The organism is Empedobacter falsenii, from assembly GCF_013488205.1.
GTDB classification, from domain to species: domain Bacteria; phylum Bacteroidota; class Bacteroidia; order Flavobacteriales; family Weeksellaceae; genus Empedobacter; species Empedobacter falsenii_C.
The window spans coordinates 2939044-2996714 of sequence record NZ_CP040908.1 but is presented as its reverse complement, the minus strand read 5'-3'; the positions used below and the strand labels follow the sequence as shown (position 1 = coordinate 2996714).

The following is a 57671-nucleotide window of genomic DNA, read 5'->3' as shown; positions in this document are numbered from 1 at the left end:
AACAGATTTCAAACCGTATGTTGCAATTTTGCTGAACATTACACCAGATCATTTAGACCAATACAATTATCAGTTTGATTTGTATGCAAAGGCTAAATTCAGAATTACTGAAAACCAAGATGAAAACGATTATTTTATCTACAATTTGGATGATCCAAAAACAATGGAGATGATTGATCAGATTGATATTCGAGCTCATCGTAAACCGTTCACAATGATGGATGCAACAAATGAAGCATACGCAAACAATGAATTGTTCCGTGTGAACGATTCGAATGGTGATTTTACAATGTTAGTGAATGATTTAGGATTAATTGGAAAACACAATGTTTCTAACTCATTGGCTGCGGCTGTAGCCGCAAAAATTATTGATATTAATAATGAGGAGCTTAAAAAGAGTTTATCAGATTTCAAATCTGTTGAACATCGTTTAGAGCCTGTTTTGACAATTGGAGGAATTGATTTTATCAACGATTCTAAAGCAACAAATGTGAATGCAACATATTTTGCTTTGGAAAGTATGACGAAACCAGTTGTTTGGATTGTTGGAGGAACTGATAAAGGAAACGATTACAACGAAGTTTTACCTTTCGTGAAAAAGAAAGTGAAAGCAATTGTTTGTTTGGGTGTTGATAACGCAAAAATTGTTGATTTTTTCAGTCCATATATCGATACAATTGTTGAGACAAATACAATGAAAGATTGTGTAGAACAATCATATAAATTAGCAACAAAAGGAGAAACGGTTCTTCTATCACCAGCTTGTGCAAGTTTCGATTTGTTCAGCGGTTATGAAGATCGTGGAGATCAATTTAAAGAAAACGTACGCAAACTATAATAACAAATCTAACCAATGTCTAACATCGTACAAAAATATTTTAAAGGCGATAAACCGCTTTGGGCTTTCATTTTATTGTTAGCACTATTTTCGTTCTTACCAGTTTATTCAGCAAGTTCTAACTTGGTGTATACGGTAGGATCGGGTACTATTTTTGGGCATTTAGGTAAACACGCTGTGATTTTATTAATTGGTTTATTTATCATTTATGGATTACAACGTATTGATTATCGTTGGTTTGGTTTGTTTGCTTTAACAGCTGTTGTTATACTTTCTGGAGTTTTGGCAATAACACTTGTACAAGGACAGACCATTGGAGGTGCAAATGCTGCACGTTGGTTAACGATTCCGGGAACTGGAATTGGTATTCAGCCTTCGATGATTGCTTCGCAAGCGTTGTTGATTTATATAGCTCGTTATTTAACAAAAAATAGAGACAAAGAATATACGTGGAAAAATACAGCAGTTCCATTATTCTTACCAATTATTGTAATTGTAGGATTAATCTTTCCTTCTAATGGTTCAACAGCGTTGATGTTAGCTGGAATGTGCGGAATATTGTTGATTATTGGTGGATTTCCATTCAAATATTTATTTACAATTGCCGGGGTAGGTTTAATACTTGGTGGCGGATTTGTGTGGATGGCTTTATCTCGACCAGATTTAGTAACAAATTCTCGTGTGCACACATGGATGTCACGTATCGAGAAATTTAATGATGATTCTGGATTAGAAAGTTATCAAGTTTTACACGCAAAAGCTGCAATTGCAAGAGGATTGAATGAAATGGCTGGACCAGGAAAAAGTGTTTTCAAACAAACTTTACCTCAATCATCATCCGATTTTATCTTCGCGATTATTGTAGAAGAGTATGGTGCAATTGGTGCAATTCTATTAATTGGAATTTTCCTTCTGATTTTAATACGGATTTGTATCATCGCATCGAAAATTCATACTGTTTTTGGTACGCTACTTGTATTTGCAGTGGGCTTACCAATTATTATACAAGCAATGGTAAACATGGCTGTAGCGGTTAATTTAATTCCAGTAACAGGGCAACCATTGCCAATGATTAGTTACGGAGGAACATCCATTTGGATGACATGTATTTCGTTCGGAATAATTTTGAGTGTAAGTACTCAGATTAAATCGCAAGAAGAATTAGAACAAGATAGAAAAGTATTAAGTGAAGAATACATCGAAGACATCGCCTAAAGTTTTAATAAGTGGCGGAGGAACAGGTGGACATATTTATCCAGCTATTGCAATTGCAGACGAAATAAAAAGACGTTTGCCAGATGCGCAAATTTTGTTCGTTGGAGCAGAAGGAAGAATGGAAATGGAAAAAGTGCCAAAAGTTGGGTATGACATAAAAGGTTTACCAATTTCTGGATTTGATAGAAGTAACATGAAAGCGAATTTAAAGTTTCCTTTCAAATTGATAAAAAGCTTAAGTCTTGCAAAAAAAATCTACAAAGATTTTCAGCCAGATTTAGCTGTTGGTACAGGAGGTTATGCCAGTGGACCAATGTTGTGGGTAGCAGGAAGCAAAAATGTTCCGATTTTATTACAAGAACAAAATTCGTTTCCAGGAGTTACCAACAAAATTTTGAAAAATAAAGCCAGTGCAATTTGTACAGCTTACGAAGGAATTTCACAGTTTCCACAAGAAAAAGTGCATTACACAGGAAACCCTATTCGTGCTGAGATTTTTCAAAATTTACCATCAAAAGCAGAAGCAATTTTAGCTTTTGGATTAGATCCAGAAAAACCAACAATTTTATCGGTTGGTGGTTCACAAGGATCAAGAGCAATGAACAATGCTTGGTTAGAAAACCTTGACGAATTTGTTGCAAGTGGCGTTCAATTGATTTGGCAAACAGGAAAGTTAGATTATCAAAAAATCAAAAACTTGGTTGGTAATAAATATCCAACGATTCATGTAACTGAATTTATTTATAACATGAAAGATGCGTATGCAGCTTCGGATATGATTGTTTCTCGTGCAGGAGCAATGGCGATTTCTGAATTGTGTATTGTTGGAAAAGCAACTATTTTGCTTCCATTACCAACAGCGGCAGAAGATCATCAAACCAAAAATGCGCAAGCTTTGGTTGAGAAAGATGCAGCGATCATGGTGAAAGATGCAGATGCAAAACAAAATTTAGTCAAAGAAGTAATTGCTTTGGCGAGCAATGAAGAATTAAAAAATAAATTATCTCAAAACATTAAGCAATTAGGGAAACCGAACGCGACAAAAGAGATTGTAGATATATTATTGAATTTATTATAATGAATATTTTAGATAAAACATATTATTATTTCATCGGTGCAGGAGGAATCGGAATGAGTGCTTTGGAACGTTTCTTCAAGTCAATCGGAAAAGAAGTTGCTGGTTATGACAAAACGCAAACCGAGTTGACAACTGAATTGATTGCTGAAGGAATTGATATTCATTTCGAAGATAATATCGAATTAATTCCAGGAGGAATTAATGCAGAAAATACGTTGGTAATTTATACGCCAGCGATACCAAAAGATCATTCAGAACTAAATTATTTTTTAGTGAATGATTTTAAAGTCATGAAGCGTTCAGAAGTGTTAGGTGAAATTACCAAACATACATACAATATTGGTGTTGCGGGAACTCACGGAAAAACAACGACTTCGTCTATTTTAGGGCACATCCTAAAAGTTGCGAATGTAGAATGTACAGCTTTTTTAGGTGGTATTGCAGAAAATTACGATTCGAATATCATCTTAAATGGATCTAAATATACAGTTGCAGAAGCCGATGAGTTTGACCGTTCTTTCTTACGTCTTTCTCCAAAATTAGCGATTATCACAAGTGATGATGCTGATCATTTGGATATTTATGGAGAGCGTGATGAAGTGAAAAAATCGTTTCAAGAATTTGCAGCAATTGTCGAAGAAAAATTATTTGTTCACAAAGGTTTGCCTTTCGAAGGAGCTTTTACATATGGAGTGGATTTGGACGCAGATTACGATGCGCACAATGTAAGAATTATTGACGGACATTATGTGTTTGATGTAAAAACGCCAAACGGTTCATTGACAGATATCGGAATTTTATTACCAGGGCATCACAACATGGAAAATGCGGTTGCGGCTTTGGCTGTTGCTGATTATATGGGAGTTCCTCATGATAAAATAAAAGAAGCTTTATCAACTTTTGTTGGAGTTAAAAGACGTTTTAATCGTTTCGAAGCAAATGGAAAAATTTACATCGACGATTATGCACATCACCCAACAGAATTGAATGCAGCAATTCGTTCAGTTCGTGAACTTTATCCAGGTAAAAAAGTGTTGGGAGTATTTCAGCCTCACTTATTTACACGTACAAGAGATTTCGCAGAAGAATTTGGAGAAAGTTTATCGCAGTTAGATAGTTTGATTTTATTAGACATTTATCCTGCCAGAGAGTTACCAATCGAAGGAATTACTTCAAATTGGTTGCTAGAAAAGGTGAATTTAAATGAAAAAATAGTATCTTCATTAGAAGATAGTTTAGCAAACATCAAAAAACAAGATTTTGATGTATTATTGACTGTGGGAGCAGGAAATATTGATACAATTGTTAAACCAATAAAAGAGTGGTTAAGTGAAGCGTAAATTGAAAATCATAAAAGTGATTTTTGGAGTTGCCTTGCTAATCGGTTTGATTAGTTTTACGGTAATTAAAAATGCTTCGCGTACAGTGAATAAAATTGACGTGGCGTTTGTTCAGCCAGTTGATAATTATTTTATTAATGATGAATCGATAAGAGAAATTATCAACAAAGATGGAAAAGACATTCTGAAACAATCTCTACGAGAAGTGAATGTAAAAGAAATCGAACAAAAAGTAAGTGAGAGTCCTTTTGTGGATTCTGTACAAGTAAGTAAAGATATCAACGGACATTTACGACTTGACATAAAAGCAAACTCAGCAGTAGCAAGAATAAAGACGCTGAAAAATGAATTTTATTTGACAACAAAAGGCGGAAAAATGCCTTTATCTAAATTAAATTCAGCAGATGTAATCTTAGTTTCTGGTGATGTAAAACCGAATGAATATGAGGATTTGAGTAAATTTGTTCAAGCTTTGAAAGCAGACGATTTATTAAAAAATCATATCATAGCAATTCAAAAAGTGGGACAACGTTCTTTTAATTTAATTGTAAACACAGGAAACTATTATATAGAATTAGGAACTTTAAACAACTTTGAACAGAAGTTACATAATCTAAAATTATTCTATAATCAATACATTGATTTTATAGGAACTGAAGATTATGAAAAATTGAGCTTGAAATTTGTAAACCAAGTTGTAGCAACCAAACGAATAAAAAATGGAGAACAATAGTAAGATTGCAGTTGGCTTAGACATAGGGACTACAAAGATTGTAGCGCTTGTCGGACGAAAAAATGAGAACGGAAAAATCGAAATTCTTGGACACGGACAAGCAAAAAGCTTAGGTGTACACAGAGGTGTTGTAAACAATATTACACAAACCATTAACTCGATAAAAGAGGCAATTGATAAGGCTGAAAGATCATCTGGTGTCAAAATTACTGATGTTACTGTTGGTATTGCTGGACAACATATTCGTAGTTTACAACATAGCGATTACATTACTCGTACTAATTCAGAAGACGTGATTGATGATAATGATTTAAAGTTATTAACAAATCAAGTTTATAAGTTGGTGATGTTACCTGGAGAAGAAATTATCCATGTTCTTCCTCAAGAATTTAAGGTTGATAACGAAGGTGAAATTCGCGAACCAATTGGTATGTACGGAAGTCGTTTAGAGGCTAATTTCCATGTGGTTGTAGGACAAGTTTCATCTATCCGAAATATTGCACGTTGTGTAAAAGCTGCTGGTTTACGTTTGGCAAGTATTACTTTAGAACCAATTGCATCGTCTAGTGCTGCGCTTAGCGAAGAAGAAAAAGAAGCAGGTGTTGCATTGATTGATATAGGTGGTGGTACAACGGATATTGCAATTTTCAAGGATAATATTATTCGACACACATCTGTTATTCCGTTTGGAGGAAATGTGATTACAGAAGACATTAAAGTTGGATGTTCTATTATTGGAAAGCAAGCCGAAGCTTTAAAAGAAAAATTTGGTTCTGCTTGGCCAGGAGAAAATAAAGAAACTGAAATTGTATCGATTCCTGGTTTAAAAGGACGCGAAGCAAAAGAAATATCATTAAAAAGATTGTCACAAATTATTCATGCACGTGTGCAGGAAATTTTGGAACAAGTATATTTGGAATTGAAAAATTACGGTTGCGAAGATCAAAACAAAAAGTTGATTGCAGGAATCGTTTTAACAGGTGGTGGATCTAAATTGAAACACATTCGTCAACTTACAGAATATGTAACAGGAATGGATGTAAGAATTGGATATTCTAACGAACATATTGTTGGTGCAAAAGCTGAGGAAATTAGTGGACCAGAATATGCAACATCTGTAGGTTTATTAATGAAAGGTTTAGAGGAATTAGCGGCGAATTATCAGCACGAAATTTATGAAAAACCAGTTATTAATAATTTAAATAACCAAGAAGAATTAGAAATTGGAATTCAACCAACGCAACAAAAAAAGACTGTAAAAGCTGAAATTGTTGTTGAGGAAGAAATTATCCAAAAACCAAAAAGAGAAGAAGTAGTGGACGAATTCTTGGATCAAGAAATTGGAGAAAAGAAAGAAGCTAAATCTAAACCAGAAAAGAAAAATTTCTTTTCGAAATGGACGGATAAATTTATCCAAATGATCAACGAAACTGAATAATAAGAATAAACTAGAATAAATTACGAACCAATTTAATAAGAAGAATATGAGTGATATGTTAACAGGAGATATTGTGTTCAACTTACCAAAGAGCCGATCTCAAGCTATCAAAGTAATCGGAGTAGGTGGTGGAGGTAGTAATGCCGTAAACTACATGTTTGAACAAGGAATTGCAGGTGTAGAATTTGTAATTTGTAATACGGACTCTCAAGCATTAGCAAATAGTCCAGTACCAACAAGAATTCAATTAGGACAAGCAATAACAGAAGGTTTAGGAGCTGGAGCAAATCCTGAGGTAGGAGAGCAATCTGCTATCGAAAGTATGGATGATGTAAAAGCTGTTTTAGACGAAGGAACCAAAATGGTCTTTATTACTGCCGGAATGGGTGGTGGTACAGGAACCGGTGCAGCACCAGTAATTGCTGGTATTGCAAAAGAAATGGATATCTTAACAGTTGGGATTGTTACAGCGCCATTCTTTTTCGAAGGAAGAATGAGGTTGGAACAAGCCGAAAAAGGTATCGAAAAATTAAGACAAAACGTCGATTCATTAATTGTTATCAACAATGATAAATTACGTGAATTATACGGAAACTTAGGTTTCAAAAATGGTTTCTCGAAAGCTGATGAGGTTTTAACAACAGCAGCTAAAGGAATTGCAGAAGTTATTACTCAACACTATGCAATGAACATCGATTTACGTGATGCGCGTACAGTACTTAAAAATTCTGGTACAGCAATCATGGGATCTGCGCAAGGTTCTGGTGAAAACAAAGCGAAAGACGCAATTTCTTCTGCTTTAGATTCTCCATTGTTAAACAACAACAAAATTACAGGTGCACGTAACGTATTGTTATTGATTTTATCTGGTAATAACGAAATTACAATGGATGAAATCGGTATCATCAATGATTACATTCAACAAGAAGCTGGTAATAGTGCAAATATTATCATGGGTATTGGTGAAGACTTAGATTTAGGAGATTCTATCTCTGTAACTGTTGTAGCAACTGGTTTTCCTACAGAAGATCAGGCGTATACAGGAAAAGAGGAACAAAAAATTGTACATACATTAGAGGAAGAACAACCAATTAATAAAACGTTATCAGTTGAGCAACCTTTTGTGAATCGTGTAAAACCAATGACGTTAGATTTTGGTCGTTCTAATGCTTCTCAGCAAGCACCACAAACGCCTCAACAAAATCAAACGCCAGAGGCTCCTCAAAATAATTATCGTCAAGCAGATATTAACCAAAGTTTTCAACAACAAACTTATCACAATACGCCAGAAGAATCTTTCGAAGAAAATAATTCTCCAAAGCGTTATGTTTTAGATGATATTGATGATGAGCCAGTGCAAGAGAGACGTTCTTATGATGATTTCGAACCACGTTTGAAATCAGATTTTAATCGTCCGCAAGAACCAACGAATAATGTAAATAATAATCAAACATATAATTCATATTCTAATCCTGTAGCTTCAGAGCAGTCAAACTATCCTCAAAATAATTATGCTGGATATCAAGCTCCAAAGAACGAAGGATATGGAAATGTAGAGCCAGTTCAATCTAATGTAGCTCATTCTGTTGCTCCACAAGCTGAAGAATTACAAGTTGCTATAGATCCATTTAGTCAACCAATTGAGCAATCAAATGATCCTGAATTGAATAGTATGATTGAAGAAAGAAGAAATCGTTTGAAACAATTTAATTTTAAATTCAACAATACGATGACGAATTCTCAAGTAGACGAATACGAAGCAATTCCTGCTTACAAACGTCAAGGATTGAATTTATCTGATCGTAATGATAATCAATCTTCTGATTTTTCTGTCGGAACGAATCGTAACAACGAAACACAAATTCGTCCAAACAATTTTCTACACGATAACGTAGATTAATAAACGATCACTCGTAAAAAATATTCTTATTATAGAAAAGGTTCATTGCTTTTGCGATGAGCCTTTTTTTGTCTTAAATTTGTAGTCTAAAAAGCAAAACAAATGAATTTAGAAACTCAAATAATGGCACAGTTAAAAGAAGCGATGAAAGCTAAAAATACTGTTGCTTTAGAAGCTTTAAGAGCTGTAAAATCTGAATTATTATTAGCAAAAACATCTGGTGCTAACGGAGAATTATCAGAAGATCAAGAAATTGCTTTATTACAAAAATTAGTAAAACAACGTAAAGAAGCTGCTGAACAATTCGAAGCAAATGAACGTAAAGAATTAGCTGAAAAAGAATTGGCGCAAGCAGAAGTTATTCAACAATTTTTACCTGTTCAATTATCAGATGAAGAATTAACAGCTGCAATTACAGAAATTGTTGCAGAGGTTGGCGCTACTTCTCCAAAAGATATGGGAAAAGTAATGGGAGCTGCTTCATCTAAATTGGCTGGTAAAGCGGAAGGAAAATTAATTTCGGCTAAAGTAAAAGACATTTTAGCTAGTTTATAATTGATTTTTAAATCTTTAAAAATTAAGAAAAGGTAAAGTTTTATAAACTTTACCTTTTTTATTTCTTTATTTGATAAATTTCTTCAAATTATACAAAATCATTATTTATTGATAATCAATAACATATCCGATTTAAATAAATTATTGCCAAAAAAATTAGGATTACAAGTTTATTTTAACATTAAATTAACAAATCGCTGTAGGCATCTAAATTCGCAAAGTACAAGGGATTTTAGAATTAAAAATCAATCGATTAGAATAATTCTAAATAAGAAGGTGTTTATACCCTTAAATTTGCAAAGTAAATCAGAAATATCTAAAGGATGACGAAAAGCATTACAGCGTTTATAGCAATGTTAATGATTTTTCCAATAGCAAATGCTGATGGTAAAATTTTTAAGGATTCTGGTAATAATGATACAATTATTATGCCAGCTTCTGAGAAAAGATTTAGTAAAGATATTGATAATGATACCATCAAAAAAGATACATTATCAGTTGAAGATGAAAAGTTGGTTGGAGAACTTATCGAGAATAGCGCTCGAAAAATCTCGACAGGAGTTGTTTCTTGGTATGGAGACAAATTCCACGGACGCAAGACAGCTAGTGGTGAAACGTATGACAAACACGAACTAACAGCTGCCCATAAGTCTTTACCATTTGGTACGAAAGTAAAAGTTACGAATATCAGAAATGGTAAATCTGTGGTTGTAGAAATTAACGACAGAGGTCCATACGCTAAATCTAGAGTTTTAGACTTAAGTCAAGCTGCATTCAGCGAAATTGGTCACACCAACACAGGAGTGATGCAAGTTGAATACGAAATTATCAAAAGCGAAGACTAGAAAGGCTAAGATGTTCAGAAAAAATTAAAAGGTTTGAGAATTTATTCTCAAACCTTTTTTTATGTTCTTAAGTTTTGTGTAAAAATAAAATCCTGATAAATGAATATCAGGATTTATAATTATATGAAGTAAGAAAAATCTTAATCTAAAATTTTAAGCACTTTAGTTGTACGCGCTCTTGATGCTTCAACTAATTCAGCTTGTGCTAAATCTTCACCGTAAGAAGGAATCATTTCTTTGATCGCTTCGTTCCAGTTGTTTTTCATCAAGTCTGGGAAACATTGTTTCATCAAGTTCAACATTGCGCTAACAGATGTAGATGCTCCTGGAGATGCTCCTAATAAGGCAGACATTGTTCCATCTTGAGATGTAACGATTTCTGTACCAAATTTCAAAACTCCTTTTCCGTCTTGTTTTTCGATTACTTGAACACGTTGTCCAGCAGTTTGTTCGAACCAATCTTCTAATTTCGCTTCAGGGAAATATTCTTGTAAAGATTCTACCTTTTTCGCTTTAGACAACATTACTTGTTCTACCAAGTATTTTGTTAAATCGATATTGTTTAAACCACAATTCATCAAAAATCCTACGTTTCCTAAGTTTACAGATTTGAATAAATCACAATTAGATCCGTATTTTAAGAATTTTGTTGAGAATGTTGCAAATGGTCCAAATAATAAAGATTGTTTTCCATCAATAACACGTGTATCTAAGTGAGGAACAGACATTGGTGGTGCACCAATTTTTGCTTTTCCATATACTTTTGCATGATGTTTTTTGATGACTTCTTCGTTTTGACAAATTAACCATTGTCCACCAACTGGGAAACCTCCAAATTTTTTCGATTCAGGAATTCCAGATTTTTGCAATAATAAAATTGCTCCTCCACCTGCACCAATAAATACGAAATCAGCATTAAGCGCTTTGTTATTTCCAGATTTTAAATCTTTTACTTTAACTGCCCATTTTCCGTTGCTAAGACGAGTTAAGTCTTTTACTTCGTGTTCAGTTTCTAACGTAATTTCTTTTTTGTCTTGTAAACCTTTGAAAATTTGACGCGTTAATTCACCAAAATTTACATCAGTTCCTAAGTTCATATGCGTTGCCGCAACTTTTTCATTACCTTTTCTACCATCAACAATTAATGGAGCCCATTCTTTGATTTTAGAAACATCATCCGAATATTCCATATCCTTGAATAAAGGATGTTGAGATAATTTTTCGTAACGTTTTTTCAAGAAATTTACATCGTCATCGCCCCAAACAAAAGACATATGTGGAGTAGGACGTAAGAATTTTTCTGGAGAAGAAACGTAATTATTTTCGACTAAGTAAGACCAAAACTCTTTCGAAGTTTCAAATTGTTTTGCAATATTAATTGCTTTATCAATATTAACCACTCCATTTTTGTCCATTGGCGTATAATTCAATTCACAAAAAGCAGAGTGACCAGTACCTGCATTATTGAAAGCATCAGAACTTTCAAATCCAATCTTATCTAATTTTTCGAAAACAGAAATCTTAATAGCCGGATTTATTTTTTTAAGAAGTATGCTTAAAGTAGCACTCATGATACCAGCACCAACTAACACTACCTCTTGAGGTTGTTTTTCCATTTCTCAAAAATATATTTACGTTGCAAAGGTATTAATAAATAGCCTTTTTTGCGAAATAATACGCAGAAAAAACAATGATTTTTTACATAAATTATTGTTTTGAGATAAATTGAATAGATTTTATTTTATAGAAAATTATTGAACTCTAGATTTATTAATTGTCTTTACTTGATAAATAGAGAGAAATTATTAATTTGAATTCATGAAATTTAAATTTTATCTTCCATCCAACGTCTAAGATTGATGTAATTGGTATTTCTTCGCAACAAATTTTGATTGTCCGAATCTTTCAAGAAATCATCTAATTCTCGAAAAGCTTTCACTTTTTCATGCGGATACAAATCATTCAACTCAATAAAAAATAAACTAATTTTTCGTGTAATAATGTTACTATTTTTCATCTTTTTACAGAATTGATGCGTTTTGTACGAATACATATCCAATTCTTGATCGTTGCCAGAATCATATAAATTCATCATAATCAAAACCAAGGTGTAAAAATGTAAATCTTCTTGAATTGTAGATTCACTATTGATAATTTTTTGACAATAATCAAAGGAATTATCCCAATCTTTATTCAGAAAATAATACGCAGCAATCTTTAGATAAAGCACCAAAATATGATGATTATCGATTTTATGTTGATGCAATTTTATTTCGCGCAAAATATCTTTAATCAAAAATGGACTAATATTTTCTTTCGGATTAATGAAAAAATAATTCAGTTTACTATTAAATTTATTGATAAACCAAAGGGCTTCCACATTATCATTTTGAGGCAAAATCTCGTAAACAGATTCCAATTTATCAAACCAAAATTTGAATTCTTCTGAATTTTTTTTCAGATATAAAATTTTCAATAAATATGAATTTCCTTTGATAAACCAAACAGGATGACTAAGAATTCGATCTTTTTTCTCGTAAAATAACTCAACCCATTTTTTAGAAAATTCATAGGCAGAATGAAGGTTTTGCGTTAACATCGACAACCAAACATTTGCTTTATAAAACCATAATTTCTCTTTGAATTTTAATTTCTTAAAATCGATATTTTTTGTTTCCGAATCAAAGAAATTCTGAATTTTTTGAATTTCTTCATCATCTTTTGCATACCCATTTTCGAGCAAAATACTATATAATTTCAGCGATAAATTAGATAATTTACTCGCTTGTAAATTCTGTAAACTTAATTCTTCTGATTGTTCAATCAACTGATCTGCACGACCAGAAATACTTCGTGTAATAAATTGCGATTCGATAATTTTTTCGAGCTCTAAAATATCATAAGCAATAGCTTTTTCGTCAAAATCTAAGGCTTGAGTTTTGGCTTTGTCCAACATTTTTAGACTTTGCTTGTGCAAGCCTTTTTGGTATAAAATTGTAGCAAAATCAAATTGTTCACGTATTTGCATACGCGAATTCTGTTGCGAAGGATTCATCCTCAAGCTAAACAAAATTTGTTTGTACAAATGCGCTTTTAGATTTGATAATTGTTGTTTCGTGGTAATTTTTTTCTTTAAAATTAACGTTTCATCATATTCTTCCAACTTATCCAACGCTTCAAATAATAACAAAAATTTTGCATCTGCATTAATTTGCAAACGATTTACATAAAGCTTGAATTGACGTTTTTCGGAACGATTAAGCGACTTTATTAAACTAAATAGTGCGTCTTTGTTATGATTTGACATTGTAATTAAATTATGTATAATTGATTGAAAATAAAATGATTGATTAAAATATTTCGGCTTTAAGAATTGTAAAACCTATTTCAATTTGAAAAATTAAAGTTAGTACAATTTTAATTTTACATCACAATAACAAACAAAACTAATTGCAATGAGTGCTGAGAAGATTCAAATTTTTGATACGACACTGAGAGATGGAGAGCAAGTGCCGGGGTGTAAGTTAAACAAAAAACAGAAGTTAGAAATTGCGGCTCGATTGGACGAATTAGGCGTTGATATTATCGAGGCTGGTTTTCCAATTTCAAGTCCTGGAGATTTCGAAGCCGTAAATGCAATTTCAAAATTAGTGAAAAATGCCACAGTTTGTGGTTTAACTCGCGCAAACAAAAAAGATATAGAATCTGCTGCTAAAGCTTTGCAATATGCGGTAAAACCAAGAATTCATACCGGAATTGGAACTTCAGATTCTCATATTATTCACAAATTTAATTCGAATCGTGAAGCGATTATCGAACGTGCAGTTGAAGCGGTTGCTTATGCAAAAACATTTGTAGATGATGTTGAGTTTTATGCTGAAGATGCAGGAAGAACGGATAATGCTTTTCTTGCTCAAGTTTGTGCAGAAGTGATAAAAGCTGGTGCGACGGTTCTTAATATTCCAGATACAACGGGTTATTGTTTACCTTTTGAGTACGGAAATAAAATTAAATATTTGAAAGATCATGTTCAAGGGATTGATAATGTTATTATTTCTTGCCACAATCATAACGATTTAGGTTTAGCGACAGCGAATGCAGTTGCAGGAGCAATAAATGGAGCACGCCAAATTGAATGTACAATTAATGGAATTGGTGAGCGCGCTGGTAATACCGCTTTAGAAGAAATCGTGATGATTTTTAGACAACACAAAGAATTGAATTTTTATACAGATATCAATGCTCAAATGTTAACAGAATTAAGCCAATTAACTTCTGAAACAATGGGAATGATGGTACAACCAAACAAAGCAATTGTCGGATCGAATGCTTTTGCGCACAGTTCTGGAATTCATCAAGATGGTGTGATTAAAAACCGTGAAACATACGAAATTATCAATCCAGCTGATGTTGGTGTTAATGAATCCTCTATTATTTTGACAGCTCGTAGTGGACGTTCAGCGTTAGCTTATCGTCTGAAAGATATCGGTTTTGATACATCTAAAAATGAATTAGATATTTTATATGAACAATTTTTAGAAATCGCAGATTCGAAGAAAGAAGTTGTTCGCGAAGATTTACTTGGACTAATGCATCAGTTTAACCAATCAACACAAAGAAAATTCGCATGAGAACATTATTCGATAAAGTGTGGGATGCCCATGTTGTCAGCCAAGTAGAAAATGGACCACAAGTGATTTATATTGATAAACATTTAATTCACGAAGTGACAAGTCCGCAAGCTTTTGCAGAATTAGAAGCGAGAAATATTCCAATTTTTCGTCCAGATCAAATTGTAGCAACTGCGGATCATAATGTACCAACGATTAATCAAGATCAGCCAGTTCGAGATCCATTATCAAAACAACAATTAGAACAATTAGCAATTAATTGCGAAAAAAATAATATTACTTTTTATGGCTTAGGTCATCCGTATCAAGGAATTGTTCACATTATTGCGCCAGAATTGGGTGTTACGCAACCGGGAATGAGTATGGTTTGTGGTGATAGTCACACGTCTACGCATGGTGCTTTTGGAGCGATTGCTTTCGGAATTGGAACAAGTCAAGTTGCGCAGGTTTTTGCAAGTCAATGTTTGTTGATGAATAAACCGAAATCGATGCGAATCAAAGTCAACGGAAAACTGAATCCAAATGTTCAACCAAAAGATGTGATTTTGTATATCATTTCTAAAGTTGGAACAAATGCAGGAACAGGTTTTTTCTGTGAATATGCTGGAGATGTTTTCGAGAATATGTCGATGGAAGGTCGAATGACAGTTTGTAATATGTCGATTGAAATGGGCGCTCGTGGCGGAATGATTGCACCTGATGAAACGACTTTTGCTTATTTAAAAGATAAACCATTTACCCCGAAAGGAGAAGAATGGGAGCAAAAAGTAGCATATTGGAAAACGTTACCAAGTGATGCTGATGCGATTTTTGATGAAGAAATAGAATTTGATGCAGCGGATATTTATCCAATGATTACGTTTGGTACGAATCCGGGAATGGGAATTTCGGTGAAAGATATCATTCCGTCAAAAGATTCGTTAAGCGATAATGAAAAAGAATCGTTTGAAAAAGCATTGAAATATATGGGCTTCCAAGATAATCAATCAATCATCAATCATCCAATTGATTATGTGTTTATCGGAAGTTGTACCAATGCGAGAATCGAAGATTTGCGTGAAGTGGCGAATTATGTGAAAGGAAAACAGCGCAATGAAAATGTAACTGCGTGGATTGTTCCGGGATCGAAACAAGTAGAAAAGCAAGCGATAGAAGAAGGTTTGGATAAAATTTTTGAAGCTTCTGGATTCAAATTGCGCGAACCAGGTTGTTCGGCTTGTTTGGCGATGAATGACGATAAAGTTCCAGAAGGAAAATATTGTGTTTCGACTTCGAATAGAAATTTTGAAGGTCGTCAAGGTCCAAATTCAAGAACATTATTAGCTAGTCCTTTGATTGCTGCTGCTGCTGCAATTCACGGAAAAATTGTTGATATCAATTAAAATTTACTCAAAATGGATTCAATCAATCAACTAAAATCATCGGCTGTTCCGATTAAAATAGAAAATATAGATACCGATCAAATTATTCCAGCTCGTTTTTTGAAAGCGATTAGTAGAGAAGGTTTTGGAGATAATTTATTCAGAGATTGGCGATTTAATCAAGATAATCAATCAATTGAAAATTTTCCGCTGAATGATTCAAAATATGCTGGAAAAATATTAGTTGCTGGTAAAAATTTTGGTTGCGGAAGTAGCCGAGAACATGCTGCTTGGGCAATCAAAGATTACGGATTTGATGTAGTGATTAGTAGTTATTTTGCAGATATTTTCAAAGGAAATGCATTGAATAACGGAATTTTACCAATCGTTGTTTCAGATGAAATCTTAAATCAAATCTTTGAAATTATCGATCAAAATCCTTCAACAGAATTTGAAGTTAATTTAGAAAATCAAACCTTAAAAATTCAAGATCAAACCATTAATTTTGATGTTGATTCTTATAAAAAAATCTGTTTATTAAATGGATATGATGACATTGATTTTTTAATCAGTCAAAAAGATAAAATAGAAACTTACGAACAAAACCATAAATCTTTACAACATGAAAACGCATAAAATTGCAGTACTTTCTGGCGATGGAATAGGACCAGAAGTCGTTTCGGAAACAATAAAAGTTCTGAAAGTCGTTGAACAAATTTTTAAATATAATTTCGAATTTGAGGAAGCTTTGATTGGTGCAATTGCGATTGACGAAACGGGAAATCCTTTGCCTGATGCGACGTTGCAATTATGTAAAGATGCAGATGCGGTTTTGTTTGGTTCTATTGGAGATCCAAAATATGACAATAATCCGAACGCTAAAGTTCGTCCCGAACAAGGTTTGTTAAAGCTGAGAAAGGAACTTGGTTTATTTGCAAATATCCGTCCAATCAAGGCTTACGAATCTTTGTTAGGGAAAAGTCCATTGAAACGTTCGCACATCGAAGGAACAGATATGGTTATTTTTCGTGAGTTGATTAATGGAATTTATTTTGGAGAAAAATTTACAGCGCAAGATGGTTCGCATGCGTATGATACGTGTTCGTACAATAGAAAAGACATTGAGCAAATTACACATTTAGCTTTTCAGGAAGCAATGAAACGTCGCAAAAAAGTAACGTTGGTAGACAAGGCAAATGTGTTGGACACGTCTCGTTTGTGGCGAAAAGTAGCGATGGATATTAGCCAAGAATATCCAGAAGTTGAATTAGATTTCTTGTTTGTTGATAATGCAGCGATGCAATTAATTATCAATCCAAAACAATTTGATGTGATTTTGACAGAGAATATGTTTGGTGATATTATTTCGGACGAAGGAAGTGTAATTGGAGGAAGTATAGGTTTGTTGCCTTCGGCTTCTATTGGTACAGAAAATGCATTGTTCGAGCCTATTCATGGTTCGTATCCACAAGCAAAAGGAAAAGGAATTGCAAACCCGATGGCTTCTATTTTGAGTGCTGCAATGATGTTGCGTTATTTGGGATTAGAAGAAGGCGCGCAAGCAATAGAAAATGCGGTGGAAAATGCGATTAATAATTTGATTGTAACTTCAGATTTAGATGAAACGAGCGATTATTCGACATCTGTTGTGGCAAATTATATTGCGAAGATATTATTGAGCGATCATGATCATCATTCATATTTCAATTTTGAAAATGTATTGATGGGGAAATCGACGATTATATAGTTTTTATTATTTATGACTTAATGAAAAAGCCATTCAGATTTCTGAATGGCTTTTTCTATTGTATATTTTTATGAGTTGATGATTACATCATTCCTGGCATTCCACCTCCCATTGGCGGCATAGCTGGCTCATCTTTTTTAATTTCTGTAACAACCGCCTCAGTCGTGATTAACATACCTGCAACAGAAGCAGCGTTTTCTAATGCAACACGGGCAACTTTAGTTGGATCAATAACTCCAGCCTCGATCATGTTTACATATTCGTCAGTTTTTGCATTGTATCCGAAATCACCATTTCCTTCTTTTACTTTTGCAACAACTACAGAACCTTCACCACCAGCGTTGTGAACGATTTGGCGTAATGGTTCTTCAACTGCACGCGTTACAATTTTAACACCTGTCGCTTCGTCAGTATTTGTAGTATCAATTGTTAAGTTAGATAAAGCTCTAACAAAAGCAACACCACCACCAGCAACGATACCTTCTTCTACAGCTGCGCGAGTTGCGTGTAAAGCATCATCAACACGGTCTTTGATTTCTTTCATTTCAACCTCAGAAGCAGCACCAACGTATAATACAGCAACACCTCCAGCTAATTTAGCTAAACGCTCTTGTAATTTTTCGCGATCATAGTCAGAAGTAGTTGTTTCTACTTGCGCTTTAATTTGGTTAACACGAGATTTGATTTGTTCTGCATTACCAGCTCCGTTAACAATTGTTGTATTGTCTTTGTCGATAACTACTCTTTCTGCAGTACCTAACATTTCTAAAGTAGCAGTTTCTAATGTAATTCCTTGCTCTTCAGAAATAACAGTTCCTCCTGTTAAGATTGCGATATCTTGTAACATAGCTTTACGACGATCTCCAAATCCTGGTGCTTTAACAGCAGCGATTTTTAAAGATCCTCTTAAACGGTTCACTACTAAAGTAGCTAAAGCTTGACCTTCAACTTCTTCAGAAATGATTAAGAATGGACGTCCTGATTGAGCAACTGGCTCTAATAAAGGTAAGATTTCTTGTAAGTTAGAAATTTTTTTCTCGCATAATAAAATGTAAGGATTTTCTAACTCAGCAATCATTTTATCTGCATTTGTTACGAAATATGGCGATTGGTATCCACGGTCAAATTGCATTCCTTCAACAACGTCAACGTAAGTTTCTGTTCCTTTTGCTTCTTCAACAGTGATAACACCTTCTTTTCCAACTTTAGAAAAAGCTTCTGCGATTAATGATCCAATTGTATCATCGTTATTTGCAGAGATAGAAGCAACTTGTTTAATTTTTTCTGATGAATCACCAACTTCTTGAGATTGCTCTCTTAAGTTAGCAACGATTCCAGCAACAGCTTTATCAATACCACGTTTCAAATCCATTGGATTCGCACCTGCAGCAACGTTTTTCAAACCTTCGCGAACGATAGCTTGAGCTAAAACTGTAGCAGTTGTAGTACCATCACCAGCAACGTCATTTGTTTTAGAAGCAACTTCTTTCACCATTTGTGCACCTAAGTTTTCGATTGGATCTTCCAATTCGATTTCTTTAGCTACAGAAACTCCATCTTTTGTTACATGTGGAGCACCGAAAGATTTTTCTAAAACTACGTTACGACCTTTTGGTCCTAATGTTACTTTAACTGCATTTGCTAATGCATCAACACCTCTTTTTAAAGCGTCTCTTGATTCAATATCGAATTTAATATCTTTTGCCATTTTTATTTATGTTTTGATGTCTTAAGTCTTAAGTCTTAAGTCGAATATGATTAAAAATTAAAAAATAAGTTACTTTGTACTTAATACATTTTACTTATTACAACTAAATTTAGATGATTGCCAAAATATCAGCTTCACGCATGATTAAGTAATCTTTACCTTCTAATTTTAATTCAGTTCCTGAATATTTACCGTAAAGAACTTTATCACCAACTGTAACAGTCATTGGTTCATCTTTTTTTCCATTACCAACTGCAACAACAATTCCTTCTTGTGGTTTCTCTTTTGCTGAATCTGGGATAATAATTCCTGAAGCTGTTTTAGTTTCTGCTGGAGCAGGCTCAATAACCACTCTATCTGCTAATGGTTTAATGTTTAATTGTGACATATTTGTATTTTTTATTTTTTCTAAATTGATGATTTTTAACCAACGAAAAACGTGCCAATAGCCAATTTCTGCCATTATGGATAAGTTAATTGTAATGAGAAAAAATAAAAATGCCAAGCTGTCAGACAACTTGGCATTTAAAGTAATTTTTATGAATAATTATTTTTTAATAATCACTTTTTTCGTGAATTGTTCGTTGCCAGCTTCAATCGAAACAATGTAAACTCCATTTGATAAACTAGATAAATTAACTTGTTGAGATTTAGAAGAATTCAATTTGTTTGAGTAAACTGTTCTTCCTGCTAAATCTGTCACCGTAATTTTACCTGTTGTAAATGATTTTGTAAAATCTAAATTGATTATTCCATTTGAAGGATTTGGAGAAATTGTCGCTAAATCTTTTGAATTGATCTCAGAAGTTGCCAATTTATCAGAAATTTCAAAATTTGAAGCATTTACCGCTAAGAAAACATTATCAATTGCTTTAATCATAATGCGCGCTTCTTTTGTTAACGAAACATTCGTTGGAACTGTGAAATCATATTTTCCATTATTTGGAACTGATTCAGCTAAAACATAATCAAATGTTTTTCCACCATCAACTGATAATAAGATTTTTACGTTTTGTGTATCAATTCCGTTTGCATCCGTTCCCGCAACATCCCAAGTAATTGTAGCAGGATAATTTTGTGTCCAATAATCAGTTGTCGCTTGCGAAGTCACTTTGAATGGTCCGAAATCTTTTGTAACAAGAACAACATTCTTACGATCAGTTTGACCTCCTTTAGGATTGTTATCTCTAACTAAAAGAGAGAATTTTAGCGTACGAGCAACGCTTGGAATAACTTCCCAGTTCATAGGAGCTGGATTTGTCTCTAAAGTTAATTTACCATCAACAATTGATTGTAAATTAGGGAAGTATCTGTATCCTACTGTAGTTGGATTAAGAGATCGAAATGTTGGTCCATTTTTATTAGTAGATACAGGAGGTTGCGTAGCTATTTGTGTATCTGTTTGTTCCCAGTTGTATGTTATTGCATCTCCATCAGGATCAGTAGCTGTTGCTTCCAAAACAAAAGCAGTTGAGTGAGGAATGTTATATGACAATTTATCTAGAGCAATAACAGGCTCATTGTTTCCTGAATCAGTATTTACTGAACAACTTCCATTTGTAGAAGTAATAAAATTATATATATTACTAACACTTACAGTAGAAAAATAAGGGTCACTATTATTTTGTACATTAGGAGGACAAATACCAGCATAAGCCATAATGGTACTTCCACTACCAGGTTCAACAGCTGTAGCGCCTGAGCGATTTCCTCCACAAGAATTGTTAAAAGTATGTGGTGCTCCAAATTGATGTCCCATTTCGTGAGCTACATAATCGATATAGAAAGGATCATTTATTGGTGCTCCTAATCCAGTTACACCTCCTGCTTTAATTGTGCTACAAGGGCTTTGTAAGTAAGCTACTCCACCACCACCAGTAGAAAAAACATGGCCAATATCATAATTATCTACACCTATTTCTCTGTCTAAAACAATTTGATTTTCTTTTAGCATAGCACTTCCACTATTGTTGGTGTATTCATCTGTTGTAATAAAAATAATTTTATCATTATTTTCCACTAGTTCCATTGTTACACCAAACTCTTTTTCATAAACACCATTTACACGAGTCATAGCTACATTTATAGCTGAAATAACAGCTGCTAGTTTTTCTTCGTATGTACCAGATGATAATCCTGCTCTATTTACATGGTATCTAGAGTATTCTATAGTTGTCGCTAAAGCTAAACGGTATTTTCTCATTTTACCATCAATAGCAGTTTTATTCGTAGGTATATCATTTGTGATTTGATTGATTAATTTCTGTTGATATACATCATCTGTATGACAAGAAAAATTAATATTATCATCAACATTTTTTCTACTATAAGAAATGTAAGTTGACAAATCTTCCGTATAAGCATCAATATAAGAAATATCGTGACCATTCTGTATCATTGCACTAAAACCGTGATATGGAGAATAGCTAAAACGGATTGTAGCTTTTCCATCAACAGATTTCCCTACATAAGATTTAATAGTGTTATATTTCTCTTGTAATTTAGGCGCCATAATAGATGCTTCTTCAACAAGATATTTTGTTATTTCTCCATTTTCATTCGGAATGTTTACTAACTGAGCATTATTATTCCCTTTGTTGGCAATAGAATTTAAGTCATTAAGTAAACTTGTAACATCTAATTTAAATAATGTAAATTCTTTAGGAACAGTTGATCTTTCAACTAAATTAGTAGGTTGAAAATTTTTATTTTTCAATTCTTGCCAATGATTACTTTGCGCAAAAACCGAACTTCCTCCCATCAGAAGAGATAAGATAATAAATTTTGTTTTCATAAATTTCAATATTCTAGTGTTAAATAATTAATTTCTTTAGGTATTTCTATAAAAAATAAGTTGATAGATTTATCAGCTTCATCTTTATATTGATGTAGTTTTAAAATGTTTTTTTTAGAAGAACTAGTTAATTCTGAGATTTCGTAACGATCAATATCTTCTTTACAAATAACTGCAATATTTTTATTTGAGAAGTCAATTATTTCTAATGGAGCGTTTCGTTGTCCCGGAATAATTAATGACTTTTGAAATTCATCAAAATCTTTCATATTTGAGAAAACTTTTATTTCGTTTTTACACCCTTTGCCATCAAATGCAGTTCTAAAAATATTTAATTCATTCATAGAAATAGTTTTTAAAATTTTTTGTTGACCGCAATTAATAAGAAACAAAGATATTAAAGGTATAAAGAAGTAATAGTGTTTCATATTCAGTGTTTAGGACTAAATTATGAATAAATATTCAATATAAGGCATTAAAAAACGCGAATCATTCGATGATTCGCGTTTTTTAATTTATTTTCTTATCAAAATTACTTCGCTGGTTGAGCTGGTAATTGATTTTGACTTGCTCCGTTTGCAGCAGGTTGTGTTGGTAAATTATTAGCCGGTGCCGTAACATTTGGCTTAATTGGTTTTATCGCATTTGGATTTTCATGCGAAGCACTTGCTCCAATAATCAATACGATTACAGCGATAAATAATCCCCAAGTTGTGTTGTCTAAGAATTTATTTGTTCTTTGAACTCCAAACATTTGGCTTCCTCCACCACCTCCGAAAGTAGAAGATAATCCTCCTCCTTTAGGGTTTTGAGATAATACGATTAGTACTAATAATACACATAAAATCATGATAATAATCATGAAAAACTGAAATAGTCCCATTTTATTATTTAGAGTTTTTTAAATTTTCAATTTCTTTAATTCGATTTGCAAATAAACTATTTTTTTCTGGATATTTCAAAATTAATATCTTATAAGCTTTAATTGCCTTATCATATTTTTTTTGCTCAATATAAATCTGAGCCAAAGTTTCGGTCATCAAATCCGAATATTCTTCCGTGTTCTGAACGAAATTTGATGGTGTGCTGACTGGTGTAATATCCGTTTTTTTCATCGGAACGATTTTCGGATTTTTTTCCAAAAAGTCATCAATCAACTTATATTTTATTTCTCTTTCTGCAATTTCTTGCTCTTCTTCAATCTCTTGTTGTGTTTTTGATTGAGAAGGAACTTTTTTCAACCAATCTGAAAAAGAAAACGTCGATTCATCCGAATTATTTTCAATGATCTCTACTTTTTCTTCAACCATTTCAGGTTCAGATTCTTCAATTACTTCAGCATTTTCAGACAATCCTTCTACAATTTCTTCTTCCTGATTATCTTCTATTGTTACTATTGTTTTAATTACTTGCTGAGGTTCAGATTCAATAATTTCAATTCCAGAAGTTTGTTGAACAGCATTTTCGATATCATTCTCAGAAGTTAAATTTTCTTCTTTCGAATGATTTTCTACCACAACTTTATTCGTGATTTCAGCAACTTCGTTCAATTCTTCATCCGAAATAATATCAACCACATGATCTGTTCTCAATTCCGATTCTTCTGTATCATTTTCGATCATTTCGTCCACAATATCCTCATTAATTTCATCAGAATTTATGTCAGAAATAACCTCAATTTCTTGATTAGATTCTTCTTCCTTTTCTTCAATGATTTCATCAACAACTTCAACTGTTTCGTTATTGTTTTCGATGATTTCAGAAGTAGAATTTTCTAAAATAGGTTCAGAAATAATTTCGTTTTCAACTAATTCTTCCACTTTTTCTTCTTCCATTTTAGGAGAAATAGTTTCATTTTCTACTTTAACCTCTTTCTGAATTGGTTCCGAATTGATGTAATGATACAAATCGACACGATTGCTGCTGTGAATTGAAGTTTTGTTCAAATAATCCTCAAAAGAAGGATGATTTTCCTTTTTCAAACCATAAAGTAACAAAGCACGCAATGTGTAGAAATACGGATATTTTTCTACTTCTTTTTTAAGAAGTGGAATGTCCGATTTCTCAACTTCGTACGGATGTGCTACTAAATATTCAATTCTGGTCATTGCTCAAATATAAGGTTATTTTTTTTACCAATCCATCGCAATAGACGCAAAAACTTGGTCGCGAATATCATCAATAATTAATGGAACAATTGACGATTCTACAGCGCTTAACATCGCATTTCCGTCATATAATTGGAAAGCAGAAAATGTTCTGTCATAACTTTTTGATTCGTCTTTATTGTTGATATATCGAACTTTTACATAAATCGTCAAACGGTTTTTTGCTGCAATATCATTTGATTGAATTGCTTCAGGAACAACATCGTATCCCGTAATTTCACCTTCGATAATTAAGTCAGAATTTTCGTTAGAATTTAACTTCAATTTCGTTCTACTTCTAAAAATATCTTGAATTGCAATCGTTAAATCTTGACTTAAAGTAGGATTTTGTTGAGGTGCGTAATTCGGGAAAGTTGCCACATAAATTGTGTTCCAATCATCTTCAATTGCCGCTCCTGAAAGGGTATATCTTATACATCCTGTTAAACTAAAAATAGCAAAAATACTAAGGATGAATAGTTTTATTTTGTTCATATTACAAATGATATTGTTTGATTTTTCGGTACAATGTTCGCTCAGAAATTCCCAATTCGTCAGCCGCCATTTTACGTTTTCCTTTATGTTTTTCTAACGCCAATTTTATCATTTCCTTTTCGTTATCTTGCAACGAAAGTGACTCTGGTTCTTCGATTGGACTTACGTCGTATACATCGTTTGAATAATCGTATTGCGGTTGTTTATAACTTGGTGTGATTGGAGCAGATTTCGTTGGAACCAAATTATATTGACTTGGAACAAAATCTTCTTCTGGTTCGTTTTGATCTTGATAAACGCGCTGAATCAATTCTTGCGTATTACCATTAAAATCTTCCACATCTTTGTGTTTGATCAAATCTAATGTTAAAGCACGCAAATCGTTCAAGTCTTTTTTCATGTCTAATAAAACCTTGAACAATAATTCGCGTTCCATAAAATCAGAAGAACTTCCATCTTTCGATTTATTTGTAACCGTTAACATTGTTGAATTATTAGGTAATAATTCCATGATTTTTTCTAACGAAATCACACGGTCTTTTTCAACAACAGAAACCTGTTCAGCAAAATTTCTCAATTGACGCACATTTCCTGGCCAAGGATAATTTGCAATATAGTTTTGCGCTTCTGGAGAAAGCTCAATATGAGGCATTCGATATTTATTTGCAAAATCTGAAGCAAATTTTCGGAACAATAAATTAATATCTTCCTTACGCTCGCGTAAAGCTGGAATATCAATTTGAACTGTATTTAATCGATAATATAAATCTTCACGAAATTTACCTTTTTCAACAGCTTCTAATAGTTTTACATTCGTTGCAGCAACAACACGAACATTTGTTTTTTGAAGTTCTGAAGAACCAACTTTCATAAATTCGCCCGATTCCAAAATACGTAACAAACGCACTTGTGTAGCTAAAGGTAATTCACCAACTTCATCTAAGAAAATTGTTCCGCCATCTGCTACTTCAAAATAACCTTTACGTGTTTGTGTAGCACCTGTAAAAGCGCCTTTTTCGTGTCCAAATAATTCAGAATCTATTGTTCCTTCTGGAATCGCACCACAGTTCACCGCAATATAATTGTTGTGTTTGCGTGCTGATTGATTGTGAATAATTTTCGGAATAAATTCTTTACCAACACCACTTTCTCCGATGACAAGAACAGAAATGTCGGTAGGTGCAACCTGAATCGCCTTTTCTAAAGCACGATTCAAGGCTACATTATTTCCAATGATTCCAAAACGTTGTTTGATAGTTTGTAAAGAATCCATTTTTTAATTTTTTAGGTTTTCGAAAAATGATTTATCAAATTTCAATTATTGTCTTATTAAAACCGACATTTCGAGTGAAATTCTTTAGAATTTTGTATCGAGAAAAAGGTTTTAAACTATTAAAATTCTATTCTCGATACAATTTTTAATCATTTTATTCATAAAAATCACTCGAATTGACGAATTTTATTTTTAGTATACAATTGACAGATTGATTGTTGAAAAAGATAAATTAATCTTCAATCATTTCACCAATCAAAGTTGCCGTTGTACAGCTATTTGCTTTTACGTTTACAAAATCACCAACTTTAGTTCCTTCTACTTTAGGGAAAACTAAAACTGCATTTTGCGTATTACGTCCGTACCAGAAATTTTCGTCACGTTTAGAGTTACCTTCAATCAAAACTTCATGAATTTTTCCAACATAACTATTCATACGCTCAGCAGAATGTTTTTGTTGCATTTCGATGATTTCTTGTAAACGACGTTTTTTATCTTCTGGTAAAACATCATCAGGCATTTTTTTGTGCGCTGGTGTTCCAGGACGCTCAGAATAAGCGAACATATAACCGAAATCATATTTCACATATTCCATTAACGATAATGTATCTTTGTGTTCTTCTTCTGTTTCGCCACAGAAACCTGCAATCATATCGTGAGATAAAGCACAATCTGGAACGATACGACGAATTTTATCAATTAATTCGAAATATTCTTCACGAGTATGTTGACGATTCATACGTTCTAAAACAGTCGTAGAACCCGATTGAACAGGTAAGTGAATGTATTTACAAATGTTTTTGTGTTTCGCCATCATTTCTAATACGCTTTCTTCCATATCTTGTGGATTAGAAGTTGAGAAACGTAAACGAATATTAGGAAACTGCGTAGCAACCATGTCTAATAATTGCGCAAAATCTACAGCAGTCGCTTTCTGAATATCAGTTGCATTTTTGAAATCCTTTTTTGGTCCTCCACCATACCATAAATATGAATCGACATTTTGACCTAAAAGTGTAATTTCCTTGTAACCAGATTCTGCTAATTCTTTACATTCATTCAAAATTGAGTGCGGATCACGAGAACGCTCACGACCGCGCGTAAAAGGTACAACACAGAACGTACACATGTTATCACAGCCACGAGTAATCGTAACGAAAGCTGTAACGCCATTTCCACCTAAACGAACAGGAGAAATTTCGGCATACGTTTCTTCTTTTGATAATTGTACATTTACTGCATCACGACCATCTTCTACATCGTTGATTAAGTTTGGTAAATCGCGGTAAGCATCAGGTCCAACAACGATATCAACTAAATGTTCTTCTTCAAGAAATTTATGTTTCAAACGTTCCGCCATACAACCTAAAACACCAATTTTAAGACTTGGATTTTGTTTTTTGATCGCGTTTAAAGTTCCTAAACGTTTACGAACTGTTTGTTCCGCTTTTTCACGAATCGAACAAGTATTTAAAAGAATTAAATCTGCTTCGTCAACTTTTTGAGTGGTTTGGTAACCTTCGTTATTTAGAATAGATGCAACAATTTCACTATCCGAGAAATTCATTTGACATCCGTAACTTTCTAAGAATAATTTCTTTGTTGCATTACGAGTAGGAGCAGTCATCAAAGCCTCTCCTTGTCTTGCTTCATCTATATGTTTTTCTTCTGTATGCATTCTAAAATGGATATTTTATCGTGCAAAAATAATAAATCTATGTGACATATTGGCAGTAAAATTTTCTTTTGCATTTTATTAACATTTTGTAGATTTGAGGAAATCTAAAAAAAATATAAAACTATGGATGATAGAATTAGACAAAGAATAGAAGAAATTAAGCAACGTGGAGTTAATATAAACGTTGGAGATATTTTTTCAAAATCATGGGAAATTTTTTCGGGAATCGCATTATATGCAATTCTTGCAATTGTAATTACATTCGCAATTAGCTTCACAATTAATTTTATTTTAGGATTAATCATTTCGGTACCTACTTTTGCTATTTCAGATATGTCTGATGTAGATGAAGTTTATGCGGAAGCTTTATCTCCTTTAGCGTGGGTGAGTAATATTGTTAGTATTGTAGTTGCAGCAGCTTTAGCACCGATTACAGTAAGTATTTTGACAATGGCTAAAAAATTTAATAAACATCAAAATCCTGACTTTTCAGATTTGTTTATTCATTATAAAGATGGAAAATTTGGGGTGATTTTTACAACATATTTAGCTGTTCAATTTTTAGGATTCATAGGTATTTTATTATGTATTGTACCTGGGTTCATTTTCTATGTTACATCAATATTAGCAATTCCGTTTGTTTTGTTTACAGGTTTTACAACAACGGAAGCTATAAAATCAAGTGTAAGTATTTTATTTAAAAACTTCGGATCAGCATTTGTTTTTTGTTTGGCTTGTTTTGGAGTCGCAATTTTAGGAGCACTTGCTTGTGGAGTTGGATTATTAGTAGCAATGCCTCTAATCTATATTGCGACATATGTTTTATATGAAACAGTTATAGGAACAGAAGACGACGAACAATCAGAAATAGACAAAATCGGAACAGATATTTACAAGGATAATCCTTACATGAAATAGATAAAAATACGGAGCAGTTGAAAATCATTTTTGGCTGCTTCATTTTTTTGTTATTAATTTTGCAGAAATTTTTTAAGAAAACAATATGTCTAAAAATCTCGTTATTGTTGAGTCCCCAGCAAAAGCTAAAACCATTCAAGGTTTTTTAGGTGATGATTTTATCGTGGAATCAAGTTTTGGTCACGTGGTCGATTTACCAAAGAAAGGAATGGGAATCGAAATCGAGAATCATTATAAGCCAATATACGAAGTAACACCTGATAAAAAGGAGGTTGTAAGTAAACTAAAAAAATTGTCTTCGAAAGCCCAAACAATTTGGTTAGCATCCGATGAGGACCGCGAAGGAGAAGCAATTTCTTGGCATTTGTATCATGTTCTAGGATTAGAAAAGAAAGATACAAAACGTATTGTTTTTAATGAAATTACGAAAAAAGCGATTCAACGTGCGGTAGAAAATCCACGTCAGATTGATGAAAATTTGGTTGATGCGCAACAAGCTCGTCGTGTTTTGGACAGATTAGTTGGTTTCGAAATGTCGCCAATTTTATGGAAGAAAATCAAACCAGGTTTATCAGCAGGACGTGTTCAATCAGTTTCTGTTCGATTAATTGTCGAACGTGAAAAAGAAATTCAAAATTTTGTTCCAGTTTCGTCATATAAATTCATTGCAATTTTTGAAACGAATGAAGGAAGAACCTTAAAAGCAGTTTTAACAAAAGAATTTTCAACGTTAAAAGAAGCCGAAGATTTCTTAGAAACCTGTGTTGGAGCAGATTTTAAAGTAAACGATTTACAAAAGAAACCTGCAAAACGTACACCTTCTGCGCCGTTTACAACATCAACTTTGCAACAAGAAGCATCTCGTAAATTAGGTTTTTCAGTTTCGAGAACGATGCGTGTTGCACAACAATTATACGAATCTGGACATATCACATATATGAGAACGGATAGTGTGAATTTGTCTGATGACGCTTTAACAGCGGTAAAAGCTGAGATAGAATCTGCTTACGGAAACAAATATGTTGAGATAAGAAAATACAAAAACAAAAATTCATCTGCACAAGAAGCGCACGAGGCGATTCGTCCAACGCATTTTGAAAATCATTCGATTAATGCAGACGATTCAATGCGAAAATTGTACGAATTAATTTGGAAACGTACAGTTGCTTCTCAAATGGCAAATGCTGAACTGGAGCGAACTATCATTGATATTGATAACAACAAAAACAACTTTATTTTCCAAGCGAAAGGAGAAGTAATTGTGTTTGATGGTTTCTTAAAAGTTTACCAAGAATCGTTTGACGACGAGGATGCAGATGACGATAAAGTATTATTGCCAAGTGTGAAAGTTAATGAGCAATTGAAAGCAGATGAAATAAACGGTACTGAACGTTTTTCTCGTCCTGCGGCTCGTTATACAGAGGCATCTTTGGTGAAAAAATTAGAAGAATTAGGAATTGGTCGTCCGTCAACTTATGCACCAACGATTTCTACAATCCAAAATAGAGGTTATGTGGAAGTTGGTGAATTGGATGGTCAAGAACGAAAATATAATACCTTAACGTTAATTGATAATCAAATCAAAAAAGTTCAACAAAAAGAAATTTTTGGTGCTGATCGTCGCAAATTAATGCCAACGGATATCGGAATCGTGGTAAATGATTTCTTGGTTGATTATTTTACGAATGTGATGGATTATGATTTTACGGCGCGTGTCGAAAATAGTTTTGATGAAATTGCGGAAGGTAAATTGAATTGGACAAAAATGATTGATGAATTTTACACGAAATTTCATCATGTTGTAGAAGATGTTCAAGAAAATGCAGATCGTGCAACTGGAGAACGCGAATTGGGAATTGATCCTGTTTCGGGTAAAAAAGTGCATGCGCGTATTGGACGTTTTGGACCAATGATTCAGATTGGTGAAGCAGAAGATGAAGAAAAACCTCGTTTTGCAAGTCTTCAAAAACATCAATCTATTCATAATATTACCTTAGAAGAGGCAATGAAATTGTTCGAATTACCAAAAACTTTAGGTGAATATAAAGCGCACGAAGTGGAGGTAAATATCGGACGTTTTGGACCTTATGTGAAATTTGATGATAAATATATTTCTATTCCGAAAGAGGAAGATCCAATGGATTTATCATTTGATCGAGCAGTAGAATTAATTGAAGAAAAATTAAAAGCTGATGCGCCGATTGCACAATACGAAGGGTATGATGTAACAAAGGGAAAAGGACGTTTTGGACCGTTTATCAAATGGAACGAATGGTTTATTAATGTTCCGAAAAAATACGATTTCGATCATTTATCTCAAGCTGATATTATCGAATTGATTGAAGATAAAAAACGTAAAGAATCTGAACGTGTTGTTCGCGAATGGGCAGAACAGGAAATTCGTTTAGAGAAAGCGCGTTGGGGACGTTATAATTTGATTCAAGGAAAAATAAAAGTTGAGTTATCGAAAGAGACGAATCCAGAAGCGTTGACTTTGGCTGAGGTTGAAAAATTAATAGAAGCAGCAAAACCGAAAAAGAAAGCTGCGGCTAAAAAAGCACCAGCAAAAAAGACAACTGCGAAGAAAACGACAACTAAAAAAACAACGACTAAAAAGTAATGTACAACGACTTTTTAAAACCCGTTTCTGAAGAATTACAAGATTTTGCTAAATCTTGTAATTCTTTTGCGTTAGGACAAGCAATAAAATTCCGCGAAGATGTGATCGAAATCGATGAAAAATCGAACGATAAAATCGCAATTATTGGTGTGACAGAATCTCGTTCGAAACAAAAAGACTTGATCGAAGATGTAGATTTTAGCCTTGTTCGTACACAATTGTACGAATTGCAAATGGGAAATTGGTCGATAGATTTGTACGATTTTGGTGATGTTGTTTATTATGATGATAAAGCGGAAACCGAAAAAGTTTTTAGAGAAGTTACAAACGGATTAATTCGTGATGGATATGTCGTTGTTATTTTGGGTGGAAATCCAAGTTTAGGTTATCAACAATATCGTGCGTATGACGAAATTGTTGATAAAGTTTATTACCTAACAATCGATCATAAATTACGATTAGGTAAAGATGAAGCGCAAACAACAGAAAATAATTATTTAACAAAAATTATTTCGAATGAGCCTTTCAATTTATTGGATTATACGAATATTGGTTTTCAAACATATTTTGTTGCGCAAGAAAAATTAGATTTGTTAGATCAGTTAAATTTTGATGCTGTTCGTTTGGGGGTAATTTCCGAAAATGTAAAAGAAATAGAACCTTATTCTCGAGATGCTAATGCAGCTTTGCTTAATTTATCGAGTTTGCAAGGTTCGGATTTCTCTTCTTCAAAAAATATGACGCCAAATGGGTTTTCTTCGCGCGAAATTTGTGCGTTGACAAGATATTTAGGTTTCAGCAATAAATTGACTTCACTTTACGTTTGTGATTATATCGAAAATTATAAAAAATTAGATCATCTATTAATTTCGCAGATGATTTGGTATTTTATTGATGGGAAAAATCATCGTCCAGAGATAAAAAGTTTTGGTGATGCACAATATTTTGAGAAAATTTTTGTTCCTACAGAAGGATACAATTATATTTTTTATCGAAATATATTAACCAATCAATTGTGGATAGAAGTTGATAACACTGTTGATGGAGAGCGAAAATTTGAAATTATTCCATGTTCAGAAAAAGATTATGAACAAGCCTTGAATGGTGAAATACCGAATAGGTGGTGGAAATATTTCAAAAAATTTTATTAAAAAATAAAGAACAATTTTAAAAATCAATTAATAAATTGCCTTAATTTGTAGCCTTATTAATTGAGAACTAAAAGTATAAAACCTGTATAAAAATAAATCTATAACAGAATGAATAGAATTTTGGTAAGTGCATTGTTGCTATCTCTTTCTTTATCATCATGTAAAATGTTGAAGAACAGAGGGAGTAGTGATAGAAATGATGGACAAATAGTTTCGAAAACATCTTCGGCTTGGACGCCAGTTCGTCCAAAGGGAATGGTTCCGATTCCGAGTGGATCGTTTGTTTTAGGACAAACCGATTACGATTTTACAAAAACAAATGATGCTCCAGTAAAAACGGTTACTGTTACAGGTTTCTTTATGGATGATACAGAGATTACAAATTCTGAGTATCAGTATTTTGTAAATTATGTAAAAGATTCTATCGCTCGTACTGCTTTGGCAAACAAGGCAGAATCATTAGGTTTTGACCCAATGAATCCAAATAATGGAGCTGGAGGTATTGGGGATTATGCATACATTTCTGGTTCACAAGATGGACAAGGAACGCCATATGACGAATATTTAAAAAATAGTAATACAGGTCGTGATGGTCAATCTTTAGATGCAAAGAAATTAAATTGGAAACAGCGCTTGGAGTGGGATAAATACAAATATCCAGATGTAGATTATGCAGAGGTTATGGAAGGGTTATATTATCCACCAGAAGAGCGTATGAATGGAGAAAGACGTATTGACACGCGTAAATTAAACTATTCTTATGTAACAGTTGACCAAACTGCAGCTGCAAAAAAACGTGGTACTTTCCGTGTAGATTTTCGTAAAGAATTTAGTTTAAATATCTATCCAGATACAACAGTTTGGGTAAGAGATTTCAACTATTCTTACAATGATCCAATGCACCAAGATTATTTTTGGCACAAAGCTTACGCAAATTATCCTGTTGTAGGTATTAACTGGAATCAAGCAACTGCTTTTTGTGATTTCCGTACAAGATATCATAACACAGCATTAAATAATAAGAAGAAAAGAGGAAGTCAAGTTAAAGTAATTAGCTACCGTTTACCAACAGAAATTGAGTGGGAATACGCTGCAAAAGGTGGTTTAGAAAATGCACCTTATCCTTGGGGAGGACCTTACTTGACAGATGATAGAGGTTGTTATTTAGCGAATTTCAAACCAAAACGTGGAGATTATTTAGAAATCAACGATGGTAAGAAAACAGGTTATATGTATACAGCTCCTGTAAAAACATTCCGTGCGAATGGATATGGACTTTACGATATGGCTGGTAACGTAGCTGAGTGGACAAGTTCTCCTTACAACAGATCTTCTTATACAATGTCTTCAACACTTAACCCATCAATTACAATGTCTGGAGAAGTAAATAGAAGTGTAAGAGGAGGATCTTGGAAAGATGTTGGATACTTATTAATGACTTCAGCAAGAGATTGGGAACACAAAGATTCAGCAAGAAGTTTCATCGGATTCCGTACAGTTCAATCATTCCCAGAAGGATCAAAAGTAAATTTTAGAAAAACCAAATAACCTAATTAATAAAACAATTTAATAAAAAGCACTCTTATGGCAGTACAAGCTTCAAAACAAGAACGTCTTACAAATTTTTTGTATAATTTCTTTGCCGCAGTAGTAATTATCGGGGCATTATGTAAAATTACTCACACGAATTTAGGACCAATATCAGCCAATTTAATCTTAACAATCGGATTAGTAGCTGAAGCATTCGTTTTCTTTTATTCAGCATTCTTCGATAAACCTCAAGGAAGCTATGAATGGGAAAAAGCTTATCCAGAATTATTAAATGGAGAGCCAGTACAAAGAAAAACTGCGGCTGTTGCAACTGCAGGAAACAATTTAACTGCTGAGTTAGACAAAGTATTAGCAGATGCAAAATTAGACAAAGAAGTTTTCGAAAGATTACGTGGTTCTTTAGATAAATTTGGTTCAGCTGTTAACGAATTAAACACAACAACATCAGCTGTTGCCTCAACAGAACAATATAGCAACGAAATTGCAAAAGCATCAACTAATATCAGCCAATTAAATGCTGTATATGCTGAGCAAATTGTAAATAGCCAAAAACAAGTAGAATTAAATAAACAATTTATCGAAGAAATGCAAAAATCTTCAGGTAGTTCAGAGCAATTCTTGAAAGAAATGCAAGAACTTTCTGCTAATATTAATGCATTAAACAAAGTATACGGAGGTATGCTTTCTGCAATGAAAAACAACTAATCATTGTACGATAAATTAAACTAATTATTCATTAATTCTATAAATTATTATGGCAGGAGGTGGTAGACTAACCGGACGTCAGAAGATGATCAACCTGATGTATCTCGTGTTCATTGCAATGATGGCTTTGAACGTGGATCGTGAGGTGTTGAGATCTTTCGAAACGATAAATACTTCTTTAGAGTCAACAACGACTTTAACGAAAACAAATAACGATACCTTCTATGGTCAAATTGATCTAAAAGCGAAGGATGATCCAACTTATGCAAAAACTCAAGCTGAGGCTGCAGAAGTTAAAAAGCAAACAAATGATTTTGTTGCTTATATCGATGGATTGAAAAAAGAATTAGCTGGTGCAGATTTTGTTTCTGGAGCAGAAGATACAGATTACAATGCATTGTCTAATACGGAGCCTGTTGTTTCTTTATTTTTTAAAGGAAAAGGAGGTGACAAAGGAAATGAGAAAGCACAAGAGTTTACAAACAAAATTGATGGTTTCAGAAATTTCTTAATGACTTTCGCTAAGCAAAGTCCTGATGCTAAAAATGCTGAAGCTCGTATCAACGAATTTTTTGGAACAACTCCAAAATCGAAGAAACAAAGTTGGATGCAAGAGAGATTCTATGATCAACCAATGGTTGCATCATTAACGAATTTATCTAAAATGCAAATGGATGCACGTACAGAAGAAGGTAACTTAGTAAGAGCACTATTATCTGGTAAATTAGAAGAAAAAATCGAGTTGGATGCTTTCCAAGGTTTATTCTTATCGCCAGGTGTTGTAAAAGTAGGTGACGAAGCTGTTCTTAATGTAGTTTTAGGAGCTTACGATAATTCAATCAAAGGTTCTGTTTCTACAAGTGTTGGTTCTGCTGCTGTTGTTGATGGTAAAGCATCTATTAAGTTGAATACATCTGCAGTTGGTATGCATCAATTAACAGGTAACATTACTTATGTGTCGAATGGAAAAACTAAAACGGTTAATATTGCACCTTCAACTTATCAAGTTGTAGCTCAAACATTAGATAAAAAAGCTGCAGAAATTATTGAAAAAGATCCAACAGGAGGTTCTATTGTTGCAGATAATTTACGTGTAGTTTACCGTGGAGTAACTAACCCAATTTCAGCTACAATCAACGGAGCAAATGGACCTGTTAGTTTAAGCGCTTCTTCTGGAAGTCCTTCTGGAGCGGGTGCTAACAAATGGAATTATACACCTGGAGGAGGAAACGAAGTGGTGTTTACGGCATCTGCAAGAGCAAGTTCTGGTAAAACATTATCAGTTCGCGAAACATTCCGTATCAAACCAGTTCCACCAGCACGTGGTGTAATTTTAGGAAATACAAGTCCAGCTATTCCAGATAATGGAATTGCAGCACAAACAATTCGTGTAGATTGGCCAGATTTCTTATTCCCAATTTCGGGAGAAGTAACATCTTTCAATGTTAAAGTTCCTGGTCAGGCAACGGCTCGTGTTTCTGGAAATAAAATGTCAGGAGCGGCTGGAGTTATTTCGAAAGCGAAAAAAGGTGATATTATTGGTGTTTTCGATATTAAATATCGTACAAATTCAGGAGCAACTGGAGAAGCATCATCTATCGCAATTCAAGTACAATAATTTAAAAAGTAAAAATTTAAAATATGAAGTATCTTTTGTTTGGTTTAATGAGTTTTTTCTCAACTCTTACAATGGCGCAAAATGTTCTTAACGCTGTTTCGCCTGAACAGTTAAGAAAAGACCGCGAAAATAAAACAAGAGTTGATGAAGCTGGAGATACAGTAAGTACGGCTCAAGATCCTATGAAATATGGTTTTATCGAAGATAAAGATGTTTTATGGTCGAAAGTTGTATGGGAAGTAATTGATTTGAATGAGCGTCTAAATCAACCTTATTATAGATCTGGTGATGAGTTAGTGCAAAATTCAAAATCATTATACGATGTATTGGTTGACGGAGTTCGTAGCAAAAAGATTAGAGAAGTTTACGACGATGAGTACTTTCAAACTAAAATGAGTTATGAGCAAATTATGGCTCGTAATGAGAAGAAAGATACACAACAGTATTACTACGATATGAAAGCTGCTGGAGAAACTCCTGACGAAGCTGCTATTTTTAATTATAAAATTAAATCTGACGATATCAAAATGGTAAAAACGAAAGGTCTTTGGTACATTGATCGTCGTTTAGGAGAATTAAAATATCGTTTATTAGGTTTAGCAATTATGGGACCTGATGCGCAGTCTTTAGGGACTGAGTTTGCTGACGGAGCTTTCGTAGATTTATTCTGGATTTGGTATCCAGATGCTCGTAATGTTTTGGTGAATGCAACGGTATTCAATCCAAGTAATTCAAATTCGGCAATTACATATGATGAGATGTTAAATGCACGTAGATTTAGTTCTATTATTTACAAAGCTCAAACAATGTATGGAACGAAAATGATTGATGATTACATTCCAAATGATGCGAAAGGTCAATTAGAAGAACATCACAAAATTAGAAATTCTATCATTCAGTCAGAAGCTGATATGTGGAATTACTAATCAGAATACAAAACAAAAAAAATCCAGTCATTTGACTGGATTTTTTTGTTTATATATTTATAAGAATTTAACTTTCTAAAATCTAAAATCTAAAATCTAAAATCTAAAATCTAAAATCTAAAATCTAAAATCTAAAATTTAATTCGCATCTCCTTTTTCAATTCCTTCCTCTATTTTTTCTTCAACTTCAACCTTCTCTTCATGGTCCAATTTCATTTCTCCCGAATCATCATCACTACGTAAAACAACTTGAATACTAATAGGAAAATGATCCGAACCAATATTTGGTTCTCGTATCATATCAATTAATCGAAATTGAGAACTCAAAAAATAATGATCCAAAGGCCAACGTAAGAACCAATGATGCGCATGAAAAGTATTGAACATTCCACGACCACGACGAGGATCTAAAAGTTGCGAAGTTTTCAAAAATAAACGTGTTGTTCTGCTCCACGCAACATCATTCAAATCTCCAAAAACAATACACGCTTTTCCATATTCTTTCGCTTGTTTTCCAATAATCAAAATCTCAGCATCGCGTTCAGCACTTTCTTCATTTTCTTGCGGAACTGGCGGAGTTGGATGTAAACCATAGAAACGCACAATTTGATTATTATATTCGATATCAGCAATAATTGAAGGGATTTCTGTGCTGATTAAATAATTAATTTCTTGGTATTTTATAGGTAATTTAGAGTAAAACAATAATCCATAAGTATTTTCTAACGGAACTTCTATTTTGTTCTCAAAATCGTTTGTAGCTTCTTTTATTTGTTCCATCCATTCGTTGTTCGTTTCTAATAAAAAAATGATATCAGGATTTCTTTTCTTAATTAATTCAATCAAATTTTGATATTTCGTATTGTCTTGCAAAACATTATAAACAAGTAAATCAAGCGGTTTTTCATTTGGTTTTAATGTTACTTGTTCAATCATTTTTTTACCAAATGGAGAATAAGGAATAATGACCCAAAGTAAATAAATTGAAGTAAAAATTAAGCAAATAAATAAACTTATTGTGACTGAAGTTTTTGGTACAAAAATGAATAAAATACAAGTAGCAATTACCAAAGCAAATTTTTGAAATCGCGGATAATCAAAAACTCTAACAGTCCAATGTGTATGTTTGATGAAAGGAATAATGACGGAAAGGATAATGAGGCAAGAAATTATGGTATAGAATATTTGCATAAAATGGTTGATTTTAAGAATAAAGATAAGTAAAACCGAAACATTATTTACCTTTGTAATCAAATTTTAGAAATTGAAAAAAGTAGAATATATCATCGTTGGTCAAGGTGTTGCAGGGAGTTGTATGGCGATGAAATTGTTGAAAGAAAATAAATCTTTTGTGGTAATTGATAATCATTTTCACAAAGCATCGGCGATTGCTGCTGGAATTTTTAATCCTGTTGTGCTAAAACGATTTTCAATTGTTTGGAATGCAACAAAACAAATCGAAAGATTACGAGAGGTTTTTGGTTATTTTGAACAATTGTTAAACAAAAAATATATCTACAATTTTCCAGTTTATAGAATTTTTAATGACGAACAAGAGAAAAAAACGTGGTTGAAAAAAGCGACAACTCATCCAGATTTGATTGATTATTTAGCAACAGATACAGAACAACTGAATGATTTTTCCTCAATCAATTCTCCGATTGGTTCTGGTGAAGTTTTGCACACAGGTCGTGTTGATTTGACAAATCTTCTAGCTGATTTTAAAGATTATTTAGTCGAAAATGATGCTTTTTTAGATGAAACTTTTGATTTTAATGAATTAAAATTAGAGGATAATCAAACGAGCTATAAAAAAATCGAAGCAACTAAAATAATTTTTGCCGAAGGTTATAATATTTTGAACAATCCTTATTTCAAAAATTTACCTATAATTGGTGTAAAAGGTGAAGTGTTGAGAATTAAAACAGAAGCTAATTTACCTGAAGCAGTTGTGAAAGGAAAAGAATTTTTGATGCCTTTAGAAAATAATCAATATTTTGTAGGCGCAACTTACGATCGCGATTATGTGAATTATAAAAATACTGAGGATGCAAAACAATATTTGGTTGAAGGTGTTCAGAATTTTTTTAAAGATGATTTTGAAGTTGTGGAACAACATGCGTCAATTCGTCCAACGGTTGTCGATCGTCGTCCGATTATTGGAGTGCATCCTACGCATCAACAATTGATTTGTTTGAATGGAATGGGAACGCGCGGAACAATGTTGGCCCCTGTGATGGTGGATGATTTGTACGATTTTTTAGAAAATAATCAACCTATTGATAAAGAAGCGAATATTGCACGTTTCTATGATCGATTTTAAACCTATTTTGAATGAAAAATTTTGACATAAAAATATTTGCAATTCAACTTGTAGCAAGCGTTTTGTTATTTTTAGGAATTCAACAATTTTACGTTTTGGTTGAATTAGATTTGATTGAATTAATTCATTCAATGGGAAAAGATAATTTTGCCTTTTTGGTTAGAAAAAGTGACGAATTCGGAATCAGCGAAAAACTGAAACATTTAGCTACAATGAAAACAATTTTGAGTTTTGTAGGTATTGTTTTGGCATATATTTTATGTTCAGTTATCAACCATAAACGCAATTACGATTGGAAAATGTCTGTAATTATAGTAGTGTTGTGTTTTTTAGTTTTTCAATTCAGATTAATCAATCTTCCAATTAATTTTATTGCAACCAAAAATCTCGCATTGGCTTATTTTGTGCCAGCAACTTTTTCGATTTTAATCAGTTTTGTATTGTATTTTTTGAGTTATCGTTTAAAACCTTAAAAAAAATCAATGCAAAATTCTACAATTAGCATTAATATTTTTAGCTTCTTTTATAAAAGTTAAAGCTAATTGTTCATCGTTAACATCAATTGTTATTGAATGTCCATCTAATAATTTGTCAACATTACTTTTAGCAACTTTTAATGATATTTTTAGTAAGTCAATTTGTAGATGTGTTAAAGTGACTTTTTGAAATCCTTCATTCCAGCCATCAAATATTATCTTCATAAGTGATTTTAAATATTGTTAAAAATAGAAATGAATACTTGTTTTAAGTTCTAATGCTTTATGAAATATATTAATAATATTTTCACATTCAGGATATGTTTTCTTCAATTGATTATAAGTGTTTTCAATTAAAACTAAATTATTAATTTTTTCGTCTTCATAATCGTCAATTATTGAATTACAAGTTTGATTAATTAAATCAAAAACACCTTTCTTCCATAAAATATTAAATTCTGATTCATTTAACCTAATTTCGATTAATTCGTTTGGAGAAGCTGTATCATAATCTAATTTTAATTCAGCTTCTTTATTAATAGGAACAATAATAATTTTACTCATAATCATTAATTGAAAGGTGATTGTTATTTTTAAAACACTTTCACAATATACTACTTATAGTTTTGAGATAAGTTTTCATCTAACAAAAAACATTGTATTTTTGCAAAATGTTATTAGTACAAAATTTAGGAGTTTATTTTGCGGGTAGATATTTATTCGAAAACGTTTCGTTCCGCATCAACAAAGGAAACCGTGTTGGTTTGGTAGGGAAAAATGGAGCAGGAAAATCTACTTTGCTTAAAATTTTAGCCAAAAGTCAGCAATCTTCAGAAGGTGAAGTTGTTTACGAAGGCGACGTTACAATCGGATATTTATCGCAAGATATTGATTTTGTACAAGGAAGAACGGTTTGGCAAGAAGCGGATTCTGCTTTTGAGCAATTGGTTGAAATTCAAGAACGTATTGATTTTGTAAACAAAGAATTAGCTGAAAGAACAGATTACGAATCGGACGAATATGGAAAATTAATTGAAGATATTTCTCATTTAACAGAACGTTTCGGACTTTTAGGTGGTTACACAAAAGATGCTGAAATCGAACAAATTTTAATTGGTTTAGGATTCAAAAATTCAGATTTTCATCGCCCAACAGAAGAATTTTCTGGAGGTTGGAGAATGCGAATTGAATTGGCAAAACTATTGTTGCAAAAACATGATGTAATGCTTTTAGATGAGCCTACCAACCATTTGGATATCGATTCGATTGTTTGGTTAGAAGATTTCTTGAAAGATTATCCTGGAGCTGTTGTGTTGGTTTCGCACGACCGTCAATTTTTGGATAACGTAACTAATCGTACAATCGAAATTGCAAATCGCCACATTTCTGATTTTAAAGCGAATTATACGCGTTATTTAGAATTGCGTGAAGATCGTCGCGAAAAATTAGAGCAAGCACAGAAGAATCAAGAGCAAATGATTAAGCACACGGAAGATTTAATTTCAAAATTCCGTGCAAAAGCTAATAAAGCTTCGATGGCGCAATCATTAATCAAAAAATTAGATAAAATAGAACGCATCGAAATTGAAAATGATGATGTAACGAAAATGAATATCCGTTTTGTGGATGCTGTTCAGCCAGGTAAAATTATTTTCGAGTTAGATGATGTAGGTGTTGCTTTTGGTGATCATCAAGTTTTTGATCATGTTTCTTTTTATGTTAATCGAGGAGAAAAAGTAGCTTTTGTTGGTCAAAATGGTCAAGGAAAAACGACTTTATCGCGTGCGATTATCAACGAACAAGAGCATTCAGGCAAAATAAAACATGGACATAATGTAGAAATCGGATATTTTGCCCAAAATCAAGCACATGTTTTGAATGATAAATTAACGGTTTTAGAAGAAGCAGAAAATTCTGCAACAGAAGAAACACGTAAACATGTTCGCGATTATTTAGGTGCATTTATGTTTGGTGGTGATGCTGTTGAGAAAAAAGTTTCGGTTCTTTCGGGAGGTGAGCGAAATCGTTTGGCGTTGTGTAAATTATTGTTACGTCCATTCAATGTATTAATCATGGATGAGCCAACGAACCACTTGGATATTGTATCAAAAGAATTGTTGAAAAAAGCTTTACAAAAATATTCTGGAACTTTGATTTTAGTATCTCATGACCGTGAATTTTTAGAAGGTTTAGTAGATAAAGTGTTCGATTTCCGTAATGGTCAAGTGAAAGAATATCTTTCTGGAATTGATGATTATTTGGCGCAAATAAAAGCGGGAAGTTTCCGTGAAGTGGAGAAAGGAAATAGTTTGGCTGCACGAAAAGAAGAGAAACCGATTGAGGTTAAAATAGAACAAGCGAAAAGAGTTTTATCTTTTGAGGAAGAGAAAGAGCAAAAACGTCTTAAAAATAGATTGTCAAGAATAGAAACGGAGATTTCTGATTTAGAGACGAAGATTGCCGATTTAGAAAATAAGTTGCATGCAGGTTCGCAAACGCAACAAGAATTAGATAAATACTCGAATCTGAAAAATGATTTAGACAAAAAAATGTTAGAGTGGGAGGAGGTTTCTGAACAAATTATCTAATGATAGAAATAGAAAAAAAAGTGCTACAAACTGTAGCACTTTTTTTGTACATTATATTTTTAGAATAAAACAAAATGCATAAACAATCATTTGCTGCAATTATATCAGAACTACCAAAAACATTAATTCTTGGCTCTTTACCTGGTGATATATCGTTAGAAGTTAATCAATATTATGGACATCCGCGTAATCGATTTTGGAAAATGATGTTTGAGATTTTTGAGACAGAATTTTCAGAAGATTATGAAATAAGAAAACAACTTATTTTACAGAATAAGTTTGCGCTTTGGGATGTTGCACATTCTGCTGACAGAAAGGGAAGCATGGATGTGGATATGAAAAATGTTTTGCCAAATCAGATTGATGAATTGTTGAATGAATATCCTACAATTGATAAAATAATTTTCAATGGAAAGAAATCAGAACAATTATTTTGGAAATATTTTGATGAAAAAACATCTATTGAGTATATTTCTTTGCCAAGCACAAGTCCTGCAAATGCTCAATTTTCTTATGAACGATTGCTTAAAATCTGGAAAAATGCAATTATTTAAGATGAATTTTTCATGTTCAAAATAATTTAATCCAAGAAAAGTAAAATTATTTTAGTGCTTAAAAATATTATGATGAGAAACTTAGCTTTTGATGTAAAATAATTATGAAAAAAATGTTTCCTAAAAGTTTTGTAATTCAAAAAGCTGTTCTATATTTGCACTCACAATCGCGGGAATAGCTCAATTGGTAGAGCGTCAGCCTTCCAAGCTGAATGTTGCGAGTTCGAGTCTCGTTTCCCGCTCAACTTCTTTCTTAGAAGTGGATGCCTTGGTGGTGGAATTGGTAGACACGCAGGACTTAAAATCCTGTGTCCATTAGGACGTGCGGGTTCAAGTCCCGCCTGAGGTACAACAAAGCTCAAGAATTTATTTTCTTGGGCTTTTTTTGTTTTTAGTTTAGATTGATTATTTTAGAATAAAAATCCAAAATGAAGTTTTTTAAAATTCTATTTTTATTCACTACTTTATGTAAATCACAAACGACAAACATAAATTATACTTATGATTTTTTAGATAAAGAAACTACTCCTGTTTATGAATTTTGGAAAGAATATGTCTCGTTAAGAGCTGAGAATAATATCTTATATAAAAATATGTGGGATAATGAAGATAATGATCTTGTTATTTCTGCTTCCGGATTCTCTCCTAATTTTTTTGAAATGTATACATATAATAAATTATTATATATTAAGTCGTTACCTGATAATAAATTCGAATTGTCATCAATGTTTTATTGGATACAAGATGAAAATAATGTTAATCTAATTTCAATCGTAAATTATATAATCAAAAAGAATGATGATAAATATATTTTTGAAAATTTTCTAACTCACTCAACAAAAAATTGGAAAAAGAAAAATGTTGGATTAATAGACTATTATTATCCTATAAACTATAAATTCAATAAAAATAACGCTAAGGAAGCGAATAAAACCATTGAAAATCTAAATAAGATATTTGATTTAAATGAGAATAAAATCAAATATTATATCGTAGAAAATTGTGATAAACAATTAGAATATTTAGGTGTTAATTACATTGCTACTACAGGATTAATGGATCAATGTGGTTATTTCGATAAAGAAAATAATATCCTTTTATCTACTTTCTATGCAGGTGAAAATTATCAACACGAAATTATACATTTGATTAATAAAAAATTCCCAAACGCTCATTATTTATTATTAACAGGTTTAAGTGTTTATCATAAATCTAAGAATGCTAATATTGGAAGAAGTCTTGATGAAGTTTTTAAAGATTTTGATAAATTTATTATTAATAATTCAAACTATAATCTCTCATTCACGGGTAAATTTCCTAAAATAAATAATCGTACATCTTCAGAATATATTATTTCAGCTATTTTAATAGATTTAATTTTAGAAAAAGGAGGAGTTGATTTATTAAAAAAAGGATTAATAACAATAAAAACTGATGAAGAATTAAATAATTTTTTGATAAATGAATTAAATATTACGGATCAAAATAATACGATACGAAAAGTAAGTAATAGAATGAAAGATGCGCACTATAAATTAAAAATAGATTTATAAAAAAAACCACCTAAATAACTTTAGATGGTTTTTGAAATTATAAGTTGTAATAAATTACTTATTCATAGAGATTAAAAACTCTTCGTTAGAGCGCGTATGTTTGATACGATCGTGTAAGAATTCCATCGCTTCTACAGGATTCATATCCGATAAATGATTGCGAAGAACCCACATCAATTGTTGTGTTTTGTCGTCTAATAACAAATCATCTTTACGCGTAGAAGAACTTACTAAATCAATCGCAGGGAAAATACGTTTATTCGAAATCTTACGATCCAATTGTAATTCCATGTTACCTGTTCCTTTAAATTCCTCAAAAATAACTTCATCCATTTTAGAACCTGTATCAATCAATGCAGTTGCAATAATTGTTAAAGAACCTCCATTTTCGATATTACGAGCTGCTCCAAAGAAACGTTTTGGTTTGTGCAACGCATTTGCATCAACACCACCCGACAATACTTTACCAGAAGCTGGCGAAACAGTATTATAAGCACGTGCTAAACGCGTAATAGAATCTAAAAGAATCACCACATCATGTCCACATTCTACCATACGTTTTGCTTTCTCTAAAACGATATTCGCAACTTTTACATGGCGATTTGCTTCTTCATCAAACGTCGACGCAATAACCTCTCCGTTTACCGAACGTTTCATATCTGTTACCTCTTCCGGACGCTCATCGATTAATAAAACAATCAAATAAACTTCTGGATGATTTTGTGCAATTCCATTCGCAATATCTTTCAATAACGTTGTTTTACCCGTTTTTGGTGGCGCCACAATCATCCCACGTTGACCTTTACCGATTGGTGTAAATAAGTCAATCACGCGATTTGATAAAGATTTAGAATTACTTAAATTGAATTTCTCGTTAGGGAAAAGTGGAGTTAAATGCTCAAAAGCGATACGATCACGTACATAATCTGGCGTACGACCGTTGATTTCTTTGATTTTGATTAAAGGAAAATATTTTTCACCTTCTTTTGGAGGACGAACTTCTCCTGTAATTGTATCTCCCGTTTTTAATCCAAATAATCTAATTTGAGATTGAGAAACATACACATCATCAGGCGAAGACAAATAATTAAAATCAGATGAACGTAAAAAACCATAATTATTATCTGGTAAAATCTCTAAAACACCTTCAGTTTCAATAATTCCATCAAATTCATAATTCGCAGCGCGATATTTATTTTTTTGATTTTGATTGTTGTGGTGATTATTTTGTTGAGATTGATCGTTTTGATTACGATTATCAGATTGATTATTTTTCTTCTGATTCTGATTATTTTGGTTATTCTTTTTCAGATCTTGGCTTTTGTTCGCACGTTCCTGAAATTTATTAACGCGAGGATTATTTTCTTCTTTTTTTTCTGTAGAAGTATTTTCAACTTTTTCAGTTTTTACTTCTTCTACAACAGCCTCTTTTTGTTGAACTTCTCCTTCCGAATTCTGAACTCGTTTGCGTTTCGGTTTCTTTTCTTCTGTAGGTAGATTTTCAGCTTTATCTTTTTTAGCAGGTTTTGCATCAGCTTTAGTTTCAGCTTTTTCTTCAACCTTTGGTTGGTTGTTGATAAAACCTAAAACAGCGTCTAACAATTCGCCTTTTTTTAATTTCTTATACCCATCGATTTTCAGTTGCTCTGCAACTTGTTGTAAATCTGGTAATTTGAATGATTTTAATTCTTCGATATCAAACATAATCCTATAATGAAGGTATTAATGTGTTTATATTTTTTTATTCAATAAAGTAATTGGGAATCATAACAATAGAATTGTTATAAAGCGTATAAATTTGAGATTTATTAATGCAATAGTACGAATAATTATAAAAACTCAAAAAGTTTTTTTACATTTGTATTCGAAATTTAAGAAATGATTCAAAGAAAGCAAAGTATATATTTATTCTTAAGTGGAATAATTTCGAGTATATTCGCCATGAATTTTGATAAGCTGTTTGATATTCCATTAAATTGGTTACAAAATCCGGAGAAAGGAGATTACATTTTTTCGTTAGCCTTTTTCTCATCAGCTTTAATTTCATTTTTAACCATTATGTTTTTCAAAAAACGTAAGTTACAAATTAGCTTAGGATGGTTAAACATTATTTTGAATGTTTTATTAATTGGTTCTTTTGTATATTGTCTATTAACATTACCTGGAGAAGGAAATTCTGAGAAAGGTATTTGGGCATTAGTTCCTTTAGCTTCGATTGTGCTTCTGTCAATTGCCAATCGTTTGATTAAGAAGGATGATGATCTTGTAAAATCAATAGACCGTTTCAGATAGACCAAAAACTTTTTATATTATGAGTGTCTAAAAGCAGTTTCAAGCAATTGAAACTGCTTTTTTCGTTTAAAAAAGTTTATTCGAATGTTAAATAAAAATTAATTTTATACTGATGTTTTAAAAATTTAAACTAAAACAAAGGGGTATTGAATTTATTTGTGGTTAAATTTTAATTTAACCCCTAAAAAATTAGGGGTGTTTTTATTTTGTGTTTAATTTTTATTTATTTTTGCATCATAAAACAACACAAAGTAATTTTCTTATGACATCATTTCGTTTTGAAGCATTAAAAGCCGCAAGCAATCGCAAACCGGTAGCTGTTCCTGAATTAGGGAAAAAATCAGAAATTTTTGGAAGCAATGTTTTCAATGACAAAGCAATGCGTCAACATTTAACTTCAGAAGCGTATAAAGCCGTTCGTTCTGCAATGGATTATGGTACAAAAATCGACCGTAAAATGGCAGATTTTGTTGCTTTAGGGATGAAAGAATGGGCGATGAGCAAAGGTGTAACGCATTATACGCACTGGTTTCAGCCATTAACAGGAACAACAGCAGAAAAACATGATGCTTTTTTCGAAACTTCATTTGATGGAGCAGATCCTGTAGAAAAATTCAGTGGCTCATTATTAGTTCAACAAGAGCCAGATGCGTCTTCTTTTCCAAATGGAGGAATTCGTAATACATTCGAAGCGCGTGGATATACAGCTTGGGATCCAACTTCTCCAGCATTTATTTTCGGAACGACTTTATGTATTCCGACAGTATTTGTTTCGTATACAGGAGAAGCTTTAGATAATAAAGCACCTTTGTTAAGAGCGCTTTTATCAATTGATGAAGCAGCTACAGAAGTGGCGAAGTTTTTCGATAAAAATGTGAAAAAAGTAACGCCGACTTTAGGTTGGGAGCAAGAATATTTCCTGATTGATGATGCTTTAGCAGCTTCTCGTCCAGATATTTTACAAACAGGTAGAACGTTGTTAGGACATGTTTCGGCAAAAGGTCAACAATTAGAAGATCATTATTTTGGTTCGATTCCTACGCGTGTTTTAAATTATATGCGCGATTTGGAGAATGAATGTATGTTGTTGGGAATTCCTGTAAAAACTCGTCACAACGAAGTAGCACCTAATCAATTTGAGTTAGCGCCAATTTTCGAGGAAACGAATTTAGCAGTTGACCACAACTCATTGTTAATGGATGTGATGCAAAAAGTTGGTGAGCGTCATCATTTTAAAGTATTATTCCACGAAAAACCATTCAAAGGAGTTAACGGATCTGGAAAACACAATAACTGGTCGTTGGCAACAGATACTGGAGTAAATTTATTAGCACCAGGAAAAACGCCAAACAGCAATTTACAGTTTTTAACGTTCTTTATTAATACCATCAAAGCAGTTTCAATTTATGAGGAATTGTTACGTGCTTCTATCGCTTCTGCTTCTAATGACCACCGTTTAGGTGCGAATGAAGCGCCACCAGCAATTATTTCGATCTTTATTGGTCAACAATTGACAAAAGTATTGGAAGAGTTAGAAGGTGTTTCGACGGGGAAATTATCTCCTGAAGAAAAAACTGATTTAAAATTAAACGTTGTAGGTAAAATTCCAGATGTTTTATTAGATAATACAGATAGAAACAGAACTTCTCCATTTGCTTTTACAGGAAATAAATTCGAGTTCCGTGCTGTAGGATCGACTGCAAACTGTGCAAATGCAATGACAACGTTGAATGCAATTGTAGCAAAACAATTGATCGATTTCAAAAAAGAAGTTGATGCGTTGATTGAAACAGGTTTGAAAAAAGACGAAGCAATTTTCAATGTTTTACGTGAATATATCAAAGAAACAAAGAATATATTATTCGAAGGCGATGGATACAGCAAAGAATGGGAAGAAGAAGCGGCTCGTAGAGGATTGTCAAATCACAAAACAACTCCATCTGCTTTAAAAGCAAAAGTTTCTCAAAAATCATTGGATTTATTCTCGGAACTTAATGTAATGAACAACACAGAAGTTGAAGCGCGTTACGAAATCGAATTAGAAGATTACATCAAGAAAATTCAGATTGAAGGTCGTGTTTTAGGTGATATTGTGAGAAATCATATTATTCCGACAGCTTTCAAATATCAAAACATATTGATCAAAAACATTAAAGGATTCAAAGATATTTTTGGAGATGATTATGAAGAATATGCAGGCGAGCAATTAATTATTTTGAAGAAAATTTCGATGCATGTAAACGAATTAAACGCAAAATTGCACTTAATGATGGATGCACGTAAAGAAGCAAATGTGGTTGAATCTTTAGAAGAAAGAGCACATGCTTATTGTGATAAAGTAAAACCATATTATGACGAAATTCGTTACCACGCTGATAAGTTAGAATTAATGGTCGACAACGAATTCTGGGTTTTAACAAAATACAGAGAATTATTATTTACGAGATAATATTTTTAACAAAAAAACACAAAACCGATGATTTATCATCGGTTTTTTTATTCCAATAATTTATAAAGTAATTATTTTGAATAATTATAAAAAATACTTTTTAACACTATAATTTTGTTGTTTAAAGATATTTTTTTTAAGTTTATTAAATATTAACATTTAAAATGAATTACTTATGAAAAAAATTTTATTTTCTTTATTAACGATTGCAGCAGTTTCTGCAAATGCACAAATTTCAACTATTTTTGAAGATTCTTTTGAGACTTATACTGATTTTTCTGTAGGAGGTATAAATTCTATTGTAAGTAAAGGTAAAATAGGTGATTGGTCATTAGTTGATGGAGATAGGTCAACAACATATGGTTTCAATGGCATTACTTTTGCTAATTCGGGAAAACAAATGGCTTATATTGTGTTTAATTCAACTAAAACTACTCCGGTTATAACTCCTTCAGCAGGAAGTGATTGGACTGCTAGGACGGGAGAAAAAGCTATGGTTAGTTTTGCCGCTACAAAACCTAAAAATAATGATTGGCTAATCTCTCCTAAAATTAAATTAGCTGTTTCTGATAACGTTCTTAAGTTTTATGCAAAAGCAGGAGATGAAGAATATGGAATGGAAGAATTTAATGTATTAATTTCGACTACTGATACAAATACAACAAGTTTTACTAAATTAAAAAGTGAAGTAATTGATTATGATATTGAATATGCGGAATATTCATATGATTTATCAGCTTACAATGGGAAAGAAATTTATGTAGCTATTCAATGTGTTTCAAATGATCAATTTGGATTTATTCTTGATGATTTTAGTGTTTCAGGTAATTCATCATTAGCTACTTCTGACATTAATACAAAACAAGTTACTAACGTTTATCCTAATCCAGTTGAAGATTCTTTTAAAATTGATTTAGGTACAACTTTAAATAAAGCGAACGTTACAATTGAATTATATGATATGGTTGGTAAAAAAGTACAATCATTTGATTATGCAGATTCTTATAACATTTCTTCTTTACCAAAAGGAGTATATGTTTTAAAAATTAACGATGGAGCAACTAAAGTTGTGAAAAAGATTGTTAAAAAATAATTATATAACAACTAATAAATCACAAAACCGATGAGAAATCATCGGTTTTTTTTATTCAAATTTTCTGAATCCCTTGAGTTATTGTATCTTTGCAATCCAATAAAAGTATATGGCAGATTTAGGTCTATTAGATAAATTAAGAGCAATCAAACAACGTTTCGATGAGGTGGCAGATTTAATCATCCAACCAGATATCGTAACAGATCAAACTCGTTATGCGAAATTAAACAAAGAATATTCTGATTTGAAAGACTTTGTTGAAATGCAAAAACAATACGAAAACTTAATCAATGTAATTGAAGAAGCAGACGAAATTATTGCAGATGGTTCTGATGCAGAAATGGTTGAGTTAGCTAAAATAGAAAAAGACGAAGCAATCAATGCGATTCCACCTTTAGAGGAAGAAATCAAAATGATGTTGATTCCAAAAGATCCAGAAGATGAGAAAAACATCATTGTCGAGTTACGTTCTGGTACAGGAGGAGATGAAGCAGCGATTTTCGTAGAAGATATTTACCGCATGTATTCGATGTATTTCAAAGAAAAAGGATGGAAACACGAAGTATTAAATACTTCTGAAGCATCTGGAAAAGGATACAAAGAGTTGGTGATGCAAGTAGAAGGAAATGCAGTGTACGGAACAATGAAATACGAATCGGGTGTTCACCGTGTACAACGTGTTCCTGAAACAGAATCGCAAGGGCGTGTGCATACATCGGCGATTACGGTTGCGGTTTTACCAGAAGCAGAGGAGGTTGATGTAGTGATTAATCCAGCAGATTTGGAGTATCAAACAGCGCGTTCGTCTGGTGCGGGAGGACAAAATGTAAATAAAGTTGAAACGAAAGTTCAATTAACGCACAAACCTTCTGGAATTGTAATTGTTTGTCAAGAAGCGCGTTCTCAACACAAGAACCGTGAAAAAGCCTTACAATTATTACGTACAAAATTGTATGAAATTGAGTTTGAGAAAAAACATTCAGAACGTTCTGCTCAGCGTAAATCGTTAGTTTCTACTGGTGACCGTTCGGCTAAAATTCGTACATACAACTATCCGCAAGGACGTGTAACAGATCACCGTATCAATAAATCAATTTATAATTTGGATAACTTTATGAATGGAGATATTCAAGAAATGATTGATGCATTGAAAATGGCAGAAAATGCAGAAAAATTAAAAGGTTCGGAAGAAGATTTCTAAAATCAATTCTAAATCTTAGATCATACAAACACTTCAAGAAATTGAGGTGTTTTTTTATATATTTATAATATTAAAATCAAAACAAATGATGAAAACAAGAGTTAAAATTTGTTGTATTAGTAGTAAAGAAGAAGCGCAACAAGCAATAAAATATGGAGCGAATGGATTAGGTTTGGTGGGTAATATGCCAAGCGGACCTGGAGTAATTGGTGATGATTTAATCAAAGATATTACTAAAACTATTCCACCAACATTGGCTTCGTTTTTATTAACAAGTGAAACAACTGCAGAAGCAATTATTCAACATTATAAAAAAGTTTATACCAATACAATTCAGTTGGTTGATGAACTGAAAAACGAAGAATATCAAATTTTGAGAAACGAATTACCTTGGGTAAAGTTGGTACAAGTGATTCATGTGATTGATGAAAATTCGGTAACGGAAGCGGTAGAGAAATCTCAATTTGTAGATGCAATTTTGCTGGATAGTGGCAATCCAAATTTACAAGTAAAAGAATTGGGCGGAACTGGACGCACACACAATTGGGCGATTAGTAAAAAAATTAGAGAAGAAATTAATATTCCTCTATTTTTGGCTGGAGGTCTTAATCCTGATAATGTTCGTGAAGCGATTGATGCTGTTCAACCTTTTGGTGTAGATATTTGCAGTGGTGTAAGAACTGACGGAAAATTAGACGAAAAGAAATTAGACGCTTTTTTTAGAGCAGTTAATGGATAGAAAAAAAACACCTTGTCAAAGTTTTTGAATCTTGACAAGGTGTTTTTAGTTTGTGTTCTGTGATTTAAGAATATTCCTTTTGTTTATAGATAAGACACCTTAGTTATTAGCTGTAGTTTTGTTAAAAATTAATATCTATTTGATGATATGATATTGGTAAATTAAATTCTGAATTTAGGAATTTTAAATACTTTTGGGTTGATTTATCAATTGGATATTCGCCTGCAATTACAATTTCATCTGCATATTTTTTTCCGTCAAAGTAGGTATATTCAAATATTTGTCCAAGGGCTTCTCTAATACATTGTTTTGCTGAGTTGGAAGTTTTAATTTCATAAAAAGTAAATAAATTATTTATTTTTAAAACTAAATCTATTTTTTTTCCATTTAAAAATATTTCCATTCCAACAGTTTCTTCACCAAATACTGATGTTAGCTTTTTGTATAGTTTTTCTTGTAAGAACGAATGTCTTGCATTTACATTTATTTGTTGTTGGGTTCTTGTGTATTTAGTGCTTTGAGGAAGGTTTGGTCTTCCACTAGCAAATATAAATCCAGTTGTAGATTTTTGGTTTTGAGGTCCAATTGTAATGTTTTCATTTTCTACTTCGATATAGATGTTCAATAAATCATCAAAATCTTTAAGAATTTCAATTACATTAACATTATTATAATCAACTAATTTTCCTATAAAAATAAAAGTTCCAATTTTTGTTAGTTGTTCATTTATTTCAAATACATTGTTTATTACACTACGTTTTCCATTTTGCCAATACCACATTTTATAGTCAGAAAATAAATCAGGTTGATTTATTATTAGAGAATTTAAACGTAATATTTTTGGAAATAAATCTTGAATATTAGGTAATGATTGACTTGGTTCTAATGAAAATGCAATTCCATATCTAATCCCTTCATCTTCATTACCAATGTTGAATTGTAATTCTTTCCTTCCTCCATAATGGAACGCCCAATCATCAAATGTTGTTTTATCATTGAATATTTTTGAGCCAGGTTTTGCTTTTAAATTTTTTAGATTCTTTCTTATTTCTTGTAGATTTCCGATTTTGAAATTAGATGATAATTCATCAATTTTTAAAGCTAAGTCTTTTATATTCATATCACGAAAGAAATATTATAGCTAACATATTATTTTATAAAATATAGATTGGTATCTATATCTGTATTTTGTTCAATTACTCGCTAATATAATTATTTATAAACGAATTGTTTGATTAAAATATATTCCACCTTAGCAGAATTTTCATTTTATTATAAACAAGTGTGTTTTACCTTTCCCGAGCTCTCGGTTAATTATAAACAAGTCTGTTTTACCTTACCCGAGTCCTTGGTTTATTATAAACAGGTCTGTTTTAGCTTTCCCGAGTCCTCGGTTGATTACAAACAAGTCTGTTTTACCTTACCTGAGTCCTCAGTTAATTACAAACAAGTCTGTTTTAATTATTTAGTTATAAAAACTATTGTTTGATAATAATATATTGATTAAGTTTATAAAACACTAACATTAAGTGAATTATAACCTAAAACAATCTACTATGAAAATTACATTAACTTCATTATCTACAAAAAATCTGGCGACATTAGCGCAGCGAATTATCAATTCTTCTCAAACTGGAAATTATACCATTGTAGAGAACCACCCTTTGTTGTTGTCGCTTATTGCGAGTTATCAAAACTACGATACGGTATACGCAAAGTTGACCTACAGTGGAAAAGGAAAAGAGGTGGCGACAGCAGATAAAGAGCGCGATGTTGCGTTTAGTAACATGAAGGCTTTCCTGAATGGTTACCGCAAATTGACTTCTGTCGCGAACTATCAAGATGCGGAAGCTTTGTACAAAGTTTTCCAAATGTTTGGACTGGATTTAGACAGATTGAGTTATTCTGCCGAAACAGCTCAATTGAAGAAGCTTATCGAAGAATTAGAAAAGCCAGATAATACATTGCGTATTATTAACTTATCGCTTGTATCAGCTTTTGATGATTTGAAAACAAAACATACCGATTTTGAGATATTATTTGCGCAACAAGCAGAGGCTAATGCAGATCTTCGTCAAATATCGAGTGCGTCATCTTCTCGAAAAGAATTGGAACAAGTACTGCGATCTTACCTCAATCTAATTACAGCAATGAAAGATGTACCGGATTGGTCTAATTTGTACCACGATTTGAATGAGATTGTGAAAGCAGCAAGAAATAGTGTGTTGCCTGCAAGTTGAACAAGTAAACAAACGAGCCGAAATTGTAAAAATACTAAACGTTAATTATTGAATAATAAAACCTCCACCCAAATTGCTTGGGTGGAGGTTTTTTTGAGATGATTTTTCGAAATATTTAATTAGATTTATAAATAATTAACTACATAATAATGACTAAACTATTAACACTAATTATCTTATTTGTTTTTACAAACTTATTTGCTCAAAAACAATTTACTATTTCTGGAAAACTTGATGGATTTGATGAAAATGCATTGGTCAAAATAAGTATTAATAATGCTCCTATTGATAGTGTCGTATTAGTTAAAGGGGGTTATAAATTAGAAGGAAAATTAAAAGAGGTTCCATCTTCGGTTTATATTACAGTCAAAAATGGAAAAGATTATCATTCTGCACTTCTTTTTATTGGTAATGAAAAAATTACACTAAATGCCACAAAAAAAGATTTTCCTTATGATGTAAAAACTTCTGGATCTGAGTATGACGAGATGAGGTATAAATATGCTCAGTTTGATAAAGATTATACGATAAAACGACGAGAATTTTTAACTGATATGATGTCGCTTCGTGAACAAAATAAATGGAATGATAGTTTACAAAAAGCATACTGGGGTAAAGTAGAACCTTATGGTAAAATAACTGCATTAGATAATGAATTTGCAAAGAATAGTCTTCAATTTTATCAAGATAATATAAATTCATACTATACACTTTCATTAGTTAATTCATACAAGACAGAATTGTCAAAAGAAGTTTTAATTGATTTGATGAATAAGTTAGAATCTAAATATAAAAAATCAGCCTATTACAAATCTATCATGACAGATATTAATACAGAAAAGTTAAATATTGGCGACAGTTATATAGATTTTATGGCGTATAATCAATCAAATAAAAAAGTTAATTTTTCAGATTATTTCAAAGGAAAATATGTGTTATTAGATTTTACAACTTTTTATTGTGGATTCTCTTTAGAATCTATTCCTGTTTTAGATCAAATAAAGACTAATAATCTTGATAAGTTAGAAATTGTAAGTTTCTATGTAGATAAAGAAGAAATTGGTTATAAAAACTTTCTTTTAAAACATGCAGAAGATTGGATTTCGCTTTGGGATAAAGAAGGTAGAACAGGAGGTACTTATACAAAATACAAGATTATCGGTACACCAACTTTTTATCTTTTTAATCCAGAAGGAAAACTTATTCTAGCAGATTTTGGATTAGATGAAAAGAAAATTACAGAATCAATCAAATAAAAAAAATCCATCCCAATAAATTGAGATGGATTTTACATTTATAAAAAACTGAAAATTAAAATAATTATTCTTTTTTAATGTCCTGCACTGATTACTTTACCTGCTCCTTTTTTGATAAAGAACAAAATAAATGGAATACAGATTAGGAAAACTACACCCAAATACAAGAAAACATCCATATAAGTTAACACAGTTGCTTGTTTGGTAACTTGTAAATCGAGTAGGTTATAGGCTTTATTTAAAGCTTCATTTGGAGCAAAACCTTTGCTCACGAAGCTCATTTGTAAATTCTGAATATGTTTTTGTACATCAAAATCGGATGTATCAAGATGCGAAACTAAATTTGTTCGGTGTCCAACTGTCCAACGAGAAATAAATGTTGTAATAATCGCGATACCAAAAGATCCTCCTAACTGACGCATCATACCTGTAAAGGCAGCTCCTTCACCAATTTGTTGCCCTTTCAAGCTAGAAAGTGAAAGTGTGGTAACGGGTACGAATAATAATCCTAATCCAACTCCACGTACAATTAATGGCCAGAAGAAATGTTCGGAACCTGTGTCTGGTGTTAAGATTTTGTATGACCAAAAACTGTAACAGAAAAAGATAAAGAATCCTCCTGCAACCATATATTTTGGTGGTACACCTTTTTGTAACATTGTTGCGATGATTGGCATCATGAAAGCAGTCATCAACGATGAAGGAATTAATAATAAACCTGCATCAGTAGCTGTCCATCCTAAGATTGATTGTGTATAAATTGGAATAACGAATGTCGATCCATATAATCCAAATCCTAAGATGAAGGATAAAATAGTACCAACTGCCAAGTTGCTATCTTTCAGTACACGTAAATTTACAATCGGATGTTTGAAAACTAATTCTCGCCAAACAAATAAAATGAATCCGAAGAAACTTGCAATACTTAAGGTTACAATTGTCGAATCTGAGAACCAGTCGTCTTGTTGTCCGTGTTCTAATACATATTGTAACGATCCAACTGCAATGGCTAACAAAATAATTCCCAAGAAATCGACTTGACTTAGTTTTGATTTCTCTGCATATTTTGGACTGCGAACAAATGATATCGTTAACAATACTGCAATAATCCCGATCGGAATATTGATGTAAAATATATATGGCCAAGACCAATTATCAATAATATAACCTCCTAAAGGCGGACCAAGCGTAGGACCAACAATAACTCCCATTCCATAAATTGCCTGCGCTAAACCACGTTTTTCGGGTGGATAACTTTCGGTAATGATGGTTTGCGAAGTTACTAATAGCGCTCCACCACCAAGTCCTTGTATAAATCGGAACAAGATAATTTCCCACAACGTTGTTGCATTTCCACAAAGAAATGAGGCAACTGTAAAAATGATAATCGAAGCCGCAAAATAATTGCGTCGTCCAAATTGTTGCGACAACCAGCTGGTCATCGGTACTACAATTACGTTGGCAATTGCGTAAGCGGTAACCACCCACGCAATATCAGTTAAAGAGACACCCAAACTACCTTTCATGTCATTCATCGCAACGTTTACAATTGTTGTATCAACAATCTCTAACAATGCACACATGATGGCGGTAATGGTGATGATTACACGTCTTGCACCATATTCAACTAAATTATTTTCTT

General features: G+C 32.5%; 49 protein-coding genes and 2 tRNA genes (2 of these 51 only partly in view). 34 read left to right on the top strand and 17 right to left on the bottom strand.

Going from position 1 to position 57671, the window contains the following annotated elements; translation table 11 throughout:
- The 9 genes from murD to FH779_RS14005 form a co-directional block, all read left to right on the top strand.
- A protein-coding gene (murD, locus tag FH779_RS14045) for a UDP-N-acetylmuramoyl-L-alanine--D-glutamate ligase (protein WP_180905154.1) crosses the window boundary here: on the top strand, positions 1-838 show its 3' portion. 497 nt of this gene lie to the left of the window's left edge; 838 of the gene's 1335 nt are visible here — the last part of the coding sequence; its start codon lies beyond the left edge, outside the window; its stop codon occupies positions 836-838.
- A gap of 15 nt (positions 839-853) precedes the next feature.
- Entirely contained in the window at positions 854-2053 is a 1200-nt protein-coding gene (locus tag FH779_RS14040) for an FtsW/RodA/SpoVE family cell cycle protein (RefSeq protein ID WP_180905153.1), read from the top strand.
- Positions 2025-3131 carry an undecaprenyldiphospho-muramoylpentapeptide beta-N-acetylglucosaminyltransferase gene (gene murG / locus FH779_RS14035; RefSeq protein WP_180905152.1) on the top strand — a complete coding sequence of 369 codons (1107 nt, stop codon included), beginning with the start codon at positions 2025-2027 and terminating at the stop codon, positions 3129-3131. The genes FH779_RS14040 and murG overlap by 29 nt, the downstream gene beginning before the upstream one ends.
- Positions 3131-4471, top strand: coding sequence for a UDP-N-acetylmuramate--L-alanine ligase (murC, locus tag FH779_RS14030; protein ID WP_180905151.1), 1341 nt, complete (start codon positions 3131-3133; stop codon positions 4469-4471). The genes murG and murC overlap by 1 nt, the downstream gene beginning before the upstream one ends.
- A gap of 1 nt (position 4472) precedes the next feature.
- The gene (locus tag FH779_RS14025; RefSeq protein ID WP_221627940.1) at positions 4473-5204 is read left to right on the top strand and encodes a cell division protein FtsQ/DivIB; all 732 of its coding nucleotides are present in this window, start codon (positions 4473-4475) and stop codon (positions 5202-5204) included.
- Complete coding sequence (gene ftsA, locus FH779_RS14020) at positions 5191-6642, top strand: cell division protein FtsA (protein WP_180905149.1); 1452 nt, start codon at positions 5191-5193, stop codon at positions 6640-6642. The genes FH779_RS14025 and ftsA overlap by 14 nt, the downstream gene beginning before the upstream one ends.
- A gap of 55 nt (positions 6643-6697) precedes the next feature.
- The gene (gene ftsZ, locus FH779_RS14015; protein ID WP_125349666.1) at positions 6698-8542 is read left to right on the top strand and encodes a cell division protein FtsZ; all 1845 of its coding nucleotides are present in this window, start codon (positions 6698-6700) and stop codon (positions 8540-8542) included.
- A gap of 102 nt (positions 8543-8644) precedes the next feature.
- Complete coding sequence (locus tag FH779_RS14010) at positions 8645-9097, top strand: GatB/YqeY domain-containing protein (protein WP_180905148.1); 453 nt, start codon at positions 8645-8647, stop codon at positions 9095-9097.
- A gap of 323 nt (positions 9098-9420) precedes the next feature.
- Positions 9421-9942: a septal ring lytic transglycosylase RlpA family protein gene (locus tag FH779_RS14005; protein WP_180905147.1), complete on the top strand. Its 522-nt coding sequence runs from the start codon at positions 9421-9423 to the stop codon at positions 9940-9942.
- 140 nt (positions 9943-10082) lie between these two features.
- On the opposite strand, the gene mqo is transcribed toward FH779_RS14005, so the two are convergent.
- Together mqo and FH779_RS13995 are read right to left on the bottom strand one after the other, a co-directional pair.
- Positions 10083-11558 carry a malate dehydrogenase (quinone) gene (gene mqo / locus FH779_RS14000; RefSeq protein ID WP_180905146.1) on the bottom strand — a complete coding sequence of 492 codons (1476 nt, stop codon included), beginning with the start codon at positions 11556-11558 and terminating at the stop codon, positions 10083-10085.
- A 209-nt stretch (positions 11559-11767) separates the two neighbouring features.
- On the bottom strand, positions 11768-13249 hold the full coding sequence (locus FH779_RS13995) for a hypothetical protein (protein WP_180905145.1): 1482 nt from the start codon (positions 13247-13249) through the stop codon (positions 11768-11770).
- Between the two features lie 148 nt (positions 13250-13397).
- On the opposite strand from FH779_RS13995, the gene FH779_RS13990 reads away from it, so the two are divergent.
- From FH779_RS13990 to leuB, 4 genes are read left to right on the top strand one after another with little or no spacing between them, the layout of a single operon-like run.
- Positions 13398-14573, top strand: coding sequence for a 2-isopropylmalate synthase (locus FH779_RS13990; RefSeq protein WP_180905144.1), 1176 nt, complete (start codon positions 13398-13400; stop codon positions 14571-14573).
- Complete coding sequence (gene leuC, locus FH779_RS13985) at positions 14570-15955, top strand: 3-isopropylmalate dehydratase large subunit (RefSeq protein ID WP_180905143.1); 1386 nt, start codon at positions 14570-14572, stop codon at positions 15953-15955. Before FH779_RS13990 ends, leuC begins: the two co-directional genes overlap by 4 nt.
- 12 nt (positions 15956-15967) lie before the next feature.
- Positions 15968-16570: a 3-isopropylmalate dehydratase small subunit gene (leuD, locus tag FH779_RS13980; protein WP_180905142.1), complete on the top strand. Its 603-nt coding sequence runs from the start codon at positions 15968-15970 to the stop codon at positions 16568-16570.
- Positions 16557-17681 carry a 3-isopropylmalate dehydrogenase gene (gene leuB / locus FH779_RS13975; protein WP_180905141.1) on the top strand — a complete coding sequence of 375 codons (1125 nt, stop codon included), beginning with the start codon at positions 16557-16559 and terminating at the stop codon, positions 17679-17681. The genes leuD and leuB overlap by 14 nt, the downstream gene beginning before the upstream one ends.
- An 82-nt stretch (positions 17682-17763) precedes the next feature.
- Here the strand turns inward: leuB and groL are convergent, their stop codons facing one another.
- The 9 genes from groL to miaB form a co-directional block, all read right to left on the bottom strand.
- Positions 17764-19389: a chaperonin GroEL gene (groL, locus tag FH779_RS13970; protein ID WP_180905140.1), complete on the bottom strand. Its 1626-nt coding sequence runs from the start codon at positions 19387-19389 to the stop codon at positions 17764-17766.
- Positions 19390-19498: 109 nt separating this feature from the next.
- Positions 19499-19777: a co-chaperone GroES gene (locus FH779_RS13965; RefSeq protein ID WP_180906864.1), complete on the bottom strand. Its 279-nt coding sequence runs from the start codon at positions 19775-19777 to the stop codon at positions 19499-19501.
- Positions 19778-19936: 159 nt separating this feature from the next.
- A complete protein-coding gene (locus tag FH779_RS13960; RefSeq protein WP_244957968.1) occupies positions 19937-22183 on the bottom strand; it encodes a zinc-dependent metalloprotease in 2247 nt (748 codons plus the stop codon).
- A 5-nt stretch (positions 22184-22188) separates the two neighbouring features.
- Positions 22189-22527: a hypothetical protein gene (locus FH779_RS13955; RefSeq protein ID WP_152606104.1), complete on the bottom strand. Its 339-nt coding sequence runs from the start codon at positions 22525-22527 to the stop codon at positions 22189-22191.
- Positions 22528-22715: 188 nt separating this feature from the next.
- Positions 22716-23066 carry a preprotein translocase subunit SecG gene (secG, locus tag FH779_RS13950; protein WP_038332909.1) on the bottom strand — a complete coding sequence of 117 codons (351 nt, stop codon included), beginning with the start codon at positions 23064-23066 and terminating at the stop codon, positions 22716-22718.
- A 4-nt stretch (positions 23067-23070) separates the two neighbouring features.
- Positions 23071-24291 (bottom strand): tetratricopeptide repeat protein, encoded by a 1221-nt coding sequence (locus FH779_RS13945; protein ID WP_180905139.1) that lies wholly within the window; start codon positions 24289-24291, stop codon positions 23071-23073.
- 24 nt (positions 24292-24315) lie between these two features.
- Positions 24316-24825: an LptE family protein gene (locus FH779_RS13940; RefSeq protein ID WP_180905138.1), complete on the bottom strand. Its 510-nt coding sequence runs from the start codon at positions 24823-24825 to the stop codon at positions 24316-24318.
- A gap of 1 nt (position 24826) precedes the next feature.
- Entirely contained in the window at positions 24827-26098 is a 1272-nt protein-coding gene (locus FH779_RS13935; protein WP_180905137.1) for a sigma-54 interaction domain-containing protein, read from the bottom strand.
- 232 nt (positions 26099-26330) lie between these two features.
- On the bottom strand, positions 26331-27776 hold the full coding sequence (miaB, locus tag FH779_RS13930) for a tRNA (N6-isopentenyl adenosine(37)-C2)-methylthiotransferase MiaB (RefSeq protein WP_180905136.1): 1446 nt from the start codon (positions 27774-27776) through the stop codon (positions 26331-26333).
- A gap of 123 nt (positions 27777-27899) precedes the next feature.
- Here miaB and FH779_RS13925 point away from each other — a divergent pair, with 123 nt between their 5' ends.
- The 7 genes from FH779_RS13925 (at position 27900) to porN (ending at position 37265) form a co-directional block, all read left to right on the top strand.
- Positions 27900-28694: a DUF2189 domain-containing protein gene (locus FH779_RS13925; protein ID WP_180905135.1), complete on the top strand. Its 795-nt coding sequence runs from the start codon at positions 27900-27902 to the stop codon at positions 28692-28694.
- Between the two features lie 85 nt (positions 28695-28779).
- Positions 28780-31314 (top strand): type I DNA topoisomerase, encoded by a 2535-nt coding sequence (gene topA / locus FH779_RS13920; protein ID WP_180905134.1) that lies wholly within the window; start codon positions 28780-28782, stop codon positions 31312-31314.
- Positions 31314-32465 (top strand): arginase family protein, encoded by a 1152-nt coding sequence (locus tag FH779_RS13915; RefSeq protein ID WP_180905133.1) that lies wholly within the window; start codon positions 31314-31316, stop codon positions 32463-32465. Before topA ends, FH779_RS13915 begins: the two co-directional genes overlap by 1 nt.
- Positions 32466-32573: 108 nt before the next feature.
- The gene (porK, locus tag FH779_RS13910; RefSeq protein WP_180905132.1) at positions 32574-34013 is read left to right on the top strand and encodes a T9SS ring complex lipoprotein PorK/GldK; all 1440 of its coding nucleotides are present in this window, start codon (positions 32574-32576) and stop codon (positions 34011-34013) included.
- A 36-nt stretch (positions 34014-34049) separates the two neighbouring features.
- A complete protein-coding gene (gene porL, locus FH779_RS13905) occupies positions 34050-34721 on the top strand; it encodes a type IX secretion system motor protein PorL/GldL (RefSeq protein ID WP_125349619.1) in 672 nt (223 codons plus the stop codon).
- Positions 34722-34770: 49 nt separating this feature from the next.
- A complete protein-coding gene (gene porM, locus FH779_RS13900) occupies positions 34771-36339 on the top strand; it encodes a type IX secretion system motor protein PorM/GldM (RefSeq protein ID WP_180905131.1) in 1569 nt (522 codons plus the stop codon).
- A gap of 23 nt (positions 36340-36362) precedes the next feature.
- A complete protein-coding gene (gene porN / locus FH779_RS13895) occupies positions 36363-37265 on the top strand; it encodes a type IX secretion system ring subunit PorN/GldN (RefSeq protein WP_038332933.1) in 903 nt (300 codons plus the stop codon).
- 138 nt (positions 37266-37403) lie between these two features.
- On the opposite strand, the gene FH779_RS13890 is transcribed toward porN, so the two are convergent.
- Entirely contained in the window at positions 37404-38201 is a 798-nt protein-coding gene (locus tag FH779_RS13890; RefSeq protein ID WP_244957967.1) for an endonuclease/exonuclease/phosphatase family protein, read from the bottom strand.
- Between the two features lie 328 nt (positions 38202-38529).
- Between FH779_RS13890 and FH779_RS13885 the strand changes: the two genes are divergently transcribed.
- Positions 38530-39588 carry an NAD(P)/FAD-dependent oxidoreductase gene (locus tag FH779_RS13885; RefSeq protein WP_180905129.1) on the top strand — a complete coding sequence of 353 codons (1059 nt, stop codon included), beginning with the start codon at positions 38530-38532 and terminating at the stop codon, positions 39586-39588.
- 11 nt (positions 39589-39599) lie between these two features.
- The gene (locus FH779_RS13880; protein WP_125349616.1) at positions 39600-40061 is read left to right on the top strand and encodes a hypothetical protein; all 462 of its coding nucleotides are present in this window, start codon (positions 39600-39602) and stop codon (positions 40059-40061) included.
- Positions 40062-40067: 6 nt separating this feature from the next.
- Here the strand turns inward: FH779_RS13880 and FH779_RS13875 are convergent, their stop codons facing one another.
- Both FH779_RS13875 and FH779_RS13870 read right to left on the bottom strand, forming a co-directional pair.
- The gene (locus FH779_RS13875; RefSeq protein WP_115001689.1) at positions 40068-40289 is read right to left on the bottom strand and encodes a hypothetical protein; all 222 of its coding nucleotides are present in this window, start codon (positions 40287-40289) and stop codon (positions 40068-40070) included.
- Between the two features lie 18 nt (positions 40290-40307).
- Positions 40308-40628 carry a hypothetical protein gene (locus tag FH779_RS13870; protein WP_115002126.1) on the bottom strand — a complete coding sequence of 107 codons (321 nt, stop codon included), beginning with the start codon at positions 40626-40628 and terminating at the stop codon, positions 40308-40310.
- A gap of 107 nt (positions 40629-40735) precedes the next feature.
- On the opposite strand from FH779_RS13870, the gene FH779_RS13865 reads away from it, so the two are divergent.
- From FH779_RS13865 to FH779_RS13845, 5 genes are all read left to right on the top strand, one after another.
- On the top strand, positions 40736-42652 hold the full coding sequence (locus FH779_RS13865) for an ABC-F family ATP-binding cassette domain-containing protein (RefSeq protein ID WP_180905128.1): 1917 nt from the start codon (positions 40736-40738) through the stop codon (positions 42650-42652).
- 74 nt (positions 42653-42726) lie between these two features.
- Positions 42727-43206: a DNA-deoxyinosine glycosylase gene (locus tag FH779_RS13860; protein WP_180905127.1), complete on the top strand. Its 480-nt coding sequence runs from the start codon at positions 42727-42729 to the stop codon at positions 43204-43206.
- A gap of 169 nt (positions 43207-43375) precedes the next feature.
- Positions 43376-43448 (top strand) — tRNA-Gly (locus tag FH779_RS13855).
- 23 nt (positions 43449-43471) lie between these two features.
- Positions 43472-43555: transfer RNA gene (locus FH779_RS13850), tRNA-Leu, on the top strand.
- 79 nt (positions 43556-43634) lie between these two features.
- Entirely contained in the window at positions 43635-44759 is a 1125-nt protein-coding gene (locus FH779_RS13845) for a hypothetical protein (RefSeq protein ID WP_180905126.1), read from the top strand.
- A gap of 54 nt (positions 44760-44813) precedes the next feature.
- On the opposite strand, the gene rho is transcribed toward FH779_RS13845, so the two are convergent.
- Complete coding sequence (rho, locus tag FH779_RS13840) at positions 44814-46463, bottom strand: transcription termination factor Rho (RefSeq protein WP_180905125.1); 1650 nt, start codon at positions 46461-46463, stop codon at positions 44814-44816.
- Between the two features lie 174 nt (positions 46464-46637).
- Here rho and FH779_RS13835 point away from each other — a divergent pair, with 174 nt between their 5' ends.
- The 5 genes from FH779_RS13835 to FH779_RS13815 all read left to right on the top strand — a co-directional run bounded on the left by FH779_RS13835 (position 46638) and on the right by FH779_RS13815 (position 52533).
- Entirely contained in the window at positions 46638-47051 is a 414-nt protein-coding gene (locus FH779_RS13835) for a DUF4293 domain-containing protein (protein ID WP_180905124.1), read from the top strand.
- A gap of 262 nt (positions 47052-47313) precedes the next feature.
- Positions 47314-49500 (top strand): glutamine synthetase III family protein, encoded by a 2187-nt coding sequence (locus tag FH779_RS13830; protein ID WP_180905123.1) that lies wholly within the window; start codon positions 47314-47316, stop codon positions 49498-49500.
- Between the two features lie 175 nt (positions 49501-49675).
- Positions 49676-50593 (top strand): T9SS-dependent choice-of-anchor J family protein, encoded by a 918-nt coding sequence (locus FH779_RS13825; protein WP_038332966.1) that lies wholly within the window; start codon positions 49676-49678, stop codon positions 50591-50593.
- A 109-nt stretch (positions 50594-50702) separates the two neighbouring features.
- A complete protein-coding gene (gene prfA, locus FH779_RS13820; protein ID WP_180905122.1) occupies positions 50703-51794 on the top strand; it encodes a peptide chain release factor 1 in 1092 nt (363 codons plus the stop codon).
- Positions 51795-51879: 85 nt separating this feature from the next.
- Positions 51880-52533, top strand: coding sequence for a phosphoribosylanthranilate isomerase (locus FH779_RS13815; RefSeq protein WP_244957966.1), 654 nt, complete (start codon positions 51880-51882; stop codon positions 52531-52533).
- 121 nt (positions 52534-52654) lie between these two features.
- On the opposite strand, the gene FH779_RS13810 is transcribed toward FH779_RS13815, so the two are convergent.
- Entirely contained in the window at positions 52655-53653 is a 999-nt protein-coding gene (locus FH779_RS13810; RefSeq protein ID WP_180905121.1) for a hypothetical protein, read from the bottom strand.
- Positions 53654-54089: 436 nt separating this feature from the next.
- Here FH779_RS13810 and FH779_RS13805 point away from each other — a divergent pair, with 436 nt between their 5' ends.
- Together FH779_RS13805 and FH779_RS13800 are read left to right on the top strand one after the other, a co-directional pair.
- A complete protein-coding gene (locus tag FH779_RS13805) occupies positions 54090-54773 on the top strand; it encodes a DUF6261 family protein (protein ID WP_180905120.1) in 684 nt (227 codons plus the stop codon).
- 149 nt (positions 54774-54922) lie between these two features.
- On the top strand, positions 54923-56029 hold the full coding sequence (locus FH779_RS13800; protein WP_180905119.1) for a TlpA disulfide reductase family protein: 1107 nt from the start codon (positions 54923-54925) through the stop codon (positions 56027-56029).
- Between the two features lie 74 nt (positions 56030-56103).
- Here the strand turns inward: FH779_RS13800 and FH779_RS13795 are convergent, their stop codons facing one another.
- Positions 56104-57671, bottom strand: the 3' portion of a protein-coding gene (locus FH779_RS13795; RefSeq protein WP_125349612.1) for a DHA2 family efflux MFS transporter permease subunit. The gene runs 4 nt beyond the window's last position; the window shows 1568 of its 1572 coding nt (coding positions 5-1572); the start codon falls outside the window, past its right edge; the stop codon is at positions 56104-56106.

Bases quoted from the DNA above. Each gene is read 5' to 3' on its own strand.
- FH779_RS14040 (WP_180905153.1), top strand. From the start codon at position 854: ATGTCTAACATCGTACAAAAATATTTTAAAGGCGATAAACCGCTTTGG.
- murC (WP_180905151.1), top strand. From the start codon at position 3,131: ATGAATATTTTAGATAAAACATATTATTATTTCATCGGTGCAGGAGGA.
- ftsA (WP_180905149.1), top strand. From the start codon at position 5,191: ATGGAGAACAATAGTAAGATTGCAGTTGGCTTAGACATAGGGACTACA.
- ftsZ (WP_125349666.1), top strand. From the start codon at position 6,698: ATGTTAACAGGAGATATTGTGTTCAACTTACCAAAGAGCCGATCTCAA.
- FH779_RS14010 (WP_180905148.1), top strand. From the start codon at position 8,645: ATGAATTTAGAAACTCAAATAATGGCACAGTTAAAAGAAGCGATGAAA.
- FH779_RS14005 (WP_180905147.1), top strand. From the start codon at position 9,421: ATGACGAAAAGCATTACAGCGTTTATAGCAATGTTAATGATTTTTCCA.
- mqo (WP_180905146.1), bottom strand. From the start codon at position 11,558: ATGGAAAAACAACCTCAAGAGGTAGTGTTAGTTGGTGCTGGTATCATG.
- FH779_RS13995 (WP_180905145.1), bottom strand. From the start codon at position 13,249: ATGTCAAATCATAACAAAGACGCACTATTTAGTTTAATAAAGTCGCTT.
- FH779_RS13990 (WP_180905144.1), top strand. From the start codon at position 13,398: ATGAGTGCTGAGAAGATTCAAATTTTTGATACGACACTGAGAGATGGA.
- leuC (WP_180905143.1), top strand. From the start codon at position 14,570: ATGAGAACATTATTCGATAAAGTGTGGGATGCCCATGTTGTCAGCCAA.
- leuD (WP_180905142.1), top strand. From the start codon at position 15,968: ATGGATTCAATCAATCAACTAAAATCATCGGCTGTTCCGATTAAAATA.
- leuB (WP_180905141.1), top strand. From the start codon at position 16,557: ATGAAAACGCATAAAATTGCAGTACTTTCTGGCGATGGAATAGGACCA.
- groL (WP_180905140.1), bottom strand. From the start codon at position 19,389: ATGGCAAAAGATATTAAATTCGATATTGAATCAAGAGACGCTTTAAAA.
- FH779_RS13965 (WP_180906864.1), bottom strand. From the start codon at position 19,777: ATGTCACAATTAAACATTAAACCATTAGCAGATAGAGTGGTTATTGAG.
- FH779_RS13960 (WP_244957968.1), bottom strand. From the start codon at position 22,183: ATGAAAACAAAATTTATTATCTTATCTCTTCTGATGGGAGGAAGTTCG.
- FH779_RS13955 (WP_152606104.1), bottom strand. From the start codon at position 22,527: ATGAATGAATTAAATATTTTTAGAACTGCATTTGATGGCAAAGGGTGT.
- secG (WP_038332909.1), bottom strand. From the start codon at position 23,066: ATGGGACTATTTCAGTTTTTCATGATTATTATCATGATTTTATGTGTA.
- FH779_RS13945 (WP_180905139.1), bottom strand. From the start codon at position 24,291: ATGACCAGAATTGAATATTTAGTAGCACATCCGTACGAAGTTGAGAAA.
- FH779_RS13940 (WP_180905138.1), bottom strand. From the start codon at position 24,825: ATGAACAAAATAAAACTATTCATCCTTAGTATTTTTGCTATTTTTAGT.
- FH779_RS13935 (WP_180905137.1), bottom strand. From the start codon at position 26,098: ATGGATTCTTTACAAACTATCAAACAACGTTTTGGAATCATTGGAAAT.
- miaB (WP_180905136.1), bottom strand. From the start codon at position 27,776: ATGCATACAGAAGAAAAACATATAGATGAAGCAAGACAAGGAGAGGCT.
- FH779_RS13925 (WP_180905135.1), top strand. From the start codon at position 27,900: ATGGATGATAGAATTAGACAAAGAATAGAAGAAATTAAGCAACGTGGA.
- topA (WP_180905134.1), top strand. From the start codon at position 28,780: ATGTCTAAAAATCTCGTTATTGTTGAGTCCCCAGCAAAAGCTAAAACC.
- FH779_RS13915 (WP_180905133.1), top strand. From the start codon at position 31,314: ATGTACAACGACTTTTTAAAACCCGTTTCTGAAGAATTACAAGATTTT.
- porK (WP_180905132.1), top strand. From the start codon at position 32,574: ATGAATAGAATTTTGGTAAGTGCATTGTTGCTATCTCTTTCTTTATCA.
- porL (WP_125349619.1), top strand. From the start codon at position 34,050: ATGGCAGTACAAGCTTCAAAACAAGAACGTCTTACAAATTTTTTGTAT.
- porM (WP_180905131.1), top strand. From the start codon at position 34,771: ATGGCAGGAGGTGGTAGACTAACCGGACGTCAGAAGATGATCAACCTG.
- porN (WP_038332933.1), top strand. From the start codon at position 36,363: ATGAAGTATCTTTTGTTTGGTTTAATGAGTTTTTTCTCAACTCTTACA.
- FH779_RS13890 (WP_244957967.1), bottom strand. From the start codon at position 38,201: ATGATTGAACAAGTAACATTAAAACCAAATGAAAAACCGCTTGATTTA.
- FH779_RS13880 (WP_125349616.1), top strand. From the start codon at position 39,600: ATGAAAAATTTTGACATAAAAATATTTGCAATTCAACTTGTAGCAAGC.
- FH779_RS13875 (WP_115001689.1), bottom strand. From the start codon at position 40,289: ATGAAGATAATATTTGATGGCTGGAATGAAGGATTTCAAAAAGTCACT.
- FH779_RS13870 (WP_115002126.1), bottom strand. From the start codon at position 40,628: ATGAGTAAAATTATTATTGTTCCTATTAATAAAGAAGCTGAATTAAAA.
- FH779_RS13865 (WP_180905128.1), top strand. From the start codon at position 40,736: ATGTTATTAGTACAAAATTTAGGAGTTTATTTTGCGGGTAGATATTTA.
- FH779_RS13860 (WP_180905127.1), top strand. From the start codon at position 42,727: ATGCATAAACAATCATTTGCTGCAATTATATCAGAACTACCAAAAACA.
- FH779_RS13845 (WP_180905126.1), top strand. From the start codon at position 43,635: ATGAAGTTTTTTAAAATTCTATTTTTATTCACTACTTTATGTAAATCA.
- rho (WP_180905125.1), bottom strand. From the start codon at position 46,463: ATGTTTGATATCGAAGAATTAAAATCATTCAAATTACCAGATTTACAA.
- FH779_RS13835 (WP_180905124.1), top strand. From the start codon at position 46,638: ATGATTCAAAGAAAGCAAAGTATATATTTATTCTTAAGTGGAATAATT.
- FH779_RS13830 (WP_180905123.1), top strand. From the start codon at position 47,314: ATGACATCATTTCGTTTTGAAGCATTAAAAGCCGCAAGCAATCGCAAA.
- FH779_RS13825 (WP_038332966.1), top strand. From the start codon at position 49,676: ATGAAAAAAATTTTATTTTCTTTATTAACGATTGCAGCAGTTTCTGCA.
- prfA (WP_180905122.1), top strand. From the start codon at position 50,703: ATGGCAGATTTAGGTCTATTAGATAAATTAAGAGCAATCAAACAACGT.
- FH779_RS13815 (WP_244957966.1), top strand. From the start codon at position 51,880: ATGATGAAAACAAGAGTTAAAATTTGTTGTATTAGTAGTAAAGAAGAA.
- FH779_RS13810 (WP_180905121.1), bottom strand. From the start codon at position 53,653: ATGAATATAAAAGACTTAGCTTTAAAAATTGATGAATTATCATCTAAT.
- FH779_RS13805 (WP_180905120.1), top strand. From the start codon at position 54,090: ATGAAAATTACATTAACTTCATTATCTACAAAAAATCTGGCGACATTA.
- FH779_RS13800 (WP_180905119.1), top strand. From the start codon at position 54,923: ATGACTAAACTATTAACACTAATTATCTTATTTGTTTTTACAAACTTA.